53 protein-coding genes (2 of these 53 running past the window's edge) are annotated in these 57,671 nt (G+C 35.5%); 15 read left to right on the top strand and 38 right to left on the bottom strand.

The window, feature by feature from the left end; translation table 11 throughout:
- Window positions 1–1,063: the 5' portion of a M42 family metallopeptidase gene (locus tag F1003_RS03645; protein ID WP_155087855.1), read on the bottom strand. Its footprint begins 26 nt before the window's first position; 1,063 of the gene's 1,089 nt are visible here — the first part of the coding sequence; its start codon is at window positions 1,061–1,063; the stop codon falls past the left edge of the window.
- A gap of 125 nt (window positions 1,064–1,188) precedes the next feature.
- Here F1003_RS03645 and F1003_RS03640 point away from each other — a divergent pair, with 125 nt between their 5' ends.
- Window positions 1,189–1,881 (top strand): DUF4294 domain-containing protein, encoded by a 693-nt coding sequence (locus tag F1003_RS03640; protein WP_155087854.1) that lies wholly within the window; start codon window positions 1,189–1,191, stop codon window positions 1,879–1,881.
- Window positions 1,882–2,511, top strand: a complete 630-nt coding sequence (gene trhA, locus F1003_RS03635) for a PAQR family membrane homeostasis protein TrhA (protein WP_162306889.1) — start codon at window positions 1,882–1,884, stop codon at window positions 2,509–2,511.
- 10 nt (window positions 2,512–2,521) lie between these two features.
- Here trhA and F1003_RS03630 read toward each other — a convergent pair whose 3' ends face one another.
- From F1003_RS03630 to F1003_RS03620, 3 genes are all read right to left on the bottom strand, one after another.
- The gene (locus F1003_RS03630; RefSeq protein ID WP_155087853.1) at window positions 2,522–2,992 is read right to left on the bottom strand and encodes a DinB family protein; all 471 of its coding nucleotides are present in this window, start codon (window positions 2,990–2,992) and stop codon (window positions 2,522–2,524) included.
- 124 nt (window positions 2,993–3,116) lie between these two features.
- Window positions 3,117–3,827 carry a LytR/AlgR family response regulator transcription factor gene (locus F1003_RS03625; RefSeq protein ID WP_155087852.1) on the bottom strand — a complete coding sequence of 237 codons (711 nt, stop codon included), beginning with the start codon at window positions 3,825–3,827 and terminating at the stop codon, window positions 3,117–3,119.
- Between the two features lie 8 nt (window positions 3,828–3,835).
- Entirely contained in the window at window positions 3,836–4,870 is a 1,035-nt protein-coding gene (locus F1003_RS03620; protein ID WP_155087851.1) for a sensor histidine kinase, read from the bottom strand.
- A gap of 255 nt (window positions 4,871–5,125) precedes the next feature.
- Here F1003_RS03620 and F1003_RS16900 point away from each other — a divergent pair, with 255 nt between their 5' ends.
- Together F1003_RS16900 and F1003_RS03610 are read left to right on the top strand one after the other, a co-directional pair.
- Window positions 5,126–7,105: an alpha/beta hydrolase gene (locus F1003_RS16900; protein WP_235898268.1), complete on the top strand. Its 1,980-nt coding sequence runs from the start codon at window positions 5,126–5,128 to the stop codon at window positions 7,103–7,105.
- A 2-nt stretch (window positions 7,106–7,107) separates the two neighbouring features.
- Entirely contained in the window at window positions 7,108–9,366 is a 2,259-nt protein-coding gene (locus F1003_RS03610) for an alpha/beta hydrolase-fold protein (RefSeq protein ID WP_155087850.1), read from the top strand.
- A 96-nt stretch (window positions 9,367–9,462) separates the two neighbouring features.
- On the opposite strand, the gene F1003_RS03605 is transcribed toward F1003_RS03610, so the two are convergent.
- The 16 genes from F1003_RS03605 to F1003_RS03530 form a co-directional block, all read right to left on the bottom strand.
- Window positions 9,463–9,834: a nuclear transport factor 2 family protein gene (locus F1003_RS03605; RefSeq protein WP_155087849.1), complete on the bottom strand. Its 372-nt coding sequence runs from the start codon at window positions 9,832–9,834 to the stop codon at window positions 9,463–9,465.
- A 6-nt stretch (window positions 9,835–9,840) separates the two neighbouring features.
- On the bottom strand, window positions 9,841–10,380 hold the full coding sequence (locus tag F1003_RS03600; RefSeq protein WP_155087848.1) for a VOC family protein: 540 nt from the start codon (window positions 10,378–10,380) through the stop codon (window positions 9,841–9,843).
- A 167-nt stretch (window positions 10,381–10,547) separates the two neighbouring features.
- Window positions 10,548–11,306, bottom strand: coding sequence for a DUF6090 family protein (locus F1003_RS03595; protein WP_155087847.1), 759 nt, complete (start codon window positions 11,304–11,306; stop codon window positions 10,548–10,550).
- 208 nt (window positions 11,307–11,514) lie between these two features.
- Entirely contained in the window at window positions 11,515–12,330 is an 816-nt protein-coding gene (locus F1003_RS03590; RefSeq protein ID WP_155087846.1) for a hypothetical protein, read from the bottom strand.
- Between the two features lie 644 nt (window positions 12,331–12,974).
- Window positions 12,975–13,442 carry a hypothetical protein gene (locus F1003_RS03585; RefSeq protein ID WP_155087845.1) on the bottom strand — a complete coding sequence of 156 codons (468 nt, stop codon included), beginning with the start codon at window positions 13,440–13,442 and terminating at the stop codon, window positions 12,975–12,977.
- Window positions 13,443–13,780: 338 nt separating this feature from the next.
- The gene (locus F1003_RS03580; RefSeq protein ID WP_155087844.1) at window positions 13,781–14,386 is read right to left on the bottom strand and encodes an outer membrane beta-barrel protein; all 606 of its coding nucleotides are present in this window, start codon (window positions 14,384–14,386) and stop codon (window positions 13,781–13,783) included.
- Window positions 14,376–14,807 carry a lipocalin-like domain-containing protein gene (locus F1003_RS03575; RefSeq protein WP_155087843.1) on the bottom strand — a complete coding sequence of 144 codons (432 nt, stop codon included), beginning with the start codon at window positions 14,805–14,807 and terminating at the stop codon, window positions 14,376–14,378. Before F1003_RS03575 ends, F1003_RS03580 begins: the two co-directional genes overlap by 11 nt.
- Before the next feature lie 165 nt (window positions 14,808–14,972).
- Complete coding sequence (locus F1003_RS03570; protein ID WP_155087842.1) at window positions 14,973–15,362, bottom strand: hypothetical protein; 390 nt, start codon at window positions 15,360–15,362, stop codon at window positions 14,973–14,975.
- A gap of 230 nt (window positions 15,363–15,592) precedes the next feature.
- Window positions 15,593–16,012: a hypothetical protein gene (locus F1003_RS03565; protein WP_155087841.1), complete on the bottom strand. Its 420-nt coding sequence runs from the start codon at window positions 16,010–16,012 to the stop codon at window positions 15,593–15,595.
- Window positions 16,013–16,017: 5 nt separating this feature from the next.
- Complete coding sequence (locus F1003_RS03560; RefSeq protein WP_162306888.1) at window positions 16,018–16,290, bottom strand: hypothetical protein; 273 nt, start codon at window positions 16,288–16,290, stop codon at window positions 16,018–16,020.
- 325 nt (window positions 16,291–16,615) lie between these two features.
- Entirely contained in the window at window positions 16,616–17,050 is a 435-nt protein-coding gene (locus F1003_RS03555; RefSeq protein WP_155087839.1) for a hotdog fold thioesterase, read from the bottom strand.
- Complete coding sequence (locus F1003_RS03550; protein WP_155087838.1) at window positions 17,047–17,649, bottom strand: TetR/AcrR family transcriptional regulator; 603 nt, start codon at window positions 17,647–17,649, stop codon at window positions 17,047–17,049. Before F1003_RS03550 ends, F1003_RS03555 begins: the two co-directional genes overlap by 4 nt.
- 180 nt (window positions 17,650–17,829) lie before the next feature.
- Window positions 17,830–18,231: a hypothetical protein gene (locus F1003_RS03545; RefSeq protein WP_155087837.1), complete on the bottom strand. Its 402-nt coding sequence runs from the start codon at window positions 18,229–18,231 to the stop codon at window positions 17,830–17,832.
- Window positions 18,232–18,433: 202 nt separating this feature from the next.
- Window positions 18,434–18,862, bottom strand: coding sequence for a DUF4268 domain-containing protein (locus F1003_RS03540; protein ID WP_155087836.1), 429 nt, complete (start codon window positions 18,860–18,862; stop codon window positions 18,434–18,436).
- A gap of 1 nt (window position 18,863) precedes the next feature.
- Entirely contained in the window at window positions 18,864–19,538 is a 675-nt protein-coding gene (locus tag F1003_RS03535; RefSeq protein ID WP_155087835.1) for a ZIP family metal transporter, read from the bottom strand.
- 10 nt (window positions 19,539–19,548) lie between these two features.
- The gene (locus tag F1003_RS03530) at window positions 19,549–20,280 is read right to left on the bottom strand and encodes a class I SAM-dependent methyltransferase (protein ID WP_155087834.1); all 732 of its coding nucleotides are present in this window, start codon (window positions 20,278–20,280) and stop codon (window positions 19,549–19,551) included.
- Between the two features lie 145 nt (window positions 20,281–20,425).
- On the opposite strand from F1003_RS03530, the gene F1003_RS03525 reads away from it, so the two are divergent.
- Window positions 20,426–21,592 carry a THUMP domain-containing class I SAM-dependent RNA methyltransferase gene (locus F1003_RS03525; RefSeq protein WP_155087833.1) on the top strand — a complete coding sequence of 389 codons (1,167 nt, stop codon included), beginning with the start codon at window positions 20,426–20,428 and terminating at the stop codon, window positions 21,590–21,592.
- Window positions 21,593–21,600: 8 nt separating this feature from the next.
- On the opposite strand, the gene F1003_RS03520 is transcribed toward F1003_RS03525, so the two are convergent.
- The 10 genes from F1003_RS03520 to F1003_RS03475 form a co-directional block, all read right to left on the bottom strand.
- On the bottom strand, window positions 21,601–22,401 hold the full coding sequence (locus F1003_RS03520; protein WP_155087832.1) for a class I SAM-dependent methyltransferase: 801 nt from the start codon (window positions 22,399–22,401) through the stop codon (window positions 21,601–21,603).
- Between the two features lie 43 nt (window positions 22,402–22,444).
- The gene (locus tag F1003_RS03515) at window positions 22,445–22,921 is read right to left on the bottom strand and encodes a hypothetical protein (protein WP_155087831.1); all 477 of its coding nucleotides are present in this window, start codon (window positions 22,919–22,921) and stop codon (window positions 22,445–22,447) included.
- Between the two features lie 2 nt (window positions 22,922–22,923).
- Window positions 22,924–24,534, bottom strand: a complete 1,611-nt coding sequence (locus tag F1003_RS03510; RefSeq protein ID WP_155087830.1) for a class I SAM-dependent methyltransferase — start codon at window positions 24,532–24,534, stop codon at window positions 22,924–22,926.
- Window positions 24,535–24,613: 79 nt separating this feature from the next.
- The gene (locus F1003_RS03505; RefSeq protein ID WP_155087829.1) at window positions 24,614–27,025 is read right to left on the bottom strand and encodes an alpha-ketoacid dehydrogenase subunit alpha/beta; all 2,412 of its coding nucleotides are present in this window, start codon (window positions 27,023–27,025) and stop codon (window positions 24,614–24,616) included.
- 154 nt (window positions 27,026–27,179) lie between these two features.
- A complete protein-coding gene (locus tag F1003_RS03500; protein WP_155087828.1) occupies window positions 27,180–30,026 on the bottom strand; it encodes a gluzincin family metallopeptidase in 2,847 nt (948 codons plus the stop codon).
- The gene (locus tag F1003_RS03495) at window positions 30,023–31,297 is read right to left on the bottom strand and encodes a T9SS type A sorting domain-containing protein (RefSeq protein WP_155087827.1); all 1,275 of its coding nucleotides are present in this window, start codon (window positions 31,295–31,297) and stop codon (window positions 30,023–30,025) included. The genes F1003_RS03500 and F1003_RS03495 overlap by 4 nt, the downstream gene beginning before the upstream one ends.
- A gap of 24 nt (window positions 31,298–31,321) precedes the next feature.
- Complete coding sequence (locus F1003_RS03490) at window positions 31,322–32,011, bottom strand: LOG family protein (protein ID WP_155087826.1); 690 nt, start codon at window positions 32,009–32,011, stop codon at window positions 31,322–31,324.
- Between the two features lie 166 nt (window positions 32,012–32,177).
- A complete protein-coding gene (locus F1003_RS03485; RefSeq protein ID WP_155087825.1) occupies window positions 32,178–32,345 on the bottom strand; it encodes a lmo0937 family membrane protein in 168 nt (55 codons plus the stop codon).
- A gap of 122 nt (window positions 32,346–32,467) precedes the next feature.
- Entirely contained in the window at window positions 32,468–35,296 is a 2,829-nt protein-coding gene (gene uvrA, locus F1003_RS03480; protein WP_155087929.1) for an excinuclease ABC subunit UvrA, read from the bottom strand.
- Window positions 35,297–35,497: 201 nt separating this feature from the next.
- On the bottom strand, window positions 35,498–35,848 hold the full coding sequence (locus F1003_RS03475; RefSeq protein WP_155087824.1) for a hypothetical protein: 351 nt from the start codon (window positions 35,846–35,848) through the stop codon (window positions 35,498–35,500).
- A gap of 1,227 nt (window positions 35,849–37,075) precedes the next feature.
- Here F1003_RS03475 and F1003_RS03470 point away from each other — a divergent pair.
- The 4 genes from F1003_RS03470 to F1003_RS03455 all read left to right on the top strand — a co-directional run bounded on the left by F1003_RS03470 (window position 37,076) and on the right by F1003_RS03455 (window position 39,122).
- Window positions 37,076–37,381 (top strand): DUF2188 domain-containing protein, encoded by a 306-nt coding sequence (locus F1003_RS03470; protein ID WP_438695856.1) that lies wholly within the window; start codon window positions 37,076–37,078, stop codon window positions 37,379–37,381.
- Window positions 37,382–37,661: 280 nt separating this feature from the next.
- Window positions 37,662–38,423, top strand: a complete 762-nt coding sequence (locus F1003_RS03465; protein WP_155087823.1) for an NYN domain-containing protein — start codon at window positions 37,662–37,664, stop codon at window positions 38,421–38,423.
- Between the two features lie 285 nt (window positions 38,424–38,708).
- Window positions 38,709–38,900 (top strand): hypothetical protein, encoded by a 192-nt coding sequence (locus F1003_RS03460; protein ID WP_155087822.1) that lies wholly within the window; start codon window positions 38,709–38,711, stop codon window positions 38,898–38,900.
- 48 nt (window positions 38,901–38,948) lie between these two features.
- A complete protein-coding gene (locus F1003_RS03455) occupies window positions 38,949–39,122 on the top strand; it encodes a hypothetical protein (protein WP_155087821.1) in 174 nt (57 codons plus the stop codon).
- Between the two features lie 151 nt (window positions 39,123–39,273).
- Here F1003_RS03455 and F1003_RS03450 read toward each other — a convergent pair whose 3' ends face one another.
- Window positions 39,274–40,683: an alpha/beta fold hydrolase gene (locus F1003_RS03450; RefSeq protein ID WP_155087820.1), complete on the bottom strand. Its 1,410-nt coding sequence runs from the start codon at window positions 40,681–40,683 to the stop codon at window positions 39,274–39,276.
- A 190-nt stretch (window positions 40,684–40,873) separates the two neighbouring features.
- On the opposite strand from F1003_RS03450, the gene F1003_RS03445 reads away from it, so the two are divergent.
- Window positions 40,874–41,398 carry a DUF8685 domain-containing protein gene (locus tag F1003_RS03445; RefSeq protein WP_155087819.1) on the top strand — a complete coding sequence of 175 codons (525 nt, stop codon included), beginning with the start codon at window positions 40,874–40,876 and terminating at the stop codon, window positions 41,396–41,398.
- An 89-nt stretch (window positions 41,399–41,487) separates the two neighbouring features.
- Here F1003_RS03445 and F1003_RS03440 read toward each other — a convergent pair whose 3' ends face one another.
- The 5 genes from F1003_RS03440 to F1003_RS03420 all read right to left on the bottom strand — a co-directional run bounded on the left by F1003_RS03440 (window position 41,488) and on the right by F1003_RS03420 (window position 49,475).
- Complete coding sequence (locus F1003_RS03440) at window positions 41,488–42,222, bottom strand: hypothetical protein (protein ID WP_155087818.1); 735 nt, start codon at window positions 42,220–42,222, stop codon at window positions 41,488–41,490.
- Between the two features lie 163 nt (window positions 42,223–42,385).
- Window positions 42,386–43,288 carry an ATP-grasp domain-containing protein gene (locus F1003_RS03435; protein ID WP_155087817.1) on the bottom strand — a complete coding sequence of 301 codons (903 nt, stop codon included), beginning with the start codon at window positions 43,286–43,288 and terminating at the stop codon, window positions 42,386–42,388.
- A 231-nt stretch (window positions 43,289–43,519) separates the two neighbouring features.
- The gene (locus F1003_RS03430) at window positions 43,520–46,798 is read right to left on the bottom strand and encodes a S41 family peptidase (RefSeq protein WP_155087816.1); all 3,279 of its coding nucleotides are present in this window, start codon (window positions 46,796–46,798) and stop codon (window positions 43,520–43,522) included.
- Between the two features lie 374 nt (window positions 46,799–47,172).
- On the bottom strand, window positions 47,173–48,876 hold the full coding sequence (gene ggt, locus F1003_RS03425; protein WP_155087815.1) for a gamma-glutamyltransferase: 1,704 nt from the start codon (window positions 48,874–48,876) through the stop codon (window positions 47,173–47,175).
- A complete protein-coding gene (locus F1003_RS03420; protein ID WP_155087814.1) occupies window positions 48,873–49,475 on the bottom strand; it encodes an acyl carrier protein phosphodiesterase in 603 nt (200 codons plus the stop codon). The genes ggt and F1003_RS03420 overlap by 4 nt, the downstream gene beginning before the upstream one ends.
- 381 nt (window positions 49,476–49,856) lie before the next feature.
- On the opposite strand from F1003_RS03420, the gene glmM reads away from it, so the two are divergent.
- Together glmM and F1003_RS03410 are read left to right on the top strand one after the other, a co-directional pair.
- Window positions 49,857–51,245 carry a phosphoglucosamine mutase gene (gene glmM, locus F1003_RS03415; RefSeq protein WP_155087813.1) on the top strand — a complete coding sequence of 463 codons (1,389 nt, stop codon included), beginning with the start codon at window positions 49,857–49,859 and terminating at the stop codon, window positions 51,243–51,245.
- A gap of 11 nt (window positions 51,246–51,256) precedes the next feature.
- Window positions 51,257–52,762 carry an aminotransferase class V-fold PLP-dependent enzyme gene (locus F1003_RS03410; RefSeq protein ID WP_155087812.1) on the top strand — a complete coding sequence of 502 codons (1,506 nt, stop codon included), beginning with the start codon at window positions 51,257–51,259 and terminating at the stop codon, window positions 52,760–52,762.
- Window positions 52,763–52,768: 6 nt separating this feature from the next.
- Here F1003_RS03410 and F1003_RS03405 read toward each other — a convergent pair whose 3' ends face one another.
- Window positions 52,769–53,659, bottom strand: a complete 891-nt coding sequence (locus F1003_RS03405; protein WP_155087811.1) for a lysophospholipid acyltransferase family protein — start codon at window positions 53,657–53,659, stop codon at window positions 52,769–52,771.
- A gap of 58 nt (window positions 53,660–53,717) precedes the next feature.
- Here F1003_RS03405 and F1003_RS03400 point away from each other — a divergent pair, with 58 nt between their 5' ends.
- Window positions 53,718–54,371, top strand: coding sequence for a rhomboid family intramembrane serine protease (locus tag F1003_RS03400; RefSeq protein ID WP_155087810.1), 654 nt, complete (start codon window positions 53,718–53,720; stop codon window positions 54,369–54,371).
- A gap of 49 nt (window positions 54,372–54,420) precedes the next feature.
- On the opposite strand, the gene F1003_RS03395 is transcribed toward F1003_RS03400, so the two are convergent.
- Window positions 54,421–55,575, bottom strand: a complete 1,155-nt coding sequence (locus F1003_RS03395) for a TlpA disulfide reductase family protein (RefSeq protein WP_155087809.1) — start codon at window positions 55,573–55,575, stop codon at window positions 54,421–54,423.
- 151 nt (window positions 55,576–55,726) lie between these two features.
- Here F1003_RS03395 and mnmE point away from each other — a divergent pair, with 151 nt between their 5' ends.
- On the top strand, window positions 55,727–57,136 hold the full coding sequence (mnmE, locus tag F1003_RS03390) for a tRNA uridine-5-carboxymethylaminomethyl(34) synthesis GTPase MnmE (RefSeq protein ID WP_155087808.1): 1,410 nt from the start codon (window positions 55,727–55,729) through the stop codon (window positions 57,134–57,136).
- 130 nt (window positions 57,137–57,266) lie between these two features.
- Window positions 57,267–57,671: the 5' portion of a helix-turn-helix domain-containing protein gene (locus F1003_RS03385; RefSeq protein ID WP_235898267.1), read on the top strand. It continues 48 nt past the right edge of the window; 405 of the gene's 453 nt are visible here — the first part of the coding sequence; it begins with the start codon at window positions 57,267–57,269; its stop codon lies beyond the right edge, outside the window.

Here is a 57,671-nt window from a genome sequence, read left to right as displayed (position 1 = left end):
CGTCTTTTATCTTTAATAGTGTTTCGTATATCAACTTAATAACGTTTTCTACATCATCTTTGTGCACCATCTCTACAGTTGTATGCATATAACGTAAAGGAAGCGAAATTAAGGCAGAAGCAACACCTCCATTACTGTAAGCAAAAGCATCTGTATCTGTTCCTGTGGCTCTAGATAGTGCTGCACGTTGAAACGGAATCTTCTTGGCTTCAGCAGTATCGGTAATTAAGTCCCGCAATTTTTGCTGCACAGCAGGAGCGTAGGCCACCACAGGTCCTTTACCAATTTCTGCCAAGCCTTGTTTCTTTGGTTCTATCATTGGAGTCGTGGTATCGTGAGTTACATCAGTTACAATGGCTACGTTTGGCTTTATGGTTTCAGTAATCATTTGCGCACCTCTCAACCCAATTTCTTCTTGAACTGAATTCGTAACATAAAGTCCAAAAGGGAGTTTCTTTTTGTTTTCATGTAGTAAACGCGCTACTTCAGCTATCATAAAACCACCCATTCTATTATCTAATGCACGACAGACAAATTTGTCTTTATTTAGAATATGAAATCCATCAGGATAGGTAATAACACAACCTACATGCACTCCCATTTTTTCAACTTCATTTTTGTCTTTGGCACCTATATCAATACAAATATTGTCAGGCTTTGGTGGCTCTTCTTTTGATTTGTTTCTGGTATGTATTGCAGGCCAACCAAAAACACCTTTTACAATGCCGTTTTTGGTATGGATATTCACTATTTTACTAGGTGCAATCTGGTGGTCGCTTCCTCCATTACGTACAACGTAGAGTAAGCCTTTGTCTGAAATATAATTTACGTACCAAGAAATTTCATCTGCATGGCCTTCAATAACGACTTTATATTTAGCTTTTGGATTTATCACAGCAACAGCACTACCATAAGTGTCGGTAATGAACTCATCGACGTAAGGTTTAAGGTATTCCATCCATATTTTTTGTCCCTCCCACTCGTAGCCAGTCGGTGATGCGTTATTTAAATATTTTTCTAAAAAGTCTATTGACTTTTTGTTCAGTAATTGTTGTTTAGCCATTCTTGTAAAATTTTTCCCTAAAATAATAATATTAATACGAATTTAAGGTTAGTGGTAGTATTAATTCTTAATTTTGAAAATAAGAAGAATTGTTCTTTGGAACGGTTTTGGAAGTGATATTAAACATGAAACATATTACCTACATAATGTTGTTGTTCTCTGCTTTGGTTTTCGCTCAGGAAGATCCTGTGAAGCAAGATTCTACAATAGTCCATTACATGATTATTGAAGGAGATTCCATACCTGTAACTGAGGTAGAATTGGATGAGGTTTTAATGCTTCCAAACTTAAGTTTTAAAGATAGGGATGCACGTATACGATATATCATACTAAGACGAAAAACCCTAAAGGTATATCCTTATGCCAAATTGGCTGCAGACCGCTTGGAAACTTTACAAAAACGCCTCGATCAGTTAGAGCGCAAACGCGATAAAAAGAAGTATGCAAAGGTGATTCAGAAATATATTGAAGACGAATTCTCTGCAGAACTTAAGAAATTGACTAAAACAGAAGGGCAAATTTTGGTAAAGTTGATACATCGGCAAACCGGTAAAACTACCTTTGAACTTATTAAGGAATTACGAAGTGGTTGGCGTGCCTTTTGGTTTAACAACACAGCAAGCCTATTTAATATTTCGCTTAAAAAAGAATTTAGTCCTATTAACGAAGAAGAAGATTATTTAATAGAGGATATTTTACAGCGTGCATTTCAGAATATGCAGTTAGAACGTCAAAAACCAGCATTTGATATCGACTTTTATGCCTGCGTAAATAAGTGGTCTCAATCAGAAAAGAAACTCAATAAAGCTCAACAGTAAGTGCGTACCCAATCTAAACTCGAAGAACAATTAAATTCTTGGTCGCACGGTATAGGTGCAGTGTTAGGAATAGTAGCATTGATACTACTTATCGTTTACGCAGATGATACTACAAAGCCATGGAGTCTTTTTAGTGTTATCTTTTATGGTATTTCCATTATTGTTTTGTTTTTGGCATCTACTTTTTATCATGCTGTAGAAGGGGAGAGGCGCAAGCATTATTTTAGGATTGTTGACCATATTAGCATTTATTTATTAATCGCAGGAACATATACTCCTGTTTTGTTGATTTTGCTGAGGGATAGTTTGGGCTGGCCATTATTTTGGACCGTTTGGGGCATTGCGGCTTTTGGTATGGTCTTAAAGCTCTTTTTTACAGGTCGTTTTGAAATTTTCTCCACACTTTTATACTTGGTGATGGGCTGGCTCATCGTTTTTGATTATACAAACACAGCGGAAGCGCTCGGGCCTGATGGTGTATTTTGGTTAATGGCAGGCGGTCTATTTTATACCGTTGGTATTGTATTTTATGTTTTTGAAAAAATACCTTACAACCATGTCATTTGGCATTTATTTGTCTTGGCAGGAGCTATTTGCCACTTCTTTATGATTTTCTGGTATGTGATTTAAAATAAAATAATCAGTTGATTTTAGAAACCAATTTCTTAACAATAGCAATTTGTCCTAAGTGATAATGGGTATGTTCAATAATGCCTACTAAATTTTTAAAGTAAGTGCCATATTTTTCTTCAGCTAAAAAGGTTTCGAGTTTAGAATCATCTAGTTTTTCTATAAGTGAAATGAATTCCTTGGCCTCTTCCCACATCGTACTTTTAAAAGTTTGCCACTCATCTTCAGTTTTAATATTGGGATGGTCAAAGCTATATTTATCTCTAATCGTTAAATCTCCACCCTTTAAAACAGCCATTGTACCTTTTAGGTAATAGTGAATATGAAAACTTAAAGCAAGAATGGTGTTCAAACCTTTAACTGGTTTGGTTGCCATTTCTAATGTAATATCTTCTAATTGGTCTTTAAGGTTTGAAGCCGTCCAATTACCACCAAAATATACTTGGTGTAGGTGTGTGGCTAGTTGTTGTGTTGGTTTCATAATAAATTCATTAATAGCTGCTTATGCAAATCGTCGCAATTGGATTGTTGTTGAGACAGTTCAAATGTGCAATCCCTTAAACCATGTATGCACAGATAATATACTTTCTCATATATTAGTAAGTTTAATAATAACCAAGCTGAGTTTTAACATTTTCTCGATATTTTCTACCTACAGGTATTTTGAATTTTTTTATTTCTATCTCAACTGGTGAAAACGAGTCAATGTGGTCTATTGATATAATATAGGATCTATGTACTCTTATGAATTTATGTTTAGGTAGTGAATCATAAATTTCAGATATTTTTTTATGAGCAATAACTTCTCTATCAGTAATTTTTACCTTTATGTAATTATTTGAGCTTTCGATATATAGAATATCTTTTAAAAAGATTTTCTGTAATTTTTTTTCTGTTTTAAGGTAAATAAAGTCCTCTGATTGGTTAGAATGTTTATTATCTATAGTTACAGGGTAGTCAATATGCTTAAACACTCTACTGATCGCCTTTAAAAATCTCGTAAATTCAATAGGCTTTACTAAATAGTCTATGGCGCCTAAATCGTAGGATTTAGCCGCATAGTCTAAATGTGCCGTTGTAAATATGACTGCTGGTGACTGATTAAGCTCCCTTAAAAAATCAATTCCATTTATTTCTGGCATATGTACATCTAAAAAAATTAAATCTATTTTATGCTTCTGAAGACTATTAAAAGCTTCATAAACATTTTTACAAGATGCTATTAAGTTAACGCTTTCAACTCTCAAAATATAATTTTCAATTACATCTCTGGCTAAAGGTTCGTCATCTACGATAATGCAATTTATCTTTTTCATAAATTGTTTTAATTAAGATTTAATTTTAAAATTATTTCATATTGAGAGTCGGTTTCTCTTTTTTCTAAACTGTATTTGTCTTTATATAACAAACCTAATCGTTTTTTTACATTTTCTAGTCCAACACCGTTATCTTCATCATCTTTTATTCTTTTATCATTCACCGTATGCAGTGTAAGCATGTTGTTTTTTGCAATTATAGAAATATAAGGCTCATTGTTGCGATAGTCTGTAACACCATGTTTAAAAACGTTTTCAATAAAAGGGATTAAAATAAAAGGGGCTATTTTATATTCTCTATCAACGTTGCTTGTAAAGTTGATATTATTACTTTCTTCTAATCGAAGTTTTTCTAATGAGATATAATTTTCTAAATAGTTGATTTCTTTGTTTAATTCTACTTTAGTTAGGTTTGTTTCGTATAGCATATACCTCATTAAATCAGAAAGTTTTAAAATAGCACCTTCTGCCTTATCTGACTTTTTAAGAATTAGTGAATATAAATTGTTTAACGTGTTGAATAAAAAATGTGGATGTATTTGGTTTTTAAGCTGGGTTAACTCAGATTTTAACTTGTCCTTTTCTAATATCAAAAGTTTTTTCTGATTAGTGTAATATATTCTGTAAAACGCTACAATTAAAGGAATTATGGCAGCGCGATTTATATCAAAAAGTGTATTTGCTACACTGATAACGGACAAATAATCTTCTTCTTTCCAATCAATAAGATAGTAGGGCCTTACAACATACCAAAGAATAGGTTTTTGAATAAAAATCGTAATGAAAACTAAAAGGACGCAATAGGAAATTAAGAAAGAAACTATTTTTTTCTTCAAGACGAGTTTTGGAATGAGGTAATAAAGTGTCATATAAACAAGCAAAATTCTTGAAGGTAGTAATGACAACTCTATAATAATCGATTTAGAAAAATTACAATCATAAGTTCCCCAAATAAAACCAAAGAATAAATTAAACGCCACCCAATAAAGAACATGTCTAAATATTCTATTTTTCAATAGGCCATTATCAATTAAATAATTCATATGATGTATTTAATAGTAAAACTCTAAATTTAATCAATGAATGAAAACAATAAGGACAAACAACATTTTATATTATGAATAAAGCACTTTGTAGTGTGTAAAACGTCTAAAATGAAAGGTATGCCTTTTAATTGCGTATTAACTGTTGTCTGTCCTATTGTTAAGTTATTTGATTATTTGTTTTTTGAATAGCGCTTAATTTTTTATAGGATTGTATTAGAGTTACATCAATGTTCTAAATAAAAACTAGTTATCATGAAATATAAATTTCTCGTTGTTTCTATTCTATTTTGTTTAATTGCTCGTTCACAAGAAGTCAATTACCATAAAGAAATAAAATATCTTCAGGATAACGGTTTAGAACCATCAGAATACATTATCAATAAGTTTAGAGAAAAGAATTTAATTCTTTTAGGTGAAGACCATGTAGTTAAAAACAATTTGAATTTTGTTGCCCAGATAATTCCAAAATTATATAAAGCCGGAGTTTACAACATAGGTATGGAATTTGGAGCCTATGAGAAGCAAAAAGAATTAGACAACTTAATATTAGGAGAAAATTTTGACGCTCAGGTATCAAGAGATTTAATGTTTTTCTATAACGTAGGATGGCCTTACCAAGAGTATCAGGACATTTTAAAAACAGCATGGTCATTCAATAAATCGCTACCCGAAAAATCAAAGAAATTTAGAATAGTAAATTTAAGTTATCAATATGATTGGACGGCTTACAATGGTTCTAGAGATGAAATGTCAGGAGTATTTCATAAAGGAGAAGTTAATGAGTTTAGAAAAAATGTTGTTATAAAAGAAATTTTAGGTAAAGGCGAAAAAGGCCTGATATTATGTGGTCTTCCTCATGCCTTTACACGGTATTCACAAGGCGTAAAAGACACCAATGGTAATTGTACTTATAGAAAAGTTAGCTTGGGCAATTTACTTTATGAAGAGTATAAAGATCAAGTTTTTTCTGTTTTTTTACACGGACCAATATATAATTTCCCCAATAAAAGCCCATTCTTTTTATCTCCGGCAAATGGTGAGGTTGAAAATGTTTTTAAACTAATGTCTAACGAACCATTGGGTTTCGATTTAGGAAAAAGCCCAATAGGTAAGTTAAAAGAAGATAGTTGGTTTAGTAATTGCTATAATGATTTTACAATAGGAGATTTGTTTGATGGATATATTTTTTTAGTTCCGTTTCATAAAATGGAAGATTGCTCAATCGATGAAGATTTTTTTAAAAATAAATCGTGGAATGAAATAAAAAAGCAAATACCAGACCCATATTGGCATGAACCTTATGACACAAAAAAACAATATTGGGAAGCTACAATATCGAAAATAAAACTTAAAGAACGTTACAAGGACATAACTAGAATTCCCAACTTAACGGTAACCTATGGTAAAATAGATAGAGTAAAAAACTTTCAATCCAATTATGTTGACTCTAGAAATATAGATGTTTGGTTACCTCCAAATTATAATGATTCTGAAAGATATGCTGTTTTATATATGCACGATGGACAAATGCTTTTTGACTCTACCAGAACATGGAATAATCAAGAATGGAAAGTGGACGAAACTATAGCAAGATTAATCTTTGACGGAAAAATAAGAAATACAATAGTAGTAGGTGTTTGGAATAATGGAGCGTATAGGCATTCAGAATATTTTCCCCAAAAACCAATCAACTATCTTGATAGGGAATTAAAAGACAATCTTATTAAAACAGACTTGAAAGGAAAGCAACAAGCTGATAATTATTTAAAATTTTTAGTAGAAGAGCTAAAACCATACATAGACAAAAATTATTCAACCCATACAAATATGCAAAATACATTTATTGCAGGTTCTAGTATGGGAGGGTTAATATCCATGTACGCCATATCCGAATATCCAGATGTGTATGGTGGAGCAGCTTGTATATCTACACATTGGGTTGGAGATGTAAATGTAAAGGGAGATAAGGTTCCATTAGCGTTCAATCAATACTTAATTAACAATTTGCCAGAACCAAAGAATCATAAATTTTATTTTGATTATGGTACTGTAGGGCTTGATAGTTTGTATAAACCATATCAAACTAAAATAGACAAGACTATGAACAAGAAGGGTTACACAATTAAAAATTGGATTACAAAAGAATTTAAAGGAGATGACCATTCTGAAGCATCATGGAGTAGACGATTATATATTCCTTTAGAATTTTTACTAGCTAATAATAACAACTAAATATGAAAGCTAAAATAACCTGTTTGTTTTTATTAGTAGTAAGTTACACGTTTGGTCAAAAAAACAATCATAATAAATTAAAAATAGGCACAGAATACAGTATAAGCTCTAAGATTTTAAATGAAAAAAGAAGTTATATCGTAGCCTTACCTAAGACCTATAGTGAATCATCAACAAAATATCCTGTATTAGTATTAACTGATGGAGATTATAGGTTTTTATACACCTCTGGAATTATAGAATTTTTAAGCAAGCAGAATGAAATACCAGAAACCATTATTGTAGCTATACCCAATATAGATAGAACGAGAGATTTAACTCCAACTTCTATAACCTTTAATAATATGAATGGTGGCGGTGGAGCAAACTTTTTAAAGTTTATAGAAAACGAACTGTTACCAGAAGTAGAGAGTAAATTTAGAACAAACTCCTATAATGTACTAGCAGGACATTCATTGGGAGGGCTTTTTGTAGGATATAGTTATATAACTAATAGTTCATTTAGTGGATTTATAGCTTCAGACCCAAGTTTTTGGTGGGATAATCAATATGTCGTAAATGAAATTAATAGTGATGTGGTACAACAAATTAAAAACAAAAAAATATACATTTCAAGTGCAGATAATTATGAAAGAAATGAGGGCATGGTCACTTTTATGCGAAATGCACAAGAATTGTTCTATGCACGTTTAAAACAACTTGGTGTTGCATACTCAAATATTAAGTTAGACTATTTTGAAAATGAGAACCATGGCACATCTGCTTATATGAGCTGGTATAACGGTATCAAATTTGTTTTTAAAGATTTTATGCTCGATAACATCTACAACAAAACATCAGACGAAATTACAGATCATTACAGCCGGTTATCAATAAAAAAAGGAAAAGAGATTTTACCACCCGATCAATTAATACAGAAAATTGCAGAATACAAGTTAAATCTAGGTAATGATAATAATGGCGCTATCTCCCTTTTAGAAATGAATACCTTAAATTACCCTTCATCTATTAATTATGAAAAGTTAAGTGAGGCGTATAAAGCGTTGGGTAATGATAACTTTGCAGAAATAAATTATAAAAAGGCACTAGAGCTAAGGACTTCAGAATCAAATAGTATTAATGAAAACATAAGTAAGCAAAACGAAATAGATATATTTTTACCTACAATTAAACACACTATAAAATCTGAAAAATTAAAAGAAATAAGATCGTTTACAGTAGGCTTACCTCCATCTTATAATAGAGCAAAGAATGATTACCCAATAATGCTAATTCTTGATGGCAACTATCACTTACACCATGCAATGACTACAATAGAAGTAATGAGTAAAGAAGGGCAAATACCAGAAATGATTGTTGTTGCCGTAAATACAGAAAACAATAGAACAAGGGATTTATCACCAACAAAATCTCTTGTTGGCTATAATGGTAAGGATAACTCCCAATGGCAAGAAACGAGTGGTGGAGGAAAATTATTTTTAAAATTCCTAGAACAAGAAGTATTGCCTGAGGTTAAAATAAACTATAGGACAAAAGATTATGCTATGTTAGTTGGCCACTCATTAGGCGGATTGATGGCTGCAGAGGCTTATTTAAATAATAGCGTTTTTAAATCGTACATAGCAATGGATCCCAGTTTTTGGTGGGACGAGCATTACATAGTAAAAAAAATAGACACATTAATAACTAATAAAATAAAGCACAAAAAATTCTATTTTTCTGGTGCTGATAGCTATGAGAAAACTAATGGGAAGATAGCTAATATGAGAAATAATCACGAGCTATTTATAGCGACACTCAAAAACTCAAATGTTTCTTATAGAAATGTGGAATTTGATGTTTTTGAAGACGAAAACCATAATAGTGTTCCTCTAATAAGCCTTTATCATGGGCTCTTATTTATTTTTCAAGATTATGTATTAGATGATATAATCGACAAGTCTCTGCAAGAAATACAGCAACATTATGAAGCACTATCAACTAATTTAGGTGTAAGTTTTTTACCACCAGAAAATGTCATTAACAGAGTGGCATGGGCAAAATTCAATAATAACCAACGAGAAGAGGCTTATACTTTGTTTCAATTAAATATTAATAATTACCCAACATCAAATACAGTTTACGAAATGTTAGCTTATGCATATAGCAATGCTGGCAAGTCTCAAGAAGCAATAAAATACTTCAAAAAATCGTTGGAATTTAATTCAAATGAAAATGAAATTAGACGCATCAAACAATTGATATTAGATCTGGAGAAGTGATAATAACGTTTCCGTAGTTATTAATTCTTTATTAACTGCTTATGCGAACCGTCACAATTTGCTTTCGTTTACAAAGACTACAAGCTGACATTAACCTTATAAAGCCTCAACTTTATCTCTCGAAGCAACGGTATCGTAAATAATCTTCAATGTTTTGATTTTATTTTCAGAATCAAACTCAATGATATCAACAACGTCAAATTCTACTTTGGCATTATTTTTTAAAGTCCATTTGTAGCCGAAGTAAAGTGCTAGGTTATTGGAGTCTTGTTGTTCAAATATACCTTTAAGATTGAGTTCGGAACGCTTTGTGTCGTTATTTAACTGTAAGTAGAATTCATCTGCCCTTTTAATGCCGTAAATAGGAGAATCCACAATGCCATCTACACTAAATAATTCAACCACTTTGTGGATGTCACCTTGCTGTAAATAGTCTAAATATTTAAGTGCTATTTCTTTTTTGGTCATTACTATTTAATTAAAATTCAGTTGCCAAGACACACCAAATTGGTCTATGACCCAACCAAATTTCTGACTAAAACCATAATTGTTCAAAGGCATGGTCACTTCTCCGTTTTCGGACAGTTTTGAGAATAACCGTTTAAGTTCACTTTCATCCTTGCAATCAATGTAGTTGGAAACCGCAGGCGTAAAACCCCATTTATGTATTGGCGGACTGTCACTGCACATAAAAAGGCTTTCGTTTAGACTAAACGTGGCATGCATAATTTTCCCCTCCTCAACAGGGCCATTTTTTTCCCAACGTTGCACATTTATGATCTTGGAATTATCGAACAAGTCCACATAAAAATTCATAGCGTTTTCTGCATTGTTATCCTGAAAGGTTAAAAACGTCGCAATTTGCCCTTTGGTGACGTTTAACGATTCTGCTTTTAAGCTATCGAGTTCTGCTCTTAATGCGATTAATTCTTCATTAGCCTCATTGTTGTGCTTAACGTCAGAACAATTGCATATAAGTAGTGTAATGATTAGTAAGGATGTAATTCTTTTCATTTCTTGGGTTTTTGGTATACAGCGTTTCTTACAAGTTGAATTTTTCGAAATTATCTGAATTAAAAGTCTGAAAAAAATCGCGAAAACACACCAAGTTAAAAATTCCGCTATAATTTTTAGAAATAGGAGAGAACAGCACCAATACTAATAGCCATTATTAGCCTTAGTTATTTGTTCAATTCTTTTTCTATTTTAAAAATAGCATTATCCTGACTCTCCTTAATCATTCTTGAAACTGCTAAAATATCAGCAGTACAAATTCTTCTTAATTCCAAAGTGTTTTCAAATTCAATGTTTTCGAAAATAGAGCTGTAGTCGTGTTTGGGAGTTTGCTCACGATATTTTCCAAAACTGGTCAATCTACCGCCCAAGATATCTTTCATCAAATAGCCTTCATCATCAATTATTTTATGAAGTCTGTTAAAAGTAACATCTTCAACCCTTCTAGAAGTCATTTTATAAAGCGGTAGTAACCCAATGGTGTTTGAAATAGCAATTTTTAAGGAATCGTTTTTAATCAAATCGTATTTACCTGTACTGATCGCTAAATTATAAACACTCTCAGATGGATAGTATTCAGGCACATATAGAATGCCGCCCATCAATGAATCAAGTGTTCTTCGTGGTATTTCGTTAAGTTGTTCGCCATAATTTCCAATCAAGTAATCTGCAGAATCATAAACCCATATGTAATCTGATATTAAGCCATCAAGTTGGCTTTGGTTTAATTTGAATTCTGTTAATAGAGATCTTAATATCTTATCTCCCTCAGTATCTTGTTTTTTCTGTTCATAAATTTCGTTGACTTGAATCGCAATAAAAATCCCAATAACAACCAATAAAATTTCACCAATAGCATATCCGAGATAGTTTGATAATTTGGAATTTTTTAAGGACTTATATCTCAGTTTTCTTAAGAATTTCATAATTAAGGCTAGCGTGTTTGTGTATGGCTTGTTACGTGATTAAGCAACTAATTTAGTAAACAAAAACGAACGCGAGAAAATTCCGAAGGAATTTTCCAAGTAGGCAACGACCAAAGCAATTAATTATACACGGCTTAAGTTTACAATTGATTAAATTAGGTTAAAACTGCTTGTTTTTTTACCACAGTACTTTGTTGTAACCAGTTTTTTATTTATAGAAAACGTTTATGTTTAAATTTTTCAAATTCTCGGATAAGTCACTAAGATATTCTTTCGTAAAATCCTCATATTCAACCTTATCATTAATTACATCAATATCGTTTAATTTGATATAAAAAGTGTTTTGGTTTCCTTCAATTTCATAATTGATATTACACGTTAAATAAGATGAAATTCGATTGTTTTTTATTGAATATTTATAGGTGAATACAGGCATAGAATAATCAACTGAATTTTGATAAATTTCATCGTGATTAATTTTTCCGACAAACCATGTATCGTTTTCATGATAATTAATTTTATAAAGAGTAATTCTAATGTTCGAAGACATCAAAATTGATTTATCTTTTTCAAAAATTATTTCTTTATTATACGTAATACTATCTTTTATAGTAGTATTACTATTTTCTAGGTATGAATCCAATATCAAAGGCTTTATTCTATTTTCATTTCCATGGTAGTATGGAATTACAGAACTGTAGTAAAACGGATTTAATTCTTTTGTTGAACCACCACGGTTTTCTTGATAAAAAATGGACATGTCTTTGTTAAATTGACTTATTCTGCCAGATGTGAAACTATCTTTGGATTTGATTCCATCTTTCCAAAGTGATATGGTTTGAGAAATCAATTCTCCATTAAATACTAAAGTTGAATTATATGCTATGTTTTCTCTTGAACATTGCGTCAGTAATAGAATAAATGTAATTCCTGTGAGTATTTTTTTCATAAATTGGTTACAACGGGCAACTTGTAAGGCTTGTGGATGCGCAGCAGACACGTTAAAGCCGATTGAGCTGCGCATCTATAAGCTTTACAAAATGTTAGCTATCTGTTGCCTAGCGATAAGAATTGAATTAAATAAATATTAACATACGATTGCCGATGCGTAGCCATAAGTTGCCCGTTAGCCTACAATAAGCAATCTTTTAAACTATTAAAAATTAAACATTATGGTATATGAATTTAGATACTTGACATTAAGAGGCGTTATAACTACTGTTGGTGTAAATGCTGATAGTATTATTATGGCTAAAATTTATTTTGATAAGAAATATGATAATTGCGCCTCGATAATTGACATTAGGAAAGCACCTAATTTTGAAAAAGGTAGTGTTTAATTTTTACTGGTTTGATTGCGTGCCCTCGATGGGCTATTGTAGGCTAACGAATGGCGTGTATGATTTGTTGCGTTTGTGAAGGGATTCAAAGCTCGCTTTAGAATACCGAGAACAAGTAAGCAACAAACTAAAAAATAGCCCTTGCGTAGCAATAAATTATACGCTTTGTTAAACGCAGTAATTAGCACGCACTGCACTATGATTGTAAAGTTAATGATTATGAAAGTAAAAATAAAATCAAAAACAATAAAGAAACTTGATAAGTTGAACGACTACTGCAAAACGATATTTTCGTGGATTGGTATATCGTCTTGTTATATTATAATCTTTAAAATAGATATGCTCCTATGGCTGTACCAAGTGCTATCGAAGCTGCGATGAGATACCACCAATTTTTTAGCAAACTTGAAATTTTGAGGTTCTCTTCAAGATTTCTAATTGTCTGTTGGTATTCAAGACTGTCACGTTGTAGCACTTTTATCTTTAATTCTAAATCACCTTTGTATTTAGTTCTTTCGATTTCTGATTTTTCAATTTCAGATTGTAAATTATTGAACTTAATCCAACCACCACTTTTATATACCTCATATCCATGTTCTTTTAAATCAAGACGCTCATTTATAAAATCAACTAAACCTCTGTCTTGCATTGCTTTTGCAAGTTTATTCATTTTGTTAAAATCATTAAGGTCATTGTTTTTTAAGTCCACTAATTCATACATAAAAATCAAGCGGTTTGGTGATTCAGATATTTTGGTAAGGTTTAACTCAATAAGTTCATTTATGTTTTCAAACATATTAAAGATATTTAGTCACCAACAGAGTTGGTGCTCGGGCTATTTTTTAGTTACACGCCATTCGTTAACCGCAATTAGTGTTATGGTGAAACGGAATGCAATGAGTTTCGTAACACGTATCCGACGCCTCAGCATTTTGAAAATCCCAACGAAAACATTCGGTGATTTTTCAAAATGCTGAGGTTGAGGTTATTGCGGTTAACGGTTTTGGCTATGGTTTCGTTACGGAATGGTACGCGAGTATCATTCCGCCGTAACCATAAAACTAGCAAAAAGGCTTGAAATTCCGATTAGGAATTTCAGCCGTAATGAACTATAGCCGTTGTTACAAACAGTTTTTATTTTATTATATATCCAACACTGAAATTCACATAGGTATTTCGAGTGCCAATGTCGTCATTAAATTCACGTTCAATTTCGAGTAATGTGCTAAATCCTTGATAAAATGTTAGCTCAATTCTAAAATCTTGAATTGGATAGCCAATTCCAAAATTACCACCAAAATCAACGCTTGTTTTTACATCGCCTAAATCCAAACTCTCTGCTTTTTCTGATAGTAAGATTCCAATTTGTGGTCCAACGGTTAAATATGGTTTACTAAAAAATCTAAAGTTTAAAGGAATTGACAGATAATCCAATTTGTAATCAATTGTACTGATGTCAAGTCCACGTTCTTCTACGTTTCCAAAATCTTTTTCTCGGTCGCCAATTTGATTATAGATTATTTTTGGGTAAAACTTAATCTTTTCGCTAATTTCAAATTCGGCAAATGCACCTATACTTAAACCTGTCGATGAGAAATTAAAGTAAGAACCATTTACAGTTTTAAATCCGTCTGTAAACCGTGAGGTATTCAACCCAAGTGTAGCACCAAATTTAGTTTGCGAATAACTTGAAGTAAAACAGATGATGAACACAATAAATAATGCAATTCTATTTCTCATATTTAAATATTTCTTGTTCGTTTTGTGGAACTGGTGTTCCGTTCATTTCTGTAACTACTATTTCCAAATTATTTTCAGTTATCAATAATATCTCATTTACGAAAGTTCCCTCTTGGTCGACTGTTATAGTTACTTGGTTTCCGTTTCTTGTCCAACTGAAAGGAACAGTATTGAATTCGCAAGGTGTTTGTGAGATTTCTTCTGGTGCTTTTTCCGTACCTGAATTATTTGAATTGTAAATAATATTCTGTTCGGTTTGGCAGTCGATAACTATATTATCGATTCCTTGATTTTCGATTGATATAAGATTCCAAGTTCCAACCAAATCGTCCTGATTGGTATTGTTAGAATCATCATCGGATGAACAAGATAAAATTAGAAATCCAATTAAGATTCCAAATAGTAATTTAGGTTTTTTCATTTCGTAAAGTTTGGTTTAAATTGTTTGTAACGTGTTTGTGTATGATTAGTTGCGTGTTTCAGCAACTAAATTAGTAAACTAAAACGAACCAGAGGAAATTCCGAAGGAATTTCCAAGTAGGCTAGTACTAGCAATGAATTATACACGTTGTTGGCAAATCGTTTTTTATTCAAATTTTCGGTATTCGCTTTTTATTTTTTCATTCAGTTTAATCCATTCAGGATTATTCTTAATTTCTATTATTTCCACTTTAATTTCTGATTCAAATTTCGGTGGGATTTTCGGTTTTTGAGTTGAGTAGATTTTCAGAGTATCATTTTCTGTTTTGTATATAATTCCGCCAAATCCGTGAAAAATATATTCAGATATTGAGTCAGGTTGAAATTCCATTTCTCTTTTTGTAGAAATCACAGAAATTTTATGGTCAGCCGTTAATCCCCAATTTTTACTTTTCAGGTACAGAGAGCTTTTTTTATTCGGAAAGTAAATCTGTTCCCTTTCAAATACTGGTTTTCCTATTTCGTCCCAACTTGCAAATTCACGTTCTACTTTCATTCCGAACCAAAAGGAAAGTATAATTAGTAAAATCGAAATTATTATTAAATGTCTTTTTTTCAATTCGGGTTTCGGGTTTTCTTAAATGTTTGCCAACGGTTTTGTGTATGATTTCGTTGCGTGTTTCAGCACTAAAGTTAGCAAATAAATCACAGATAGAAAGTCCGCGAGGACTTTCGTAAGTAGGCTATAACTAGCAATGAATTATACACGTTGTTGTGCGTTCGTTTTTATTCCACTATGTTTATTTTCATTCCATTAATTATTGTTCCGTTTTTCAATTCAGATGCATTTTTTAATTCCGATGTAGGATTCCATTCGCTTAAAATCAGTTCGTTACTTTCGTTCCAGCCAATTATTTTATATCCTTGTGGAATTAGTCCTTTTCCAAGGTCATTTTCCTTTTTTTCTATTACTGACCAAAAAATTCTTGAATATCCTAATCCGCCTTTGTCAAATTGATATTCGTAATATTTATATTTTTTGTTTGGTGAAATTGAGTCCGCAAGAATTATCAAATTCGGTTCGTCCAAAGAATGTTCAGAGTTAAAAACTTCCACAAGTTCATTCAAATCCGAGTTGATTTTAATTCCAATTCCGATTATTCCAAGTAAGACAATACCAACAATTATTAAAATCCATTTTTTCATTAAAATCAAGATTTTTTATTTTTTAGATTACTTAATAATTTCCAAATTCCAATTGAAATTAAAAAAGCAATTACGAAATCAATAAATAAATACCCATAATAAGTTTCAGTTGGATTTTCTGGGCATTCAAAACACATTCCGCTCCATTTAATATGGAATGTGAAAGGAAAACCATAAGTGTCATTTCCGTCAAATGGTGTTTCAATTTTCATAGTCACTAATGTTATGACTACGAATATGATAATTGTTAGAATTAATATTTGAATGATGGTTTTCATAAATGACGCACAACGGTTTTGTATATGGCTCGTAGCGTGTGAATTAGCGATAACTATTCGGTTAAGCTCAAGCCAGATTTTTAAATTTTACTATTTATTTTTTTTACTTGGAAATCGTCAAATTTAAAAATTTGGCGACTTTCCAAATATACATTAACTTCGTTTAAGCAACTACCAAGCTATGAGCTATATACGTTGTTACCTGCTGGCAATTTCTATCCCATTCTTTATTATTTTACTCCGATATATTTACGATTCTAATTTCATTCGGATTATAATAGTTGCAATTGGTTAATTGGTACAGTCTCTATAGTTTTTAATTTTACTATTTATCTGAATTATCAATTCTTATAAAATTATATACCCCTTTTCCTTCTGCTATTAATTCATCTTTTTGGAAGGCTTTCATTTTAGTTACAAGTATTCTATTGCCTAATCTAACGATTTTTCCTTCTACAATTATTGGTAATGCTTCTGCTCCTTTTAGATAATCTATTCTTAAATCAATTGTAGCTAACTTATCTTCAAAGGATGTAAAGTGAGTTCCACCTGCTATGCCTCCTACAGAATCCATTATTGTTGCAATAATTCCACCGTGCCATCTATTTCTTCTAATATCTCCAACAACTTCGTCTCTAAAAGGAACGTTTACTTTTACAAATCCTTTTTCGAGAATCAATAATTTCAAGCCTAAAAATCTATGAATTGGTATCTTTTCTTCAATTGTTTCTTTTAGAAATTCTATATTTTTCTGAATCATTTTTCCGATTTTTTATAATTGTTTAATAGGTCTAATCCTTTTTGAGTACAGATACCTTTTAAATAAAAGTATAAATAAGCATTATTAATTTCGGTAGCAGTAAAATCTTTTGGGTTAAATATTGATTTGTCTTTAATGTTATTTATTCCAATATAATAAAAACGGCTTATTAGTTTAATGTTAATTTCTTTGCTATACAATCCTTGCTTGATTCCTTTTTTTAAGTTTTTGGTAATGCACTTATCCATTTCAGCAAATTGACGAGTTATTAAAGATTGATATATTTTTGGAAAATATTTTTGAAATTGAAGGTATGGTGAAGTGTTTTCACTTTTTAAAACTTTAAAAACAAAATCTTTAATTAGATACATTTCTCTAATGGGATTTTCATTCAATTCCATAATTTCATTAATACCATTTGTGATTCTATGAAATAAATATTCTGAACCAGCCTTTACAAGTTCTCTTTTTGTATTAAAATATTTATAGATGGTTTTTTTAGAAATTCCCATTTCATAAGCAATCGTATCCATTGTCAATCCTTTTGAACCTCGTACAAGGAACATTTCAGTTGATTTTTCGATGATTTTATCTTTCATCTCTTTTAGGATTAATATTTATTTTCGGTGCTTGCAGGTAACGGTCTCGTATAACCGTCAGTTACGGGTTTATATGCGTTAATTTTCGGTTTAGCACTGACGTTAGCAATTCCGAGTGGATTCGGACGTAGTCGAATCCGCCGTAATTGCGGTTATACATTGTTGTAAAACGTATTTTTTTCATCCGATGTTATGAATTCGACCTTTCAGTTTACTTCGATTAAATGAACTCACTCTTGTTTGGTCTTGCTTTTTTATAATTCCGTACGCAATAACAGGTACGAGTAAAAATCCGCCAACAACATAAATCACATAATGATTTCGACTTCCAGAAAATATTGGATTCACAAAAAAGAACATTAATGGTGTTCCGATTAAAAAAATCAGTCCCGCTCCAATTTGAGCAATTTTTGATTCTTTCGTGTATAATTCGTCAACGTGTAATTCCGTTTTTATTCCGCAATTTTTACAATTCAGAGTTTTGGTTTCTCCATCTTGCATTGCAAATTCAACTCTCGTGTTCGCACTTGTCGAATATCCAATTTCAGTTTTACATTTTTTACATTTTCCGTAAACTTTCATTTGTTTTCGCGGTCGGTTTTATATGTTTTACAACTCGTATATAACTCTGTATATACGTTTCTGTTACCGAATATAAGAATTATTTCAAAACCCTCATTAACAAAGACCTGAAATAAATTGTATTATCATGTGTTTTGTATAACGTTCAGATTGTTTTAATATCACTATTTATACAAAATACCTGTATATTAAAATAAGGTGCTTATGGCTTTATAATATCCTTATACTCCTCAAAAAAAGCTTCAAACAAGGTCATGTTTACATTAAAGAATTCCATAACTACTTGCCAGGTATTTTTGTTGTGAATGGATACGTTTTGGTCTAACGGGACATAGATGCGTGAGATTTCCTTGCCATTGTCTAAATAGTAGTCTTCCTCATAAATGGCGTTGGGTAGGTATTCAGACTGTAAGATGCCTTTTAAGGCTCTCAATTTTTCCCAGCAGTTAATACGGTTTTCTAAATCATCTTCTAGGTCCAATGCAATTAATGCAGACTTCGTATCAAAATGAAATTTAAAGGATAGGCCTTTTGTTTTGGTATTGTACAACAGCCATTTTCTTGGAAATGATTTTCCAAAACTGGTCCAGAATTCCTGGCGGAGTTGTCGGCTTTCTTCTTTACTGAACATTTTAAATAAAATAGGCAATCAATACTCCCAAGCAAATCGCAACCAGTTTAGAGAGGTTAAACTTGTGGCCTTCACCGGTTTCAAACAAAATGGTTGTAGAAATATGCAAAAAGATACCGATTACTATGGCATTAACAATATCTAAATAGCCTGTGGCTAAATCGGTATTGTTAGAAACATAGGTGCCTAAAGGAGTCATTATTGCAAAAACCACTAAGAAGCCTATAATCTGTAACTTACTATAATTAGACTGCAATAAAAAGGCACTAATCAGCGCAGCAATCGGAATTTTATGAATTAAAATTCCATAGACCATATCATTATGCTGATGGATTGGGAAACCTTCCAACAAACTATGAAGACAAAGACTTAAAAACAATAACCACGGAAACTGCGTGTTATCCTTATGAATATGTACATGGCCATGCTCAGCACCTTTTGAGAAGAACTCCAAAATAATCTGAAGCAAAATACCGCACATTATAAATAGACCTGTTTGTTTAGCGTTGAGATGATGGTACACCTCTGGCAATAAATCAAAAAGGGTTAATGCCAATAAAAATGCTCCACTAAAAGATAATAATAGTTTGGTGCCAATGGACTTTTGCTTTTTAGTTATAAAAGCAATGACCACACCAATAATTATAGCATAAATAGGGAAGAGGTACTTATTCATTGAATTCAATTTACTTAAAAATCATAATCAACCGTTCAGAGGTTTGAGCATGGTAGGTTTTTAGTTTGTAATCACCAAAAACATCCAACAAATATACTCCGGCTTCTTCAAATAAAGCTTCAAAGTCCTCTAAGGTGAAGGCTTTTACACGCTCTTGAAACTCATAGTGTTCACCATCAGCATCAAAACTAATGTCTTTTACAATGTAGCCATCCTTAACACTGCGATTTTGATGGAAGTCAATACCCTCAACGGTTTTTATATCTTCTGAAACCAATTGATCCATCACGTAGTTGACGTTCATAAAGTCAATGACTCCAAATCCAAAATCGTTGAGTTCTGCCTTTATGGATTTTATCGTTTTGAGGTTACAGGTTTCATCTTCAAAATACCCAAAGCTTGTAAAGAGATTAAAAACGGCATCAAAAGTATCAGGATACGGTTTGCTCATATCATGTACATCAAACCTTAAGGTGTCATTTTCAAACTGCTGGGCGTGTTTTATGCTTTGCTCAGAGAGATCAACTCCTGTAACATCAAAACCTAATTCGTTGAGGTATATGGAGTGTCTGCCTTTGCCACATGCCAAGTCCAATATCTTACCACCTTCTGGTATGTTAAGATAGTTGGTGAGGTTATCCATAAAAAGCTGTGCTTCAGAATAATCCCTGTCCTTGTATAAAATATGGTAGTAAGGCGTGTTAAACCACGAGGCGTACCATTGTTTTGTTGGTTTTGTCATATATATGATATGTCCTGCAAAAATAGCTTAAATTTGCAATCTATTTGCTCGCTATTCGAGTTTTGAATTGAATACCTTATCAAAAAAGCACCAAGACATTTGAAATAAATAGGTTGTGGACTTTGAAAGGATTACATTTTAGTACATGGACAATAATTTTAAAATGGTGGCCAAGACCTTATTTGGCTTTGAAGATATATTAGCAAAGGAATTAACTCAGCTCGGTGCTATGGAAGTAGAAAAGGGCGTGCGAAACGTAAGCTTTGTTGGTGACAAAGGGTTTATGTACAAGACCAATTTGGGCATTAGAACGGCTATTAAAATCTTAAAACCCATTAAGTCGTTTAGAGTAGCAAGGGAAGAAGACCTTTACAAAAATGTAAAGAACATTAAATGGGAAAACTACCTTAAACCTTCAGGCTCTCTGGCTGTTGATGCCACGGTTAACCATAGTGTGTTTACCCATTCGCAGTACACGGCTTTAAAGACCAAAGATGCCATTGTGGATCGTTTTAGGGAGATGGATGGTACACGACCTAATGTGGATTTGCGCTTTCCAGACTTAAAAATCAATGTGCATATAGACCGTCAGCGTTGTACCATTTCTTTGGATACCTCTGGCGAATCCTTACATAGAAGAGGGTATAAAACGGCAACCAATATTGCTCCTATAAATGAAGTGCTTGCTGCAGGATTAATAATGATGAGCGGTTGGGACGGCCAAACGGATTTTATGGATCCAATGTGTGGTAGTGGTACCATATTGGCAGAAGCGGCTATGATTGCTTGTAATATTCCACCGAATTTAATGCGAAAGGAGTTTGCTTTTGAACGTTGGCAAGATTGGGATGTGGAATTGTTTGAAACCATTGAAGAATCCTTATTGAAGAAAACCCGAGATTTTCACCATAAAATTTTAGGATACGATAAGTCACCTTCGGCTATAAGAAAAGCGAAGGAGAACATTAAAAATGCGCACTTGGATGAATTTATACATATTCAACATGAAGATTTCTTTAAGACCCAAAAGGCAGGTGATGAGAAATTGCACATGGTGTTTAATCCTCCGTATGGTGAACGTTTAGAAAACCTGAATGTTGAAGAGTTTTATGGTAATATTGGTACCACCTTAAAGCATGGTTACCCTAATACCAACGCTTGGCTTATCACATCTAATCTTGAAGCCTTAAAACATATCGGTTTACGACCTTCTCGAAAAATAAAAGTGTTTAATGCCAAGTTAGAATCACGTTTGGTGAAATATGAAATGTACGAAGGCAGTAAAAAGGCCAAGAAACAAAACCAAGATTAGGTTTTGGTTTATTTTCTAACGATCCAAATGTCTTGTGGTACCCAGCTTTTATGTTCTGAAGATTGAACGATGTGTTCTAAAACTTCAGTTTTACTGAATAAAGATTGCACAAATGCCTTTGGATGAAAAGCAGAGTAAGTGCGATGGCCTTCCTTTACATTTCCTCTCACTACAATATTGCCTTGATCGTAGAGCTTAAGCTCCGAGTCATTTAGCTTTATCTTAAAATTATCTCCTTGCATGGTTAAAAGCATGATGCCGTTGGGTTTTAAAACACGATATAACTCATTAAACCAATCGTAATGCATTTGTTCCGATAGATGGGTGAATATTGAAATGCCATAAATCACATCCATGGAATCATCTTCGTATGGCAAACTTGCCGTTAATTCATTTTTGTTGAAATGGATTCCAGGTAGGTTTTTAGAGCACCAAGCAATGGATTTTTCATTGTAGTCCGTGCCAAAAAATTCACAACCTTTATTTATAACTTTAGGCATGTGCCTTATGATACGTCCAGGTCCACAACCCCAATCTAAAATGCGTTTGTTCTCTAATTCAATATGATTTTTGAAGTGATCCGTTAAGGATTTTGCCATCTGTAATCCACCGTTATAGTATTTATCGTAATTCATCTGAAACGACTCATACATCAGATAATCTGGTGGTAACTTTACATTAGGATGCTTTTTCTTAAAGGCAGCATTGGCTTTGCTGTGCTTATATTTTTGAATACGAAAACGTATTAAATCCGTTAAGTAGATTAACTTAAATTGTCTTAATAGCGTAGAGATTTTCGCTTTGTTCATTCTTATGTTTTGAGTTTAAATCAGTGCAAATGTAAACAAAGGTTTATTGTCTTAAGTCTTGTAATTGTAGATTATAATCGTATTGTAAATCCTCATGCAGAACACTTATTTTTTTCTTTATCGAAATGATTTGGCGTTCATAAAGATTGCTTAGCGTTCTATTTCTATGGATAGATGGTTTAAGCTGGTTTAAGCGTTCGCAGAAATAGAGTAGGAGTTCTACCTCAGTTGTTTTTTTGTTGGAATACCGACTGTAAACTCTTATTTGCCTTAATATTTTCCGGATTGTTTTTTTCATGTAGAAATAACTGTCCGTATTCATACCTTCAAATAACTCGTCTAATGTGGATTTTACACTCGCGATATAGCCGTCTTCATCATGGGATTCAAACAGTAAATAGGTGAGTAGTGCTTTGTTTTCTTTTTTGAACTTCCCTAGACGTAAACACAGAGCAAGTAAGTCTTCCATTGGTAAGTGCTGAAGCTCTTTTTTTATGGTGACGATAGATTCAATCTTCATATCTATGAGGTGCCTTTTAAAAGGTTAATACTAACCGTAGCTAATTCACTATCTGGGAATCTGGCAAAGTGAGCATCATCTGGTTCTAAACCTGAAAGCTCTGCTATTTTTCTAAACACATCAACCTCAACAATGTACTGGTCGCTATAACCATGTGTAGCATCGTAAGCAGTAGCTGCAGTTTTTCCTATATTTTTTGAGACCAACTCAGGGCTAATAGTATGTAGTTCTATAATTAAAAGTCCAAATTTTTCTACGTAGGGTTTCCATTTGCTCAAATGTTCTAATAGAGAAGCTTCTACATCATTATTGCTCAACCTACTCCCTTTTGATGCATAAGCACCAGTGGAATCACTTATAATGTTATGGTCGTTTTTTGGTGCTTCCCACACACGATTGTGGTCTAAAAAGGTTCTAACGTTTAATAAATCGAGTAAATCAATATTATAATCTTCCTTTAAATCTGAAGCCAAAAGATCTGGTCTCCCAATGTCTCCCCAAATGACTTTCGCCCAAATATCTGCTTTTATTAGGTTGGCTCTTGTCACTTTTAAAGCGGCTTTGTTAAAATCTGCACCCACCAAAAATAATGGATGATCATCCAATAGTTTCCCTCTTAAAGTTTGTTGCTCTATAACATTGAAAATATGCTCTATAAATGCTCCATTGCCACAGCCCATATCCAAAATGCCTTTGGGTTGCTCGTCAATGGGTCTGTTGAACAAATCGATAATAACTTCATCAATGACCTTAAAATAAGTCGCATGGGCACCACCACTTCCCCAAACATTCATCTCGCGATATACGTGTTTTTCAGTATCGCTTGGTGAGTCTGTTTTTAGAACCAGAGGATTGCCAAAGATAAGTTCATCTAGATGTAAAAATGTTGGAATGTAAGACACGGTTACTCCATAAGCACTGGCACGCTTGGCAAAGAACAAGCCTTTGTCAGTGAATTGATAGGTATTCTTTTTCTTGTTAAACCAACCCAAATGGGAAAAAAAATCTAAGATTTTTTTAAAACTCTCTGGGTTTTTGTGATATTCTTCGGCAGTAAAAGAAGCCTCCATAAAGTATTTATGAAAAAGACCGTTAACACCTAATAGCACAATAATAGGACCTGCAATTACTCCTTCAATATGTTTATAGATTTGGTGTTCTATAGAATCTTCATCAGAAATATTGAGACCGTAATTGGTTTCAAATTTTTTAAAGATGCGCTCTAAAACTATAAAAGCATCTGTACTGATCATTTTTTCATCGGCAAAACGATCGGAGTACTTTAGTAAATTAACGGCATCTTCATATAAACCAACCAAACCAAAGGCTTTTTCAGAATTTGAGTTTGTGGTATAAATAACAGTGTTATTCTTATTGTCCAATTGCTGATCCAGCCATCCTTGCGAACATAAAACACGGAGTGCAACATTGAGATAACCTTCATTGGCATTAAACGTTTGGGACAAACTGTGTAATGCAACACTTTTGTTTTCTAATAGGTGATTTAGAATGCCCTTTTTGTAAAGCGAATATGCTGAAGTAGAAGTAGCAATACCATCTAAGTGTCTAAAAATAGTACTCCTCAGCTTGGTTTTATCTGATTTAGTAAGCATGCATGATTGGTTTAGCTATAAATATAAAAAAACCATCACGTATGTAATGGTTTATATAAAAATAATATAGTTTGATTTGTTATCTCAATTTCGGAAAATCATTAGGACTCATTTCGTGCATTACATCATATACTGCTTCAAAAATATCTTCAGTAGAAGGCTTAGAGAAATAATCTCCATCAGATCCATAAGCTGGTCTGTGCGGTTTTGCCGCCAATGTTTTTGGTTGGCTATCTAAATACTGAAAAGCGTCTTGTGTATTCAATATATGATCTAAAATATAAGCTGAAGCTCCACCTGGCATATCTTCATCTATAACCATCAAACGATTGGTTTTTGCTACACTTTTTACGGTGTCATGATTTAGATCTAGTGGCAATAAAGATTGCACGTCAATAATTTCGGCATCAATACCAACTTCCAATAATTCTCTTGCCGCTTGCTCAACAACCCTAACTGTAGAACCGTACGAAACTAAAGTAATGTCTGTGCCTTCTTTTATGGTTTCAACAACACCGATAGGTGTCTTAAACTCACCAACGTTATTTGGTAATGGCTCTTTTAAACGGTAACCATTTAAGCATTCCACAACGAGCGCAGGCTCATCACTTTCTAAAAGTGTATTATAAAAACCAGCTGCTTTGGTCATATTACGTGGCACCAAAATATGCACACCTCTTATCAGATTTAAAATACCACCCATTTGTGAGCCAGAATGCCATATGCCTTCTAGACGGTGTCCTCTGGTACGAACAATCAATGGTGCTTTTTGTGTTCCTTTTGTTCTGTATCGAACAGTCGCTAAATCGTCGCTTATAATCTGTAAAGCGTACAATAAATAATCCAGATACTGAATTTCTGCTATTGGACGAAGACCACGCATCGCCATACCAATGCCTTGCCCAACTATAGTTGCTTCTCTAATTCCGGTATCAGCTACACGTAGCTCACCGTACTTTTCCTGTAAGCCTTCGAGCCCTTGGTTAACATCACCAATATTACCAGTATCTTCTCCAAAGATTAAAGCCTCTGGATATTTACCAAAGATGGCATCAAAATTATCACGTATTACAACACGACCATCGACTTGCTCTGGTTGGTTACTGTAAGTGGGCTTAACTTCTTTGATGTGGATTGCTGCAGATTCTGTCTCGTTTAAAAGATCTGAACTGTATTTTGGTTGTACTTCGGCAAAGTAATTCTCAATCCAATTGAGTAAACGTTTTTTGGCTTCTGAATCTTCATTAATTACATAACGCAATGCTTTTCTGGCTGTGGAAATAACATCTTTACGATTAGGTTCTCCAATAGCATCTAAATCCTTTACCAACTTCTCTATAAATACTTTATTGGAACTTGTATTGGCTAGATTGGTCAACAAGGAAACAGCTTCGTTTTTCTCGCTTATGATTGGTTTTAGATAATTGGTCCAAGCCGCTTTTTTTCCATCTCTGACTTCCTTTTTAATGGTTTTTTCAAGTTCAGAGAGATACTCTTCAGTAGCAATATTATGAGCTATCATCCAATTGCGCATTTGAAGATTACAATCGTATTCTCTTTCCCAAGTTAAACGTTCTTGGGATTTATAACGCTCATGCGAACCAGAAGTAGAGTGGCCTTGTGGTTGTGTTAGCTCTTGCACATGAATGAGTACAGGAACGTGCTCTTCTCTGGCAATTTTACCTGCCATTTCATAAGTTTCGATAAGGTTAACATAGTCCCAGCCTTTTACGCGTAAAATCTCGTAGCCGTTATTGTCTTTATCACGCTGAAACCCTTTTAAGATTTCAGAAATATTTTCTTTGGTGGTTTGATGCTTAGCGTGTACTGAGATACCATATTCATCATCCCAAACACTTATGATCATTGGTACCTGTAATACACCTGCAGCATTTATGGTTTCAAAAAATAAACCCTCACTGGTACTGGCATTACCAATAGTTCCCCAAGCAATTTCATTACCTTGATTTGAAAAATTGGTGGTGTCAATCCCTTTTACATTTCTGTATATTTTAGAGGCTTGTGCCAATCCTAAAAGCCTTGGCATTTGCCCAGCAGTAGGAGAGATGTCTGCGCTTGAGTTCTTCTGTTCGGTTAAATTTTTCCAGTTACCGTTTTCGTCTAAACTGTGTGTTGCAAAATGGCCTCCCATTTGGCGACCAGCAGACATAGGCTCTTGCCTTAAATCGGTATTGGCATAAAGACCCGCAAAAAATTGCTCTATAGTGAGTTCTCCAATGGCCATCATAAACGTCTGGTCTCTATAGTAGCCAGATCTAAAATCCCCATTTTTAAAAGCTTTTGCCCAAGCCAATTGTGGAATTTCCTTGCCATCTCCAAAGATGCCAAATTTTGCTTTACCAGTTAAAACTTCTCTTCTACCCAAAAGACTACATTCACGACTTGTAACAGCAAGCTTATAGTCATTTAAGACTTGAGCTTTAAAATCTTCGAATGTAATTTCTGTTTTAATGTCAGAATTGGTCTTCATATGGCGTTAAAATTGGTGTGGCAAAAATACTGAATTACGATGGTTTTTGCAATAGCAAGAAATGTTATAATTCTATAATATTCTCAAAAAACCAACCGTTATTTCATAATATATTCAAAATAACACAAAAAATCAACTTTTTAATAAGAATCTTTTAATACCATTTTCTTCTAAAAAGACCCAATAAAACTTGAGGATCTACAGAAATTATAAAACGAATGCGTTGGTCATAATTGGGTTGAGCAATTTCCCATCCAAGACTAGAATAAATAGGAAAGTAGAGTTCTAAATAATCCTCAACAAGGTTGAGTCTAATACCAGAATCGTAAACGAATTTTGCTGGACTGAATTTGTTCTTCACCAAACCTAAATCACCATAAGCATGGATGTACCTCCAGATGGAAGTGCTAAAATTGGCTGTGGTCATCCATTGATTGGCAAATTGGGTTTCCAATTTGGACTTAAAACCTCCTTCTGCAATAATGATTTGTTGACTAAAAATACCAGCATCTTCTGATCGACCTAAGTAGTTGAGGTCAAAAAGATAATCTGTTGGTCTGTCTAATGCAAAACTGAAAAAATTGGAATTAGGATCTGTGTTGTTATCCAAAAATACACCAGCGTATAACCTAAGATTAATATTCCGATTGCTTTGGGTCAATTTTCTAAACTCATAATTAACAGACAACTTACTGAACTTATCCGCTATTTGAAGATCCGTGTTAAATCTAGAAAAGTTGATAATACCTGGATTGGAATGCGTATACCTTAAGTTAAATACACCATAATCTGGCTCATCTAATTCTTCAATTATAGCGTTATTTCCTAACTCTCTACTAATACTTACATAACGGGCTGTGATTCTGTCTACTTGGTCTTTTCTAAAATCGCTATCGTCCCTAAAAGAGAAGGTCAACGAAGGTCTAATCCTTGTAAAAAATGCATCTTGAGCAAAAGACTGATAGCCTGCCGATAGACCATAGGTAATATCAAATAAGTTTTGATTTTCTAAGTTATGCGAATAGAACACACTAAAACCACCTGTGAGTGTTTTAGATCGTGTTGCGTACTGCGGTGAGAACTTATAGTTTAAGCGTTTTCTTAAAATGGTTTTATTATAAACTTTGGTTCCCAGTGTAAGTCCATCATAGATATTATTAAACTCCACAAGTGGCATAAAGAAAACCTGGTTGTAGTATGGGTCCTCTATGTCTTTAAACAACCTAAATTGCAAAGGTTTGTTGTTTATAAACGAGCCATTGGCAGATTTGTAATTGTCACGTTGGTTAAACTCTGGGACCACATTATCGTAGTCTAAAACAAATTTGTCTACGCTGTCCTTGCTCACAGTGATGGTTTTAGACCCTTTTATATTTTCTACCCATTGCTTACCAATAACAGAGTCATTACTCAGTTTAAATAAAGAAATAGGCATTGTATTATCACGCTTGTTCTTAATGGTTAGTTTTATGGAATCACCAGATTTTTCTATGCTGTTTATTTTAAAATCGATCTTCTTTCGAGTGTTTACATAATCTGTAAAAAACCAATCAATATTCTTACTGGTTTTAGATTTTAGAAAAGATTCAAAATCAGATATGCTTGCGCGCTTTAATTTATTTTGCTCTAAAAATTCGGTGATGGTTTGAGATAAGTCGATATCTTCAGAAAACTCATCCAGATAGTTAAGTCCTATACCAGCTTTATATTTCCCAGCAATATTGGCATTAAATTTAATTAATGAGTCTTTAGAAGTGGTTAAAGGCTGGTCTCTGTTTTTTCTGGCGATTTCCATAGAGTAGAGGAAATACTGAAAATTAAAATCTAAATCTGCACCATGAAACGCCCTTAGACCCCAGACATCTGATAAAGTTCCAAATAACTTCATATCGGGATAATACGTTTCAACATATTTTATCATAAAATATACTTGCAAACCTTCACTGAGCCAATGTTCTTTTCTTGGATTTAATAAAAGGACGTTGTCGATATATTTTTTTAGCGAGGTCTTTAGTAGTTTCAATTCATATTGAAACTGATCCGGAAATGGTCTCAGAAAATCAGGAAGCTGATTTAGTCCATACAATGGATCTTTGTTATAGTCTATAGAAGATACCAATAATTGCTTATAAGGGTATTCTCCCAAATTTTCAGCTAAAAATTGTGTGATTCTGTCCGTTAATATCGCCTTATCACTGCCTGGAAGCCCTTTTTCATTAATGTTGGAAATAAGGATAAGGTCGTCGGTTTGTACAAAACCGTAACGTGGAAATTTGTTTAAGGATAAATAGGTGTCCACTCTGTCTTTGCCATGAAGAATTGTGGTTTGCTGCCTACTTTCGGTATTTGGGTTCATGGCAATCACATCCAATTCTGATGTTGCTCTGTAATTAAGTGGGTGGGTGAGCGTAATGGTTACGTCTGCTTTTGGCACATACAAATCGTCGAGATTCTTATTGCTATAATAATGCCACTCTCCATCAAAAACTGCTGGAGTAATATACCAATACTTTAATTCAAAATCTTTAGTCTTAGTGAAGCCATAATCCGTAAAACTTGCATCAGGTATAACAAGGATATAGCTCAGGTATATATTGTAGGATGCATTTGGTTGTAATGGCTCAGCTAGATGAACCTTGATGACGTCAGGATGCGATTTTAAATACTCAAAATTAAGATTAGTGTCATTAACTTGGTCTTTAATGGTAGTAATAAGTGTAAAACCACGTTCCTCACTTTTTGCCAGATGAAATTTAGTGCTGAACTCTTCTTCAAAACGTTTGGCCAATGGTGTGGATTTGTTTGAGAAGCTATTGTTCCAATCGTGGAGATAAATCTCTTTTAAAACCGTATCCGATTCATTTTTGTATGTAATGGTTTGGGTTATGGATATGGTTTTGGTTTCTACATCTGCAATAGCATTAATATCAATTTTATTCTGAGCTAGTGTGACTGCACAAAATAGTAGAAAAGCAATTGGTATGAGAAACTTTTTAATCAACGTGAAATAACAAATTTTATAGGTTTAGTTTGAGGTTTAGAGAAGCCAAGAAAATAAATGCCATTGCTTAATTTAGTTGTGTTAAAAACTTGTCGCGCACTTGAGTTGGTTTGAAAAGTTTCTACCACTTGCCCAAGGGAATCATATATATTCAACTCTTGATTAAAAAGTTTAAATGAATTTATGTATATAATTAATTCTGAATCTATTAACGTCTTTTCTAAATTATAATTTACTGTAATTTCAGAATCACCTAAATCAGATAAAGTAACGTTGGCTTCTAGACTGAGCGTTACAGGTAAATGGTCACTGAAATTGTGAAGCGCATCTCTTACCTCAAACGAAAATTCAGAGCCAGGTACGGCACAATTAGACGAATTAATGGCGCTGTTATAACATGCTGATAAGCCATTATTTCCGTACACTTGGTATGAGTCTGCTACATAGGTTATGTTGGCTGTGCTCAATATGTTTTCTGACGTTAAGATAAAGTCAAAACGATCATCAAAACCACCTGTTGTACCTCCCATGCCAGATTGTGTTCTGGTGGATTGTGTAAAGACATCCACAAAGTTTGGATTATTATTCCAGCTGCCTACACGGTCAGCAGGATCTGCAAACGTTATGTTGTTAGTGTCTTGCAATAATTGTTGAAAAGCGGGCTCACTACCTGTATACAGGTTTAGGTCACCGCCCAAAATAACATTCGTGTCGCTGGGAAGCGTATTTAGATATGCATCTAGCTCCAAGACCATTTCAAACCGACGCTGTGCATTTACGGTGCCACTAGAGGCCTTTAAATGACAGACTATGACATAAAATTCAACAGGATTTATATCTTGATCGATGGTATTTAACTGAAGTTTGTACACATTAAAATCTCTCAAATCCGTTGGAACAATGATTTCTTCTTCGAGTATAAACTTGGTACTGTCGTAATATAATAGGTTCTGTAAATCATTCTGGTCGCCAGTAGTATCATCAGAGGTATTTGAAACATAAGTGGCCATTTCAAAATTAGGGTTTATAGCTGTTCTAGTTATATTAAGAACAGTATTGGCACCAGTAATATTGTTAAGCTCGCAAACTAAAAGCAAATCAGGTTGGTAGTCTGCCAATATAAACTCTAGGTCGTCCTCGCGATTAGGTACGGCATCCTCAAGAGGGTAGTTGAGTAGATTATAGAACATGACCTTAAATGTCTCTTGTGCAGAAACATTTAAACTGCTCATAAGGCAAACCGTTAAAAAACTTAGTATCTTCTTTTTCATAATTTGGGATGCAGTAGTAGTTTTCTAGAAATTAGGGCTTAAGCCATATTCCTTGTAGAAATCGTTGAGGATTTCTATAACTTCATCGGCTGTATCTACAAGATGAATTAAGTCTAAATCCTTAGGGCTAATGTTGTTATTCGCATTTAGTAATGTGGTTTTTACCCAATCCATTAAGCCGCCCCAAAATTCCGTTCCGACCAAAATAATAGGAAACGTTTCAATTTTATGGGTCTGTATAAGCGTCATCGCTTCAAAGAGTTCGTCCAAAGTCCCGAAACCTCCTGGCATCACCACAAAACCTTGGGAATACTTTACAAACATAACTTTGCGCACAAAGAAATAGTCAAAATCTAGGCTCTTGTCCCTGTCAATGTAAGGATTATCATGCTGCTCAAAAGGTAGTTCAATATTTAGTCCAACTGAAGTACCTCCAGCTATATGTGCTCCTTTGTTACCAGCTTCCATAATACCTGGACCACCACCAGTGATAACTCCATAGCCATGCTCAACAATTTTTTGAGCCATTTCCTCAGCCAATTTGTAGTATTTATGGTCTGGTTTTGTACGTGCAGAACCGAATATAGAAACGCAAGGGCCTATTTTACTTAGTTTCTCATAACCATTTACAAACTCACCCATAATCTTAAAAATAGCCCAAGAGTCGTTTGTTTTTATTTCGTTCCAGCCTTTATGTTTGCTTTCTTTTCTCATATTTAATAATTAAATGTCCTCTCAATATAAAAGCCATACGATAATATGGCTTTGTCTTCATTAACACCTCCAAATTTAAGCTAAAATGAGAGAAATAGAAGTGAATTAACAAAAAAAAGCGCATGGAACTTAATCCATGCGCTTTAGTATTTTATGATTGTCTACTTTATAAGGGTTTTCTGCCAGATATAATATTATACAATATTATGATTATGGCAATTACCAATAGAATGTGTATTAAGCCTCCAGTTCCAATTCCCGGAACTATGCCCAATAAACCTAATAACCATACAATAATTGCAATTACCGCTACTAGCCAAAGAATATTTTTCATAATGTTTAATGTGTTTGTTAGTTTGATCTAATGTACACAATTAATAGCATATAATTGCGATGTTTGCATTAAATGAGTTAACAAAATTAGTATTTAGGCTATTTTTTGCCTAAACACTGAGATTATTGCAGCTCTTTTCTTAAAAATTGAGATGTATAGCTCTTTTTGTCTTTTATGATTTGCTCAGGCGTACCTTTAGCAACGACCTGTCCACCACCTTTTCCGCCTTCGTAACCAATATCTATTATATAATCTACAGTTTTGATAACATCTAGGTTGTGTTCAATAATGAGAACGGTATTACCTTTGTCAACGAGTTTGTTGAGAACCTTCATTAACACTCTAATATCTTCAAAATGAAGTCCAGTAGTAGGCTCGTCTAAAATATAGAAGGTATTGCCTGTATCACGCTTGCTTAATTCAGTGGCTAGCTTAATACGCTGAGCCTCACCACCAGATAGAGTGGTGCTCTGTTGCCCTAAAGTAATATAGCCCAGTCCAACATCTTTTATGGTTTTAAGTTTTCGGTATATTTTTGGAATATGCTCAAAGAAACTTACAGCTTCATTAATGGTCATATTCAATACATCGCTAATGGATTTACCTTTATACCTAATTTCTAGGGTTTCCCTATTAAAGCGCTTACCTTGGCAGGTCTCACACTCAACATAGACATCGGGTAAGAAATTCATTTCAATAACACGTAAGCCACCTCCTTGACAGGTTTCACAACGACCACCGGCCACATTAAAACTAAAACGACCAGGTTTGTAACCGCGAATCATCGCTTCAGGAATTTGTGCAAATAACTTACGGATTTCATCAAAAGTCTTGGTATAGGTCGCAGGATTGCTTCGTGGAGTTCTACCTATAGGAGATTGATTAATATCAATCACCTTGTCAATATGCTCTAAGCCCTTAATGCTTTTGTATGGCATTGGTCGTTTAACACCATTGAAGTAATGTGCATTCATGATAGGGTAGAGCGTTTCGTTGATTAAGGTAGATTTACCGCTTCCTGAAACACCAGTGACACCGATCATTTTCCCTAAAGGAATCTCTACATCCACATCTTTTAGGTTGTTGCCTGTACAACCTTTAAGCACTATCTTTTTGCCATTGCCTTTACGACGTTGTTTAGGGACTTCAATTTCTTTGGTGCCGTTAAGGTAGTCTGCAGTAAGGGTATGATGCTTCAATAAGTCCTTTGGTGTGCCTTCACTAATGATTTCACCACCATGCTTACCGGCAAAAGGCCCAATGTCTATCACATGGTCGGCACGTTCTATCATATCCTTATCGTGCTCTACAACAATCACCGAATTGCCTACGTCTCTAAGGGAAATCAGGGAATTGATGAGTTTTTCATTATCGCGCTGATGTAATCCAATACTCGGTTCATCCAAAATATAAAGCACACCTACTAATTGCGAGCCAATCTGCGTTGCCAGTCGAATACGTTGCGCTTCACCACCAGACAAGGATTTAGAACTTCGATTTAGGGATAGGTAGGTGAGCCCTACATCCAATAAAAACTGTACACGATTCTTTATTTCCTTAATAATCTCTGCTGAGATCTTCTGTTGTTTTTCTGAAAGTCTATCGTTCAATCCTTCTAACCATTCACCCAATTCAACCACATCCATTTTTACGAGGTCAGCAATACTCTTGCCATCTACTTTAAAGTAAAGGGACTCCTTACGCAGTCTAGAACCGTTACATACCGAACATTCTACCTTATCCATATAATCCTTTGCCCAACGCACTAATGATGTTGAATTAGACTTATACTGACTTTCTATAAAGTTAGCTACACCTTCAAAATCGATATTATACTCACGCTTTACGCCCAAGGTCTTACTTTCTACCGAAAAGCTGTCCTTACCACCATAGAGGATGACTTGTCTGGCTTCTTCGGGAATGTCTTTCCAGGCGTCATTTAAGGTGAAGTCAAAACGTTGAGCTATGGTGTCAAACTGTTTAAAGATCCAGCTTTTCTTTTCTGGACCATGTGGTGCCAAAGCTCCGCTTCTAATAGACAGCGTTTCATCAGGAACTAATTTCTTTTCATTCACAACATACAATTCTCCAATACCATTACAGTTAGGGCATGCTCCTTTGGGTGAGTTGAACGAGAAGTTGTTAGGTTCTGGATTAGGATACGAAATACCAGACGATGGACACATTAAATTTCGGCTAAAATAGCGTGGCTCGTTGGTCTCTTGATCAATCACCATCAGCACATCATCACCATGGTACATGGCTGTATTAATGGATTCCATCAAACGTTTTTCGTTGTCTTGGGTGTTATCAATCTTTAGACGATCTATTACTATCTCTATATCATGAGTTTTGTAGCGGTCTAGCTTCATGCCTTTTTCAAGGTCTACAATTTCACCATCGGTACGCACTTTTACAAAACCTTGCTTGGCAATCTGTTCAAACAGTTCGCGGTAATGGCCTTTACGCGATCGGACAACAGGTGAAAGGATATTGATGCGCTTCCCGTTAAAGGCTTCGAGGATGAGTTCCTTGATCTGCTCATCGCTGTAGCTTACCATCTTTTCACCAGTCTCATAACTATAGGCATCCGCAGCTCTAGCGAATAATAGCCTCAAGAAGTCATAGATTTCTGTTATGGTGCCTACTGTAGAGCGAGGTGATTTGCTGGTTGTTTTTTGTTCTATTGCAATAACAGGAGATAGGCCATCAATCTTATCAACATCTGGGCGCTCTAGGCTCCCTAAAAACTGACGTGCGTATGCTGAAAAGGTTTCAATATAGCGACGCTGCCCTTCGGCATAAATGGTATCGAAAGCCAATGACGATTTTCCACTACCAGACAGCCCAGTAATAACTACCAGTTGTTCTCTTGGTATGCTGACATCTATATTCTTAAGGTTGTGTACGCGTGCTCCTTTTACTTCAATGGAATCGTCGAAATGGCTCATAAATGGTGTTGCTCCTTCTTTTATTTTAGCAAAGGTTCTCCTGTGCCAAATTGGCTTCGGTGAACGAAGGTGCAAAGGTACAATATTTAGTTGTTAATTTAGTGTGAAGGTTTACTCCATAACCTATTATGACTTGGAGCTATTGCATAAAAAAAGCCTTGAATAATCAAGGCTTAGGGTTTTTCTGTTTCACAGCAGAATTTATGCTTTTGTGGCCATCTCGCCTGCAGCAATGGATTTATCATAATTGGCTTTGACTTCGCTTACGAATCCAAAGAACTTAGAGCCATCCTTTTTCTTAAGTATTACGTACGTGTTGTTGTTTTTGTCAGTAATAACTTCATCGACAACTACAGTATTACCGTGTACACTTTTATAATTGGCTACTTTACCACGTTTAGATAATATATTCAGTTTAGGAAACTTTATATAATTGTAAGATGCTCCATCTTGGGCGTTAATAACAAGTTCATCACCAACTTTTGGTTCGGTCTGTGCACTTAGCATAAAACAAAATCCGAAAAATAATAGCGTAAAAAATAGTTTTTTCATAATTAAATCGGTTTATATTAAGAATGGTATAAAAATATTAAGAAAAACTGAATTTTGCAATGTCTTTAATGCTTTCTTAACATCTATGTTTATGGGCATTTTAGCTTCGTAATACCATGGGGTTTTTCGGTTAAACCCATGGAAAGGTAATACCTCACTTTAATCCATACCATCAAAGGTTGACTTTTTTGTAGGAAAAAACGTTGGTTGACACGCTTATGACACGGGTTAGATATGGGATAGATATGCTTAAAATTGAGGTCTGAAATTTTTGGATTTGTAAATGCTTAATAATTTATAAGTAATTAATTTTACTATTTAATATGACAAAGCTGATTTGATAAGGTTGAGATTGTTGATATTTGGATACCTACATATTGTTTAAATGGTAATTAAAATTGTGCTGACCTGCTAAATGCAAAGCTAAGGTTAGTGAAGTGTTAAATCATTGCTAAATCTTTGGTTTTAAAGGTGTTTGTGTCGTCCAAATCGCAATTTATACCGTACCTTTCGTAACACCAAATTGTATTTACTATGAAATTACTACATAAGTTAAAAAATAACATATCAAGATTCCGGCGAGGATCATCTTCAAACAGTCAAGGCACTGAGGGTGCAAAACCTAAAAAATTGATTACAAAAGGGTTTTCTAAAGACGAAATTGCTTTTATGTTTATTTAGGTTGAGGCTTTTTTTTTGAGGACTTTTTACCATTATAACAGGGGTGAGACTGCTTTTTTGATTAAAGGAAAGAAGAGGCAGATCGCTTCGTGCACTTCAACTGCGCTCAGTATGACACCTCGCGATGACGGTATATAGGTTAATAATGGTTCAATTGTCATTGGAAATGAAGCAGTCTAGTCAACATTACTGTCATTGCGAGGACAAAGGACGAAGCAATCTCATCAAAGAAAACGAAAACAATAAACAGATTGCTTCGTCGCTCATGCTTCGCTTCTCGCAGTGACATTCCAAATAGAAGTTAAGAAACAATAATGCACTTGAAATTCCGACGCAGTCGGAAACAACGATTTTCAGAAGTAATGAGCTATCAGTATGATTATTACCTCAATAAAGTGTTCTAAGACAATGTATATTGAGTAAAGAGGAACATCAATGTATTAGCGAGTGGTGCTTTAGCAACTTCCTATAAATCGTTAGGGCTTTTTGGTTCGTTTTTGGCCATTAAAAATGAACATATAAATAATTATTACATTTATATATAAAATGTTGATTAGAACAATGCCAAAAAACAACTCCCTTACTGACGCTATACAAAAACTCATCCAAGCCATACTAAAAGCTTTAGGTCATAACACCACAAAAACCCGTACCTGGCACCAACACGTTGTGCCCTACGAAGACGGTTGGGCCGTACGACGCGAAGGTAATCAACGTATTGCCTCTAAACATCGAAAGCAAAGCACGGCTATACGCAAGGCGAAAACCATTGCCAAGCGTAAAAATGCGGATGTGGTTATCCATCGTGAGAGTGGTGGGATTCGGGATCGGATTAGTTATCGGGAGGATTGATAGAACCGCTGTCTATTAGTGTTACTGTTACTGCGAGGCAGGAGTCTTATAAATAATAGTGTCATTCCGAGGAAGAATGACGAAGGAATCTCATGAGGGGTAACTTATGTAATAGACAGATCGCTTCGTACCTCGCGATGACGTTTGGATTGGTGGCTCGCAATGACGGTTCAAAGGGTAATAAGGATCAAAAAAAAACCTACAGTAAAACCATTAACTTTAACCCTATTTCCGATATAAACCCACTACCTTTAAACCAAAATAAAAAGACAACCAATTCATGGAAATAAAACTAGCAGTACTTATAGATGGTGATAATATCCCATCAGCATACGTTAAGGAAATGATGGAGGAAATTGCTAAATACGGCAACCCAACCATAAAACGGATTTATGGTGACTGGACCAAGCCCCATTTATCTAAATGGAAAAACATGTTGCTCGAAAATGCCATTACTCCCATACAACAATATGGGTATACCACTGGTAAAAACGCTACCGATTCGGCCATGATCATCGATGCTATGGATATTCTGTATTCAGAAAAGGTCAATGGCTTTTGTTTGGTCTCTAGTGATAGCGATTTTACACGTTTGGCAACCCGTTTGCGAGAAGCAGGGATGCAAGTCTACGGGATTGGTGAAAAGAAGACACCGAGCCCATTTATAGTGGCTTGCGATAAGTTTATCTATATTGAAATTCTTAAGAACCAAGCCGAAGAAAGCACCTCGGAAACGACCAAAAAATCTAAGGCTTCCAAAAGTAAATACGACAGTGTCACCCAAAAAGATATCAGGCTCATTGCATCGACTATAGAAGATGTTGCCGATGATGATGGTTGGGCGTTTTTGGGAGATGTGGGCAGTTTGTTGCAGAAGAAACAGCCTAATTTTGATTCTAGAAACTATGGTTTTATGAAATTAACTCCTTTGATCAATTCTATTTCTGATTTTGAAATTGAAAGACGTGAAGATTCAAAAGGTCATAAAAAGCTCATTTTTGTAAAGATTAAAGACGTAAAATCTAAGAGTAGGAAACGTTAATGTAATGTTGGGCAGCAAGAACCATGCTTTTATTTTAAAGGACATCAGAGTGTGAAACTAGGCTGTACGATAAGACCATACCTTCAACCACTGGGTTCCGTATCACGTACGGAATCACAAATCATGAAAGCAGAAAGACAACAAGTAAATCAAACAATAAAATATAAGAAAACGATCTATTTTTATGTATTACATCAATACTAGATGTATTTGAGTTAATTTTCAAACTAGTAAGTCTGTAAATTTGAGAGGCATTAATGTATATGCAATCTAAATTCGAACATCATGATAGGAAAAGGAACTTTAGTACAGTGGCAATCCAATCGTAAACCTGCAAAAGGTGTGGTTAAGGACTATTATAAATTTAAGTCCAAGGATTGGGCGGATAAATATAACTATGCGTATCTCATTGAAAAACCTAATGAAAAGTACGTTCTAAAGTTATCCTCGGATGTGTTTCTTGCCCAAGATCAATAAAATTAAAAGGCTTAACCTCGACAATAATTAATCCTAACATTAACAACAATGAAAACTACAAACTCCATAGAATATTCTAAAAAAGACTACCGTATAGGACAATCTGTAGAGCAGATAAATGCTTGGAAACCTACACTATATTATATCTGCGGTATTATTATGCTTATTGGTTTTATAGCTGTTATTGGCTATATGATTTACTGTGCCATTAATGCATCATAGGTTTTACGCTAATAGCTACAGAATATCCTAAAGCAGAATTTTCTATATGATAAAGTTAGTAACAGCGCTACCTTTTACTTACCATTAATTTATATTGTTAAAATCAAATGCTCTGAAGTATCAGGGCATTTTTTATAAATCTCAGATAATCTTAATCCCAATTGAGGACTGCTTTTTGTTCTGAACATGCAGTATCCAATGGTTTAGTGGGTACGTCTAAAAATGCTTTGGCCAAATTAAAAAAGCAATTATTAATAGGCACATGACCGTTATTCTTAAAAATAACATGCTGACTGTTTTTTAACCCTTTGGCAACCGTATTGCCATTTGAAGGTGGTGTCACAGGGTCAAACTCTCCACTCACCAATAACGTAGGTATTGATGATGTAATCGTAGCCATGGTATTTGATGCTACAGGTACACTGTACCAAGACGATATAACTTCAGGATCTGCTGAAAACAAACTGAGTCCCGTATCGCTAAAAATCTCATGTTTACTATCGGCACCAAGTTTGCTTTGGTTGTCAAACCTGCCCTCATCAGCCGTCATTATAGCATAATATACAGCAAGATTAATAAGAGTAATCCTTGGAACAAAAAGTGTGGTGACGCTACTTATATAGTCGAGATCACTTTGCTCAAGCGCCTTTATGAACTCAGGAATGCGTTCAATAGTATCATCTCTATAGAGCATTTGGTGCATAAACAGTAACACATCTTGCTGATTAATAATGAAAGGTGTGCCCTGTACATCAATGGAAATAGGGTTGTTTTTTAGGTCTGAATACATAGCTAGAAAAGTAGCTTTTAATTCAGGATATTTTGAATGGCAATCTGGAGAGGCTGTACAACGTTCAAAAAGTAGATTAAGTGAGTTGTTGAAATTAGAAAACAAGGCATCATACATGCGCAGTTCTAGTGGAAATAAACCTGAGAGCACAGCTGATCTTACTTTGGCAGGGTAGAGTTCCATGTATTTAAGCCCTAAGCGTGTACCGTAAGAGCCACCAAAAAGATTCAGTGTTTTATAGCCCAAATGTTGTCTTAATGCTTCTAGATCCTTGGCATTGGTTGTTGTACTGAATTGTCTTCCATCGGTTTTAATACGTTCAATACAGGGTAGGACACTGGTTTTTAATTGAGAAATTTCGTCGTCAATAGTTAGGTCTGCAGCCATGATCTCTAATAGCTTAAGGTTAAGGCCTGGGCACAGTTCCTCTGAAAAACCTACTCCACGCTGATCGAAAAGAATGAAATCACGGTCAGTATCAAATTGCAACTGGCTATAGATATTAGCTAAGCTGAGAACACTACCGCCAGGACCTCCTTGTAAAAATATTACCGGATCATCCTTTCTTTGCTCACTTTTTGAAGTAATCACTAAATAACCCAGCCTTGTCGTTTCTGAGTTACTTGCATCCCAATTCCGTGGCACCTCTAAAAAATCACACTGATCTTCGGGTTGGTGATTAGTGTAAGGAAAAGGACAGTTGTGATTGGATTGCGATTGGCAACTTATAAATACCAAGGAGACCAATAATGAAAGTATAAGCGTACGCATGATTATGATTGATTAATTAGTGTTTTCAAATTAGTAAAAAAAGATTGTGACGCTTAAGAATTAACAAAATTATAATTGTACGGTTTAAGCGATATTGTATATTTTAGTCCTCAGAAGTATTGTTAAATTTAAATAGATATCTGCCGAAACTCATCTTTAAGATAGATGAAAGGCGGGAAGAACAGAAAAGATGAAACTACTAGGTATAGGATCGAGAATCAATCACGCAGAACACGGAAAAGGAGTGGTGACCAATGTCACCTCAAAACACTATTGGGTAACCTTTATAGACAAAGGCTTAGAAACTCTAGAATTAGACGATGAATTTGAAGTGATAGAAGCCGCAGAGGATGATGTGGATACCGTAAGCTTCTATGAAGTAGAAAAGAGCCTTAGGGATATTTTAAAGAAATGGTCCGATGTCTCTGAAGTTATATCCATAGCAGACAAATGGAAAGGCGGTAAGCTGATTATGCAACCCGGTGATGAGAATCTAAAGGCTAGTGAATTGCCGATTGACAAATTCTTTCATAAAATTACGATAGTGCGAGATCGTCTCCGTGTAATGGAACAAAAAATCAATTCCAGTAATTTAGATGAACAGGAAAAGATTGATCTACAGCAATATATTACCAGAAGCTATGGTAGCTTAACGAGTTTTAATGTGTTGTTTAAGTTGAAGTCTCAGCAGTTTGTAGGGCAACGGTCTAAATAGTTGGCAGTGTGCACTCTCAGTACTCAGTTGCTTTTGTGTGGATTTAAAATGATATTTTTTTCATTTTTTTTGCTGAGGACTGCTATTGCTTAATGTAAACTAATCCCTTTTACCTTTCCCATTTCTAAACTAAAAAACAATAGTTTATGAAAGGTTGGCAATTGCGCACCACTTTCAGTAGTAACCCAATTTTCCCAAGTGGCTTCCAAACCTCCAATAGGTAAAATATCTACCCACATTTGATAGCTTTTAGGTTTACCGGTTTTATCTAAATGCCATAAATAGGAATCACCTGGTGTACTACCTCCCGAAGTGTAGGTCACCAAGAGGGCTTCCTTACCATCTTCCGTTTTTACTAATCGGCGTTCCGTACCTTTATCAAAGACTTTATAGGGTGCGACCAGCCAAAATGAATCGTTATTGAAATAGCGTTGGGCTTTTTGGATGTAATCCTGTTTTTCGGTGCCATTATACTCTAGCTCATCGGCAAACACCTTAGAGTTATCGTGATGGGCTAAATCTAAGATCACGGTTATCGCATCCCAAGATACTTCAACAATGTTGTCGGTTTTGTACCATTTGTAATGGTGAGCTCCTCTAAAGGTCCATTCGATGTAATCGGTATTGAGGTAAGCTTCTTCGTTTAAGGCTTCTAGCATTTGTGTGGCTAGGGCATCGGCTTGCGCACCTTGCTGACCTGTTGGTAGGTCTTCGTTGTATTTAAAGTATATAAACCCGAAGAATAGGAGGGAAGGGAGGGTGAAGAAGATGATGATACCTCCTATGATTTTTAGTATGCGTTTAAGTTTGTTCTTTTTTGGCAAGAATAGAGTTATTGTTTAGTATGCAAAAATAACATAATTTGAACTGTCATTGCGAGGAAAGAGGAACGATTGACGCGGCAATCTGTTTATTCTTTATGAGATTGCTTCACTTCCACCTTCGCTGAAGCTTCGGTTGACGAGTTGTTCGCAATGACGGTTTTATTTAGTTTGTCAACTTCCTTTTTATCCCCTCCGCGAGTACATGCGCAGCCTCAGGATGAATCCTAAACCAAAGCTCTGGCTCAATAATTTCTAGCTCTGCTAAGGCGATGTGGCCATGGTTATCATTAAAGATATCCACTCTGGCATATAAAGGCAATTCTTTACAGGCCTTTACCGTGTCTATCGCAAATTGAATTTCAGCTTTAGTAGGAGTATAGTCATGCACCGTTCCTCCAAAATCATCCTGAACCCTAAAATCACCTGCTTTGGCTTTCTTCAATACGGCATGGGTAAACTGACCGTTGAATACCATCATGGATACTTCACCTTCAGACACAATGTTATGCTGAAACGGCTGTAGCATCATGGCCTCGTCTTTTATTAATTCAGCAAAAATTGATTCATGCTCAGCTCTATTTTCAGGATTCAATTTATAGGTGTGTCTTGCTGCACCAGAAATGCATGGTTTTAAAACGGTGTCTTTCCAATTCATGTCTGCATGTAGTTCCTTTAAGGTCTTATTGGACCCTTGTTCTATAAATAGGGTTTCAGCAATATGAACTCCATTGTGTTTGAGGTCTCGGAGATAGTGTTTGTCAATATTCCAACGAATCAAGGCTTCGGAATTGATTAATGTGGTGACTTTGGAAACGTCATTCAGCCAGTTTGAAAACTTTGGGAAATCATCAAAATAATCCCAAGTCGTTCTAAATAGCACAGCTTTGGTTGATGACCAATCGAAACTAGGATCGCTCCAGGCTAAGCGGATGACGTTTAGGCCTAATTGCCCTAATGCGTTGGCAACGAGTGCATCTTCTGTAAGAACGTTTTTTGTGTAATCGTCTATGGTGGTTGGGTAAGCGTGTTTTTGGTCGGTGAGGATGACGATGTCGTATTTGGTCATAAAAATTTAAACTTTGTCATGCTGAATTTATTTCAGCATCTAATTGTTTTGAGCTACTACCACTTCTGAAACTTTTAATTAAAACATTTGAGTCATTGCGAGGAAAGAGGCACGAATGACGCGGCAATCTGCTTAAATTAAGGGGATTGCCGCGACTCCGAATATATTCGGAATGCTCGCAATGACAGTTTAATTATTATCAATGACAGTTCAATTAGTATTAATCATAATTTAATTATCAGACTTATAACCCTCAGGGCGTTTCCAACGTACTGGAGCTTTTGGCTCTGGCTGTAACTCAAACTCGTTGCCTTTTAATAATCTTAAGGCTTCTTGTACGGCACGCTCTAATTGTGGGTCATTACCTTTTGTGGTTTCTTTAGGATGCTGAATCACTTCAATATCTGGCGCTACACCTTCACCTTCTACAGCCCATTCGCCATCGACATCATAAAAACCTCCACGTGGTGCGACCATACGTCCACCGTCGATAAAGCGAGGAGTGTCCCAAGTCCCGACAAGTCCTCCCCAAGTTTTTGTACCGATTAAAGGGCCGAGGTCTTTCATCTTAAACATATACGGCAATAAATCACCACCAGAACCTGCACGCTCGTTAATGATCATCACTTTTGGTCCCCAAATTCCGGCAATAGGAGTCGTCCAAGGGCGTTTGTCACCTGCTTTACTATTAAAATAACCAAAGAGTTCTCGAGACATAATATCTATCATGTAATCTGCCGCAGAACCACCACCATTGTTACGTTCGTCAATCACGACACCTTTTTTATCTTGTTGTGAGAAGTAATATCTGTTGAACGAGGTAAAGCCACCACCACCTGTGTTAGGGACATAGACGTAAGCGAGTTTACCATTGGACATTTCATCCACCTTTCTGCGATTGTCCTCAATCCATTCTACGGATCTTAGACCACGCTCATTACTCACTGGCTTAACTAGAACAGTTCTGGCATTGGTCATGGATGGTTGACTGTTTACCGTAATATTAATTTCCCTTCCGGCAGTTTGTTCTAAAAGCTCATACGGATTGGTATCAGCTGTTAGGGGTTTGCCATTAATGGCCAAAAGGTAATCGCCTTCGTTGACATCAATACCAGGTTGTGCCAATGGAGCCTTTATATTTGGATTCCAACGTTCTCCCGTATAAATGGTCTTGATTTTATAGTGATTGTTGGACACTTCAAAATCAGCACCCAATAAACCAACAGGAACAAAATCTACATCTGGAAAATCACCACCAGACACATACGAATGCCCAACTGCAACCTCACCACTCATAATGTCAATCACATAGTTAAGGTCAGTTCTATGGCGCACATGGTCAATCCATGGTGAGTACCACTCGTAAACATCGTCCCAAGGTGCACCATGTACATTGTCCACATAAAGGAAATCACGCATATAGCGCCAGCCTTCCTTAAAGATTTGATGCGCTTCTGCTTTAGGATCTAGCTTAATTTTTATGTTGGTTTTAAGGTTGTCCTTTCCAGGTTTTGGAGGTGCAGCTGCACTGGTCAATACCCAATTTCTATTTTGAAATAATAGGATTGAATTTCTATCGTCTGACGCTACCATTTGGGTGACACCGTCTGCAAAATCCTTGGCTTTACCTTCGTTGAGGTCATAGGTATGTACTTTGAATCCGTTTTCATTCGGAATTGCTTCAGCCACAAACACGGTCTTTTTTGGTGCCTTTAATAAGGCCACATAATTTCTTGGTGGCATTTCCAAGGCAACGGCTCTGTCAAAAATTCCTGCTTCATCAATGGTGACCGTCACACCATTGGATTTGTCCTTGTCATCGTCTTTATCCTTGTCTTTATCTTTGTCTTTTTTGTCATCTCCCTCATCTTTAGACGCACTATCTTCCATATCACTTTTAGGTAGGTTAGGTGCTTTATCCTTGGCACTTAAGACAACAGCGTATAAACTTCTGGTAAGATTAGCTGCAGGATCATAATTACTCATGTCTAACCAACCTGATTGTAAACCGTAATTAGTACTCGCTAAAGTATATAGGTACTTACCGTTGGTATCCCAAACAGGAGAAATGGCATCTGCTATAGGATCTGTGATTTGAATGATTTTCTTTGAGTCAATATTATAAGCGAAAATGGCCTTAAAGTGACTTTCTTGTTGTTTGGCATAAGCAATCCACTTGCTGTCTGGTGACCACACTGGATTCATGGAACGGTTAGGATGTGCATAACGATCTGTATCTACTTTGGTGGTCTTTTTGGAATCTAGATCAACAATCCAAATGTTGTAATGCGTATCTGTATAGGCAATGTGCTTTCCATCTGGTGACCAATCGGGTTGAAAGTAGAAGGTCGGGTTTGGTAACTTTATAGCTTCCGTATTCTGACCATTTTGGTCGGCTAACATCAATTGGTACTCACCATCTTTATCAGAAAACCAAGCGATTTTATCACCCTTTGGTGACCATATAGGATTTCTGTCCGCCACACCTGGTGAATTGGTGATGTTTTTCCAGGTCCCATGTTCTTTTGGAACGGTGAAGATTTCACCTCTATGTTCAAAAATGGCACGCTTCCCTTTTGGTGAAAGGTTAGGATTGGATAACTGGGATGCTGAAACATTATCCCATTTGGTACGGTAGAAGTTTAAATCGGCATTAGCATCAATATTCAATTGATTGGTATTTCCTGAGCTAGGATCATACACATGAAGATATCCTCCTTGCTCATAAACAATCTTATTGGCACTGGCATCTAAACTTTTGACATCGAATTTTTTATGAAAGGTGATTTGCTTTTCTTCCTTAGTTGAAGGGTCAAACGACCAGATGTTCATGGTATAGTCGCGCTCTGACATAAAGTATACCTTGCCATCTAACCAAGCCGGGTCTAAATGGCGTTCGCCTGTAGGCTGTGAGGTTCTAATGAGTTCCTTGGTTTTCATATCCACCACCCAAATTGGCATGGCTTGTCCACCGCGATAGTTTCTCCATTCGGCATCCCAGCCTGTTATTGGTGTGTATGCTAAATGCTTACCATCTGGTGATAGTTCGCCATAGGCTGCTCTTGGAATATCTAGAGCTTCGGGTAAACCTCCATTGGTGGAAACCGTAAAGAATTTATTGGTCATGGTCGGCTGTGCCTCTCTACTAGAGCGAAATAAGACCTTGCCTTCTGGAGTCCATCCTTGTACAAAGTCACCACTAGGATGATAGGTCAATCGTTTGGGTTCACCACCTTCTGATGGTATAACAAATACATCGACATTGCCATCGTACTGTGCAGTAAAGGCAATATGTTTACCATCGCTAGAAAAATGTGGATTGGATTCGTAGCCCTCATCACTGGTGAGTCTAATGGCTGCGCCTCCGTTAACAGATGCTTTCCATAGATCGTTGGCATATACAAAGACCACATCGTCTCCGTGTATTGTAGGTTGTCTTAATAATTGTGTGCCTTGGGAAAAGGTAAATAATGAGTAGCAGAATGCTAGGGTAATGATAATTTGTCGCATATCAGTTGGTTTTAATATGTTGGTTTGGTTTGAATATATCAGTAGCTATAAATATACGATTTGCGTATCTAGAATTTTAGAAAACAATGTTAAAAACACTAGATACCTTCATTTTGCCTTGATGCAAAACGAAGCAAAAAATCAAATCGATTTGTTAGGAAATTGCCAAGGCACCATTCGCTGATACATTAATAATTTAAAGATACTTATAAAGCTATAGCTTCGATCCTAGTGTTAATTATTGAAGAATGATTATAGCTCATTATTTCTGAAAATCGTTGCTTCCGACTTTGTCGGAATTTCAAGTACGATTGTAGTTTGGATTATTTTATATCATTAGCCAAAGTTATAATAAATTCAGCAATGACAGAGAGCTAAAACCCAACAGCGGTATCATCGCCACGGTAGTCTGCACCACCTTCTAGGCTGCCATCATCTAAAACAAGAATGGCTTCAACACGTGCTGTAATTGGCGCAGCTTCCTCATCAATGTTGTAGCCTTTGGCTTCGAGTTGTTGTTTGAGTTCATCTGAAAATAAATCGACCTCCATACGAATATTGTCTGGTAACCATTGATGGTGCAGACGTGGTGCATCCACAGCTTGTTGCATGGTCATATCAAATTCAACCACATTTAAAATCGTTTGTAATACTGAGGTTATGATGGTTGAGCCACCAGGTGTGCCTAATACCATAAAGAGTTCTCCATCTTTTTCAACAATGGTCGGTGTCATGGCACTTAGCATACGTTTTTCTGGAGCAATACTGTTAGCCTCACCACCAATAAGTCCATAAATATTGGGTTCACCAGGTTTGCTACTGAAGTCGTCCATTTCATTATTGAGGAAAAATCCAAGGTCTTCTGCGTATAGTTTTGAGCCATAGCCACTATTTAGGGTTGTGGTGACCGAAACGGCATTACCATAGGAATCCACAATGGAGTAGTGGGTCGTTTCTTCACTTTCGTAACCTAGGATTTCGCCATGCGATATGGAATCGGATGGTGTCGGCTGTTCAAAAGAGAAGTCTTTCATACGATTGTTTAAATACACATCGCTTAATAGTGTTTGCGTTGGTATATCCACAAAATCCGGATCTCCCAAAAAGTAACTTCTGTCGGCATAGGCTCTGCGTTCGGCTTCCACCATCACCTGAATGCTTTTTAAGGAATTGTGTCCATAGGATTTTAAGTCGAAGGGTTCCATCATTTTCATAATCTGGGCTAAACACAAACCACCACTCGATGGTGGCGACATGGAAATGATATTGTAGTCCTTATAATCAAACGTCACAGGGTCTCGCCATTTGGCTTCATAGCGCTTTAAATCCTCAAGGGTCATTATGGTACCTTTTTCTTGAAGATAATTGATGAGTTGTTTTGCTGTTTCTCCTTTATAAAATTCATCACGTCCGTTTTTAGCAATACGTTTTAAGGTATTGGCGAGCGCCCAATTTTTTATGGTGTCTTGAGGTTGAACATGTTTGTTGAATAGAATCTCTTTGCCATTAACTGCTCTGATTATGCTGTCATAATCCTGAAGTTTAAGATGTTGCTTTTCGGTCACCGCAAAACCGTTTTCTGCTAAGGTTATTACAGGTAGCAGTAATGTTTCAATAGGAAGTGTACCGAACTTTTCGTGCGCTGCAAAAATACCAGCAATGGTTCCAGGGACGCCAACCGCATGCACACCAACCGTGCTTTTATCTTTTATGATATTGCCTTCGTCATCCAGATACATGGTTTTACTTGCTGCTAGTGGTGCTTTTTCCCTGTAATCCAAGGCACCAGTTTCACCATCTGCTAAACGATAGACCATAAATCCACCACCACCCAAGTTTCCTGCATAAGGATACACTACAGCGAGTGCCATTTCTGTAGCAAACATGGCATCAAAGGCATTGCCTCCTTGCTTGAGAATATCTGCTCCAACCTTAGAGGCTTCTTCACGCGCAGTGACTACCATGGCGTTTTTGGTAATTAACCCTCTGTTGTCCTCTTTTGTTGAAGATGGTGAGATTTCATTCTTACAACTCGTAAGACCGATTAGAAGTATTAGAAGTATAAAGCAATGTTTCATAGGTTATGTAGCTTTTCAATTTCTATGCGTTTTTTAGTGCTGAAGGCTATAAGTTCAGCAAAGAACTCCGTGAAATCTTTTTCAAAATCTTCGTAGTGCTCTTGTAACTCCTTAGTGGCATTATTCATTCTAGAGATGCCCTTTGTTCGGCGATTCATGCCATTTAATACCAGTTGAATGCCGTCAACGGTTGCATAGCTCAGCAACCAATTGCCTTCTATCATTACTGGAACCATGCGCTGAAAACGTGGAGGAAGTACCTCTAAGTTGTCATTCAAACTTTTATAAAAGTGATCGACGTAGTCAGCTAACGGAACAGCTGAATACTGTTTCCAGTTTTTTGCTAAAAAGTGATCGTAAAAAATATCGACGATGACTCCGCTATAGTGACTATAACCTTTGTGTAGACGTTTGGTACTTCGTCTGAAAATTGGATGCGCGTCTGTAAATGTATCTATTTCCCTGTGTAATTGAATCCCGATTTGAATTTCCCTTGGATAATTTCTGTACTTGTTTCCCCTTACACCATCACCTACAAAGTTGCCGATGGTTATGAGTTCATTTTCACCAGAAAGGTATATGTGGGCTAGAAAATTCATAATATTTCCCGTGTACCTGTCTGCCGACAGGCAGGAACGGGAATCTTAAAATGGTATCGATTTACATTCGTCGAATTTACAAATTCATATTAAGAAAACTTGGTTACTCGTTGAGCATTTTGATTTAAATTCAAGTAAAAAATCATTTAAAATTTTAGATTTTTGCCTCGATCCTAAAGGATGAATCGAAAATATTAAGAATATTCTCTTTAGCATCAGGGAAAAATTGATGAAAATGTTCAAAATGCTCAACGAGTTTGTATTAACTATTTATATTTGCTGAAAATGAAACATCTACTAATAATCTGACTATTGCAATCACATTATTAAGATGTTTTATGTGACCATACACTAAATCATTACAAACACATAAAAAACTATATGACTTTAATAAAATCTATTTCAGGAATTCGAGGCACCATTGGTGGAGCAGTGGAAGAGAATCTAACTCCGATTGATACCGTAAAATTTGCAGCAGCTTATGGGACGTGGCTAAAGCAACAGCGCAATAAAGACAATTATAGAGTTGTAGTTGGTAGAGATGCAAGGATTTCTGGGGAGATGATTCAGAATTTAGTGATGAATACCTTGGTAGGCTTGGGCATCCATGTGATTGACTTGGGATTATCCACCACACCAACCGTTGAAGTTGCCGTTCCTATGGAACATGCCGATGGAGGTATCATCTTAACTGCAAGTCATAATCCAAAGCAATGGAATGCATTAAAGCTATTGAACCATAAAGGTGAATTTCTAAATGGTGCAGAGGGACAAAAAATTTTAGAGATCGCAGAATCGAATGATATGCATTTTGCTGAAGTTGATGATTTAGGGAAAATCACAAAGAACGACGCTTATATCGATTTACATATTGATGAAGTTTTGGATCTGCCTTTGGTGAATAAAAAAGCCATTGAGGATGCTAATTTTAAGGTTGTTGTTGATGGAGTGAATTCGACAGGAGGTATAGCCATTCCTCTGTTGTTAGAACGTTTAGGAGTGCATCCCGTAAAGTTATATTGTGACCCAACTGGTCATTTTCCACATAACCCAGAGCCTTTAAAAGAGCATTTGGGAGATTTGGCTGAAGCTGTGGTAAAAGAACGTGCCGATTTAGGTATCGTTGTGGATCCTGATGTGGATCGTTTGGCTTTTATGGACGAAAAAGGAGAGATGTTTGGAGAGGAATATACCTTGGTTGCCTGTGCAGATTATGTGTTGAGTAAAAACCCAGGGAATACTGTGAGTAATATGAGTTCCACCAGAGCTTTACGCGATGTCACCGAAAAGCATGGAGGTACTTATGAAGCCAGTGCTGTAGGCGAAGTGAATGTTGTTGAGTTAATGAAGAAAAACAATGTAGTGATTGGAGGAGAAGGTAATGGTGGTATCATTTATCCTGAACTGCATTACGGAAGAGACGCTTTAGTTGGAGTGGCTTTGTTCTTAAGTCTTTTAGCTGAAAAGAAAATGACTGTGAGTGAATTGAGAGCAAGCTATCCTAATTACTACATGAGCAAAAAGAAAATTCAGTTGACGCCAGGATTGGATGTTGATGGAATTTTGAATACGATGGAGTCTAATTACAGCCATGAAAAATTAACAACTATTGATGGTGTAAAGATTGACTTTGCAGATAGTTGGGTGCATTTACGCAAGAGTAATACTGAACCTATTATTAGGATATATACCGAAGCACAGTCCCATGAAGAAGCTGATTCTTTGGCAGACCGTTTTATTGCTGAAATTAAGGCTGTCGCTAATATTTAGTAACTTTGAATATGATTTCTCAAGCTACAAAACAACATACCACTGAACTTGAAGCTTATTTTGAGCCATTCAGAAAACACATTATCGGTCAAGATCAGACCTTTGTGTCTCCTTTTGGTGAGCAACGGATTATCTATACAGATTGGACGGCTTCTGGTCGTTTGTATAGACCGATTGAGGAAAAACTATGTAACGAGTTTGGGCCTTTTGTAGCCAATACCCATACCGAAACAACCGTTTCTGGTACGGCTATGACCAAAGCGTATCACAAAGCAAAGCATATTATAAAAGATCATGTTAATGCTAATGAAGATGATGTCTTAATTGTTTGTGGTAATGGAATGACTGGCGTTATCAATAAATTCCAGCGTATTCTTGGGCTTAAAGTTCCTGAAAACTTAAGGGAATATACTGATATTCCGGATGAGATAAGACCAGTGGTTTTTATATCGCATATGGAGCATCATTCCAATCAAACGTCTTGGTTAGAGACTATAGCTAAGGTTGAGGTGATTCCACCAGACGAGGATGGTTTGTTCAGTCTTAAAAATCTTGAAACGTTACTCAATCAATATAAAGACTGTACGCTTAAAATTTGTTCTATTGTTGGAGGTTCTAATGTTACAGGTATTCAAACACCACATCATGATGTTGCCAAATTAATGCACCAACATGGTGGAGTCTGTTTTGTGGATTTTGCCTGTTCTGCACCTTACGTCGATATGGATATGCATCCTAAGGAAAAAGATGCGTACTTAGATGCCATTTTCTTTTCGCCACATAAATTTTTGGGCGGACCAGGAACGTCTGGTGTATTGGTATTCAATAAAGAGTTGTATAAAAACATGGTGCCAGATTGCCCAGGTGGAGGAACTGTAAGTTGGACGAATCCTTGGGGCGAACATAAGTACATTGACAATATTGAAGATCGGGAAGATGGAGGTACGCCAGGATTCCTTCAAACTATAAAAACGGCACTTTCCATAAAGCTTAAGGAGCAAATGGGTGTTGATAATATGCTGAAGCGTGAGCATGAATTGATTGATACTATCTTCAAAAAATTAGAACCCGTTTCTAATATCAATATTCTTGCTGGTCAGCATAAAGACAGATTAGGTGTGATTTCGTTTTATATTGATGACTTACATTACAATCTCGGAGTAAAGTTATTGAACGATCGATTCGGTATTCAAACACGAGGTGGTTGTAGTTGTGCAGGTACTTATGGTCACTTTTTGTTACATGTAGATCAACAGACTTCAAAAGAATTGACTGATGAAATCTCTATAGGAGACTTGGTACGAAAACCGGGTTGGATACGTATGTCCATTCACCCAACGACCACCAATGAAGAGATAGAATTTGTTTGTGACAGCATTATTGCATTAGCTGAGCAACATGAAGATTGGGCAAAGGATTATGAATATTCGAGGTGCAATAATGAGTTTATTCATAAAACACTTATAGATAAGCCTTGCACAGCGACCAATGTTGATGATTGGTTCGATTTAGATTAAAGACATCTATTGGAATTCAGGCGGCACCTTATCCCGATGTTTCCAACGCTTGTGCGTCCAGAGATAATATTGCGGAGCTTCCAAGATTTGTTCTTCAACGAGTTTAAAGAAGATGTCCGTTATGTCGTAGTCTTTATATTCCCTAGGGTTTTCGGTAATGGTTTTAAATGTGGTTTCGTAGTAACCGCGTTTTAAGCGCTTAACTCCAAAGAACACTACAGCCATGTCGAGTTTTTTTGCTAACATTTCAGCACCAGTGTACATCGGTACTTTTATGCCCATGAATTCATTCCAGTGAAATGCTTTATTGACTTTTGGAGACTGGTCGGAAACGAAGCCGTTAATGGTTAATTCGCCTTTACTTTTAGATTCGTTAAGTATAGCATAGGTTTCCTTGGTTGTAATTAAATGCGAATTGTATTTTGCCCTGATTCGTTTTACCAATCGATCAAAATATTTGTTCTCTAAGCGTTTATAAACCGCATACCCTTTATGTTTCACATAGGTCTGTAAAATAAAGATCCACTCCCAACTTCCGTAATGTGCACACATGAGTATAATGCTGCGTTGTTTTTCTTCGAGATCGTTAATCACCTCTACGTTACTGAATTTAAAACGCCTTTGCATTTCGGCTTCAGAAATTGTGAGCGATTTAATAGCCTCAACCATCATATCGCATAAATGGTGATAAAACTTGCCTGTGATATCCGTAATTTCTTTTTCGGATTTATTTGGAAAAACCAATCTCAAATTTTCTTTTACCACAGATTTTCGATAACCAAAGACCTTGTAAACGAAAAAGTAAATAACGTCTGATAGACCATAGAGCAACCTAAACGGTAATATTGAGACCAACCAAAGTATGGGATAAACTAAAATGTAGGCAATAAGTTGCATAAAAGCATGTTCTTTCTGAACCGCAAATATATTATATTTGATTCAATAGATATTTTTTATGTACAATTTAGATCCTGTAACCATTGCAATTATTGCTGCAAATGTTATTATGTCATTAAAAGGTTTTGATGATCGCTTATTTTTCGAGAAGTATAAATTCAATGTTGGTAGTATAAGACGAGGTGAACAAATCCGTATGTTTAGTTCTGGGTTTTTACATGTAGATACGACACATCTGTTGTTTAATATGTTGACCTTATATTTCTTCGCCAATACCGTAATTGTTGCGTTAGGCCAATTAAACTTTATAATTATTTACGTCGCAAGCTTGGTTTTTGGTAATTTGTTGTCACTCTATTTTCATAAAGAAGAGTTTTGGTATAGCGCTGTTGGTGCCAGTGGTGCTGTAACTGGTATTTTGTATGCAGCCATACTTTTACGACCAGATATGAGTTTGTATATGTTTTTTGTACCTATTCCAATTCCTGGATATGTTTTTGGGATTGGCTATTTGTTATATTCCATTTACGGGATGAAAAATCGCATAGGGAATATAGGACACGATGCCCATTTTGGTGGCGCTGTTGGTGGTTATGCCGTAACCCTTATTCTAGTACCCAGTTTGTTTAAAACGGATTTGGGTCATGTAGGGCTTTTGGCCATACCCATTATCATTCTGTTTGTGCTGTACAAAATGGGCAAACTGAATTAAAAAAAGCCTGCCAAAGGCAAGCTTTTAAGTTTTATTCTGTATTTGGTATTTATGCTTTTTCGAGCAGCTCTTTAACTTTATTCTCTAGAGCTTTTCCTCTTAAGTTTTTGGCTACTATTTTTCCATCAGCATCTAGAATATAGGTTGCTGGAATTGACTGGATATTATAAAGTCTTGCCACAGGATCATTAAAATACTTTAAGTGAGACACTTGGTGCCATTTTAGGCCGTCTTTTTCAATAGCATCTAACCAGGCCTTTTTAGGATCTTGTTGTCTGCTCTGACCATCTAGTGAAACTCCAATGATTTCTAAACCTTGGTCGTGATACATATCGTAGATTCTTACCACGTTTGGGTTTTCTCTTCTACATGGTCCACACCAAGCTGCCCAAAAGTCTATTACGGTTACCTTACCTTTGATATCATTTAAACTGATGATATCACCATCTGGAGTAGGAGCTTCAAAATTTGGAGCTATTTTACCTTCTTCTAGATGTGCGATTTTTTGATACTCTTCGTATAATGCATCCAATTTTTTCTTTACTTCTTGTCCTTTTGCAGACTCTTTTAAATTAGATGAAAGATTTTCATAGGCTTCCATGAATTTAGCCACTTCAAACTTTGGTTTGTTAGCCTCTAAACCTATGAGATTTAGACTAAAATACATGTCATTATTTTCCTTTACAAAGTTTAAAGGGTGCTCTGCTAGTTTGATGCTTACCTTTTCGAGTTCTTTAGAGAGTGAATCGCGTTTAGCAGCTTCTTCAGGCAGTTTTACCTGTCTATAATGCTTCATTACTTCTCTACCTTCTTCCCTTATTTTTTTAATGCCCTCTTCAAACGCAGCGTAGCCTTCATGAGATTCAGAACCAGATATTTTTGATTCCAAAAGATTCTGTTTGTTAATTTCTACGTCAATTTCGCTATTTTCCAGCATTAAGATAGCATTGCCTTGTGTACCATCAACTGAAATAAAGTGGATACTAGGTTCTTCAACTGAACCTTTAAGGGTAAACTTACCGTCCATTACAATTGCTGTATCTAAAAATATCTCACGTCCTTGCTCATCTAAATTTTTCAGATACACTCTAATGCCGTTATAAACACCTTCGGCATTACCATTTATAACAAAATCTGTTCTATTCTCTTGTTTACAGCTCGCAAGCAATAATCCAATTAAAAGTATAGTCAGTATTCTTTTCATTTTTATAAGTTTTTCTATTTATAGCCGTACAAATATATAAACAATGGTGAATAATCGTTGTAAAAGCCTTGTGAATTAAATCTTAAAATACAAAGCCTTACATTTTAACCATCTTATATTTTGCAATACTTTTGCACCAAAGGACAGAACTATGCATAACGATACTATTGTAGCTTTAGCAACACCATCTGGAAGTGGTGCCATTGCGGTTATACGATTGTCTGGTAAAAATGCCATTGGCATTGCTGATAGACATTTTAGGTCTGTAATAGACCAAAAGTCCCTTAGCAATCAAAAGACGCACACCATACATTTAGGTCATATCATTGATGGAGATAAAACCTTGGATGAAGTTTTGGTTTCGGTGTTTAAAAACCCTAATTCCTATACAGGTGAAGACGTTGTGGAAATCTCTTGCCATGGCTCTCAGTATATACAGCAGGAAATCATTCAACTGTTCTTACGACAAGGCTGCAGAATGGCAACGGCTGGTGAGTTTACTTTACGTGCGTTTTTAAATGGAAAATTAGATTTAAGCCAAGCGGAAGCCGTGGCCGACTTAATCAGTAGTGATAATGAAGCGTCGCACCAGATAGCCATGCAACAAATGCGAGGTGGTTTTTCTTCTGAAATTGCGAAGCTGCGTGAAGAACTTTTGAATTTTGCGTCGTTAATTGAATTGGAACTCGATTTTGCCGAAGAGGATGTTGAATTTGCAGATAGAACCCAATTTAAAGAATTGATAGAGCGTATCAACTTTGTATTGAAACGACTCATAGATTCGTTTGCGGTAGGTAATGTAATTAAGAATGGAATTCCGGTAGCCATAGTGGGTGAACCCAATGTTGGAAAATCTACTTTACTGAATGCTTTGTTGAATGAAGACAGAGCCATTGTTTCGGAAATTGCAGGAACGACGAGAGATACCATAGAAGATGAAATTTCAATAGGAGGCATTGGTTTTAGATTTATTGATACTGCAGGTATAAGAGACACTAAGGATGTGGTTGAAAGTATTGGTATTAAGAAAACCTTTGAAAAAATAGAGCAGGCGCAAGTGGTGATGTTTTTAGTTGGCAGTCCTCAGTTGGTAGTTGGCAGAGATGCCATAGAAGTGTTTAAAATTGAGATTGAAAAAATAAAGAATAAGTTTCCGCAAAAACAGTTACTGGTGATATTGAATAAAATAGACCAGATTACAGATACGGATTTAGCGGAGCTTACCACAAGTCTTACACCTCACGTAAAAAACCTAATTCCTATTTCAGCTAAAACAGGCTTTGGGGTAGAACAATTGACAGATTCGTTACTCAATTTAATAAATACTGGTGCACTCAGAAATAATGAAACTATTGTGACCAATTCACGACATTATGATGCGTTGTTGAAAGCGTTTGAGGAAGTCCAGAAAGTAAAACACGGACTCGAAACTGGTTTGTCTGGTGACTTGTTAGCCATTGATATACGTCAGGCTTTATACCACTTTGGAGAGATTACAGGTGAAATCACTAACGATGATTTGTTGGGTAATATTTTTGCTAATTTCTGTATTGGGAAGTAACTTACTTTCTTTTATTTGTTAATCCCTTGTTATTGTTGACTTTATAATATTTTATCTTCTTTTATTTGTTGCTTATTTGCTCTTTTTTGATTAAATTTGTTGTATATCTGTTGCCTTAAATACGGATTTGTTGCCCAAATCTGTTGGCGAAAATAAAGGCGAAATGATGCACCATAACGCACCACGTTGCACCATTACGCTACATAAAGCACCATTTATGAGCAGTAATTTATTCATTCCTAAAACTTGTAAGCATTGCGGTAATGCCTTCACAGCACGTACAACAGTTACTAAATACTGTGGCGATACTTGTGCAAAAAGAGCCTATAAGGCACGCAAACGTCAAGAAAAAATCCAAGCTACTCTTACTAAAGATATGCAACAGCAAAAACAAGTTGTTGAAGTTCACAATCCTAATGCTGTAAATAACAAGGATTTTTTAAGCGTAACAGAAGCTTCACAACTTATTGGAGTAAGTAGATGGACCATTCAAAGAATGATTCAACAAGGACGTTTAAAAGCAGTTCCTTTTGGT

Origin of the sequence: Winogradskyella ouciana, from assembly GCF_009709615.1 — a bacterium.
Lineage (GTDB): Bacteria > Bacteroidota > Bacteroidia > Flavobacteriales > Flavobacteriaceae > Winogradskyella > Winogradskyella ouciana.
The sequence above is the reverse complement of the archived record's forward strand: the minus strand, read 5'-3'. Positions and strand labels throughout refer to the sequence as shown.

What these genes read in the sequence shown, in the direction of transcription:
- F1003_RS03625 (WP_155087852.1), bottom strand. Translation starts at nt 3,827, where the DNA reads ATGAAAAAGATAAATTGCATTATCGTAGATGACGAACCTTTAGCCAGA.
- glmM (WP_155087813.1), top strand. Translation starts at nt 49,857, where the DNA reads ATGACTTTAATAAAATCTATTTCAGGAATTCGAGGCACCATTGGTGGA.
- F1003_RS03495 (WP_155087827.1), bottom strand. Translation starts at nt 31,297, where the DNA reads ATGAAAAAGAAGATACTAAGTTTTTTAACGGTTTGCCTTATGAGCAGT.
- F1003_RS03580 (WP_155087844.1), bottom strand. Translation starts at nt 14,386, where the DNA reads ATGAGAAATAGAATTGCATTATTTATTGTGTTCATCATCTGTTTTACT.
- F1003_RS03525 (WP_155087833.1), top strand. Translation starts at nt 20,426, where the DNA reads ATGGACAATAATTTTAAAATGGTGGCCAAGACCTTATTTGGCTTTGAA.
- F1003_RS03510 (WP_155087830.1), bottom strand. Translation starts at nt 24,534, where the DNA reads ATGCTTACTAAATCAGATAAAACCAAGCTGAGGAGTACTATTTTTAGA.
- F1003_RS03535 (WP_155087835.1), bottom strand. Translation starts at nt 19,538, where the DNA reads ATGAATAAGTACCTCTTCCCTATTTATGCTATAATTATTGGTGTGGTC.
- F1003_RS03545 (WP_155087837.1), bottom strand. Translation starts at nt 18,231, where the DNA reads ATGAAAGTTTACGGAAAATGTAAAAAATGTAAAACTGAAATTGGATAT.
- F1003_RS03465 (WP_155087823.1), top strand. Translation starts at nt 37,662, where the DNA reads ATGGAAATAAAACTAGCAGTACTTATAGATGGTGATAATATCCCATCA.
- F1003_RS03555 (WP_155087839.1), bottom strand. Translation starts at nt 17,050, where the DNA reads ATGATTCAGAAAAATATAGAATTTCTAAAAGAAACAATTGAAGAAAAG.
- F1003_RS03505 (WP_155087829.1), bottom strand. Translation starts at nt 27,025, where the DNA reads ATGAAGACCAATTCTGACATTAAAACAGAAATTACATTCGAAGATTTT.
- F1003_RS03520 (WP_155087832.1), bottom strand. Translation starts at nt 22,401, where the DNA reads ATGAACAAAGCGAAAATCTCTACGCTATTAAGACAATTTAAGTTAATC.
- F1003_RS03600 (WP_155087848.1), bottom strand. Translation starts at nt 10,380, where the DNA reads ATGAAAAGAATTACATCCTTACTAATCATTACACTACTTATATGCAAT.
- F1003_RS03410 (WP_155087812.1), top strand. Translation starts at nt 51,257, where the DNA reads ATGATTTCTCAAGCTACAAAACAACATACCACTGAACTTGAAGCTTAT.
- F1003_RS03445 (WP_155087819.1), top strand. Translation starts at nt 40,874, where the DNA reads ATGAAACTACTAGGTATAGGATCGAGAATCAATCACGCAGAACACGGA.
- F1003_RS03400 (WP_155087810.1), top strand. Translation starts at nt 53,718, where the DNA reads ATGTACAATTTAGATCCTGTAACCATTGCAATTATTGCTGCAAATGTT.
- ggt (WP_155087815.1), bottom strand. Translation starts at nt 48,876, where the DNA reads ATGAAACATTGCTTTATACTTCTAATACTTCTAATCGGTCTTACGAGT.
- F1003_RS03595 (WP_155087847.1), bottom strand. Translation starts at nt 11,306, where the DNA reads ATGAAATTCTTAAGAAAACTGAGATATAAGTCCTTAAAAAATTCCAAA.
- F1003_RS03450 (WP_155087820.1), bottom strand. Translation starts at nt 40,683, where the DNA reads ATGCGTACGCTTATACTTTCATTATTGGTCTCCTTGGTATTTATAAGT.
- F1003_RS03455 (WP_155087821.1), top strand. Translation starts at nt 38,949, where the DNA reads ATGAAAACTACAAACTCCATAGAATATTCTAAAAAAGACTACCGTATA.
- F1003_RS03560 (WP_162306888.1), bottom strand. Translation starts at nt 16,290, where the DNA reads ATGAAAACCATCATTCAAATATTAATTCTAACAATTATCATATTCGTA.
- F1003_RS03405 (WP_155087811.1), bottom strand. Translation starts at nt 53,659, where the DNA reads ATGCAACTTATTGCCTACATTTTAGTTTATCCCATACTTTGGTTGGTC.
- F1003_RS03530 (WP_155087834.1), bottom strand. Translation starts at nt 20,280, where the DNA reads ATGACAAAACCAACAAAACAATGGTACGCCTCGTGGTTTAACACGCCT.
- F1003_RS03540 (WP_155087836.1), bottom strand. Translation starts at nt 18,862, where the DNA reads ATGTTCAGTAAAGAAGAAAGCCGACAACTCCGCCAGGAATTCTGGACC.
- F1003_RS03565 (WP_155087841.1), bottom strand. Translation starts at nt 16,012, where the DNA reads ATGAAAAAATGGATTTTAATAATTGTTGGTATTGTCTTACTTGGAATA.
- F1003_RS03475 (WP_155087824.1), bottom strand. Translation starts at nt 35,848, where the DNA reads ATGAAAAAACTATTTTTTACGCTATTATTTTTCGGATTTTGTTTTATG.
- F1003_RS03620 (WP_155087851.1), bottom strand. Translation starts at nt 4,870, where the DNA reads ATGAATTATTTAATTGATAATGGCCTATTGAAAAATAGAATATTTAGA.
- F1003_RS03485 (WP_155087825.1), bottom strand. Translation starts at nt 32,345, where the DNA reads ATGAAAAATATTCTTTGGCTAGTAGCGGTAATTGCAATTATTGTATGG.
- F1003_RS03585 (WP_155087845.1), bottom strand. Translation starts at nt 13,442, where the DNA reads ATGTTTGAAAACATAAATGAACTTATTGAGTTAAACCTTACCAAAATA.
- F1003_RS03430 (WP_155087816.1), bottom strand. Translation starts at nt 46,798, where the DNA reads ATGCGACAAATTATCATTACCCTAGCATTCTGCTACTCATTATTTACC.
- uvrA (WP_155087929.1), bottom strand. Translation starts at nt 35,296, where the DNA reads ATGAGCCATTTCGACGATTCCATTGAAGTAAAAGGAGCACGCGTACAC.
- F1003_RS03395 (WP_155087809.1), bottom strand. Translation starts at nt 55,575, where the DNA reads ATGAAAAGAATACTGACTATACTTTTAATTGGATTATTGCTTGCGAGC.
- mnmE (WP_155087808.1), top strand. Translation starts at nt 55,727, where the DNA reads ATGCATAACGATACTATTGTAGCTTTAGCAACACCATCTGGAAGTGGT.
- F1003_RS03460 (WP_155087822.1), top strand. Translation starts at nt 38,709, where the DNA reads ATGATAGGAAAAGGAACTTTAGTACAGTGGCAATCCAATCGTAAACCT.
- F1003_RS03435 (WP_155087817.1), bottom strand. Translation starts at nt 43,288, where the DNA reads ATGACCAAATACGACATCGTCATCCTCACCGACCAAAAACACGCTTAC.
- F1003_RS03590 (WP_155087846.1), bottom strand. Translation starts at nt 12,330, where the DNA reads ATGCGCAGCTCAATCGGCTTTAACGTGTCTGCTGCGCATCCACAAGCC.
- F1003_RS03630 (WP_155087853.1), bottom strand. Translation starts at nt 2,992, where the DNA reads ATGAAACCAACACAACAACTAGCCACACACCTACACCAAGTATATTTT.
- F1003_RS03575 (WP_155087843.1), bottom strand. Translation starts at nt 14,807, where the DNA reads ATGAAAAAACCTAAATTACTATTTGGAATCTTAATTGGATTTCTAATT.
- F1003_RS03550 (WP_155087838.1), bottom strand. Translation starts at nt 17,649, where the DNA reads ATGAAAGATAAAATCATCGAAAAATCAACTGAAATGTTCCTTGTACGA.
- F1003_RS03610 (WP_155087850.1), top strand. Translation starts at nt 7,108, where the DNA reads ATGAAAGCTAAAATAACCTGTTTGTTTTTATTAGTAGTAAGTTACACG.
- F1003_RS03640 (WP_155087854.1), top strand. Translation starts at nt 1,189, where the DNA reads ATGAAACATATTACCTACATAATGTTGTTGTTCTCTGCTTTGGTTTTC.
- F1003_RS16900 (WP_235898268.1), top strand. Translation starts at nt 5,126, where the DNA reads ATGAAATATAAATTTCTCGTTGTTTCTATTCTATTTTGTTTAATTGCT.
- F1003_RS03420 (WP_155087814.1), bottom strand. Translation starts at nt 49,475, where the DNA reads ATGAATTTTCTAGCCCACATATACCTTTCTGGTGAAAATGAACTCATA.
- F1003_RS03570 (WP_155087842.1), bottom strand. Translation starts at nt 15,362, where the DNA reads ATGAAAGTAGAACGTGAATTTGCAAGTTGGGACGAAATAGGAAAACCA.
- F1003_RS03490 (WP_155087826.1), bottom strand. Translation starts at nt 32,011, where the DNA reads ATGAGAAAAGAAAGCAAACATAAAGGCTGGAACGAAATAAAAACAAAC.
- F1003_RS03515 (WP_155087831.1), bottom strand. Translation starts at nt 22,921, where the DNA reads ATGAAGATTGAATCTATCGTCACCATAAAAAAAGAGCTTCAGCACTTA.
- F1003_RS03605 (WP_155087849.1), bottom strand. Translation starts at nt 9,834, where the DNA reads ATGACCAAAAAAGAAATAGCACTTAAATATTTAGACTATTTACAGCAA.
- F1003_RS03470 (WP_438695856.1), top strand. Translation starts at nt 37,076, where the DNA reads ATGTTGATTAGAACAATGCCAAAAAACAACTCCCTTACTGACGCTATA.